This window comes from Pseudoalteromonas sp. SG43-6, assembly GCF_014164365.1.
GTDB classification, from domain to species: domain Bacteria; phylum Pseudomonadota; class Gammaproteobacteria; order Enterobacterales; family Alteromonadaceae; genus Pseudoalteromonas; species Pseudoalteromonas rhizosphaerae.
Window position 1 is genome coordinate 1 of the sequence record NZ_JACJEZ010000045.1, and the last position, 41,444, is coordinate 41,444.

Consider the following 41,444-nt stretch of genomic DNA (forward strand, 5'->3'; position numbering starts at 1 on the left):
CAAGGCTCAAGGCTCAAGGCTCAAGGCTCAAAAAGATAAAACCTTGCAGTTAACGCTGCAAGGTTTTTTTATCGCTGTATCCCTTCTCAATTGATCGCCCTAGCCCCTTTATTACTGTTCTACCGTGGTTAAATCTGCAAAATTTAGTTAGTATGGTCACGTGTTATTTTTTATTAACGCTCCATCAATTAGGAATTTATGAACAAAGATTTACTGCTCCATCCGGTACTTATTTCACTAGCAATGATCACTATTGCGTTTACTCTTAAGGCGCTGGTTGACAGATTTGCGCGCCATAAAGCAGAAAAAAAAGAAAAAGATATTCGCTATATTTCGCACAATATTAAGCACTCTATTAACCTAGCAACGGTGCTATTACTGCTATTTGTATGGTCTACTGAAATCCAGAACTTTGCGCTGTCGATCGCGGCATTTGCAGTGGCTATTGTATTTGCGACCAGAGAGTTTATTCAATGTATAATTGGCTTTTTCTATTTAGTTACCACGCGCCCGTTTCGGGTTGGTGACTGGGTACAGGTTGGTGAATACTATGGTGAAATTGCTGAAACCGATTGGATCAAAACCACCATGCATGAAATTGACATGCACACCTATCAGTTTTCTCGCAAAACCATTTATATTCCGAATAATAAGCTGATCACTAACCCGATTAAAAACTTAAACTTTGTAAAACGTTTTACCACTCATCACTTTAGTATTGTGCGTAAAGAAAGTTTTAATCCGTATCCAATTTACGAAACTCTAACCACGAAAGCGAAGCAATATTGTGAAGAGTTTCAAGATGTGGCTGGTCGTTATAATTCGATTATCGAAAGAAAATTAGATGCAAAAATTTCTGGCCCTGAGCCTGAAATACACTTTAGCACCACCGAATTAGGCGAGTTTAAAGCCAGCTTCACTTTATTCTGTCCCACTGACAAGGCGCTGGGAATAGAGCATAAGCTAACTGCCTTTTTTATGGAGCTTTGGTACAGTGAAGCTGCAAAACAACAAAGCAGTAACTCTCACATATAATAAGAATATGCCACTATATGGACATAGTTTAACTCACTTGATTAAAACTGAAGTGAGTTAAGCTTTTAACGCTAGCCTCCCGATCTAATATCTCGCTCAAACTCAGTTTCAGTTTTTACTGGCTGACAAGTTGATTGAACCGTGCTCTTATTACTTTCATCTTCGTCAGAACTAAAGATTGTATAGTTATAGTCTGTCTCAACTTCACCACCTAAGCACTCATGCTCTGCAAATAATTCATCTCCATAACCCTCTGGCATTTCTTTTGACGCACACCCACTGAGGATCAGAAATGTTATTAAAATTGACATTACTTTCATATTAATCACCTTAAAAGAACACGCTATAACTCATACTCAAAATGCCATGATGGAAGCTTGTTGAGTAATGGCAGAAGTGCTTTTTCTTTTCTTAAATCACGACGCTCTCTCTCTAACTGTTCTCGCTCTCGGCGTAACTCTTTACTTTGGCTACTTGACGATTTATCACTCGCTAATTCATTACTAATAGATTGCAGCCGCCAATTAATATTATTAAGTCGATCATCTATCTCGGCTTTCCTTGCTTCAAATTGATAACGCTCGTTACCTTCTTGCCATGCTTTTCTAAACTGTGTGTCATTACAAATCCCGTTATACGCATCGCCTCGCAAACCTAGGGTAAAGCCATTTTCAGGCTCACAAAAGGCTGCGAGCCCCTGTTTGTAACCAGCTTGATAATCATCTAATTTTGCAATGATGCCAAATTCACTACAAGCAGATATGATTTCTCTGCCATGTTCAAATGTATACCCTTGCTCACCATGACTAAAACCTAGATTTGTCCAATTGGCCTGTATACATTCATCCTGAGACAAAGAAGAGCATCCTGATAGAGATAGTAGAAATAAAATAAACATACAACGGCTAAACATGCTATTTCCTAAAATGTCATAGACTATTCAAGTACCCATTTTAAGAGATACTCGTTTAAAGTGAATGATAAAAATGTAACAAGCTATTCTAATTCCGTTGAAGTTTAAAATTTACGACAAAACTTAATCCCTTCATCACTAAAAATAACATGAGGCACACTTATAATATTAAAAAGCTGCCTCATAGATATTTTCTTTATCTAACCGTTTGAGTCGGATTAGTTGGTACATTATTTTGCTTCATTATCCAACGGGCTATGTTATCTTTTCGCATGAACTTAACACCAGTATGCTGTTTTGCATACTGGATAAAATCATCAAGCGCTTTTACTCGTGCAGGCGTTCCTGCAATACGGTCATGAGCACTAATCGACATCATTCGTCTTCTGTGTTTTCCTTCAGCGTATAACACGTCAAACTCATCTTTTAACTCTTGTAAGTAGGCTTGGGCCGTCATTGCAGTGCTTCCTGAATAGCGCACAATGTCGTTATTACGAAAAGTATAAGGTACAACCACAAAAGGCTTATTATTTACTGGTGTAAAAGAAGGCTCATCACGCGATAGATCATCAATATGATAAATAAACCCCAGCTCTTGCAAAAGCGTAAGTGTATTTTTTGAGTGTCTCATCCAAAATGCATTAAAGCCAACCGGCCGCATTCCTGTCACTTTTTCGATAATATCTGCACTTTTAATATATGAAGCGCGCTCTTGTTCAACACTCATAGAATATTGTGGTGTCCATGTTTGGCCGTGACCTGATGCTTCATGCCCTCGTGAAACCACTTTTTTAGCAAGTGCTGGATTTAATTCCACAGCCCTACCCACCATATGAGAAGTAACTTTAATATTATGTTTATCCCATAGATCAAGTAATCGTGGGATCCCTTCATTCATCCCATACTGATACCAAGTAGGCGAAATCGTATCGTGATAACCCTGCTCTATTTGAGGAAACGGCCCTGCATCAGAGCTATCTTGTGCTGTTGCCTCAAATTGCATTGAAATAGAAATCACTAATTGTGCATCATCAGGCCAATAGCCTGATTTATCAGATAATGGGGCCGCACTTAACAGCCTACTGCTACACAGTGCTATTAAAACAGTGAGTAAAGGTAAAGCCTTCATTTTTTATCTCCTAAGCTAATTAACGCGGTCCTGCCGTTACTGTGATCTCGGCTGTTTGCAAAGAGTGCTGATGTAAGAAAAACCCTGTAAGTGCACTTGTTGCCCCTTGTGGAACAGCTAATTTTTCTACATCCAATGCATACACTTTATAGGTATAGCTATGCTTGCGTCCTTCTGGTGGACATGGTCCAAAGTACCCGGGCTTACCCATATCTGTATTACCTTCAATGGCCCCTTCGGGCAAAGTCGTTGAAGATAACGAGTTACTAGTCAGAGGAATATCATGTACTACCCAGTGCCAAAAACCACTGCCAGTTGGTGCGTCATTGTCATACACTGTCACGGCAAAGCTTTTGGCCTTCTTAGGCGCGTTTTGCCATTTAAGTTGTGGCCTAGCATTACTCCCCTTACAACCAAAGCTATTCCAGTATTGCTCACTCTTTATTGCCTGCCCTTGCTGTAAGTCAGGGCTCGATAAACTAAATTCAGCCGCAAAACTGGCACTACTAAACAGCCCGCTGATCAGTAAAGTAACTGCTGAGTTTGAAAAATTAACCATTTTCAGTCCTTATATTTTCAGTTGAAACGAAAGTTACTTTTGATACGCTGAGTAATCGGTATAACCTTTGGCGGTACCGCCAAACAATGTACTCCCATCGGTAATAGTGTTTAGTGGCAGTTGCTCTTGAATACGATACGGTAAGTCTGGGTTGGCAATAAAACGGCGACCAAATGCAATATAATCAGCAAGACCTTGTTCAATAAGATGCGCACCTGAATGCTCGGTATAATTACCTGCAACAATAATTGCGCCACTAAAATACTGACGAAGTGCGGCTCTAAACTCTGGTGTTACGGTAGGTGCATCGTCCCAGTCCGCTTCGGCAAGATGAATATACGCAATACCAATTTGCTCAAATTGCTTTGCTGCTAATAAAATAGTGTCAATTGCTTCACTATCATCCATACCACGCTGAGTGATAAAAGGCGCTAATCTAACACCCACTTTATGAGCTCCAATGGCATTACTAATTGCGCCAATAATTTCACAGGCAAAACGAATACGGTTTTCTTGGCTACCGCCATATTCATCTGTGCGTTTATTCGCTGAACGTCTTAAAAACTGATCAATTAAATACCCGTTACCTCCATGTATTTCAACGCCATCGAAACCAGCCTCAATCGCGTTAATTGCCGCTTGCTTATAATCATTTACTATTTCTTTAATTTCTTTAACACTTAGTGCTCGAGGGGTTGGGCAGTCAAGCATCCGTCCTTCTCCATCATCGCCTACCACCCAAACTTGTGCATCTGGAGCAAGTGCAGATGGGGCAACTGGCGTTCCATCATGATGAAATGAAGAGTGCGACATTCTACCAACGTGCCAAAGTTGTAAAAATATTTTACCGCCTTCTTTGTGCACAGCTTGTGTTACTTGCTTCCAACCTTCGATTTGTTCTTGCGTGTAAATACCTGGCGTAAATGAGTAACCTTTGCCCTGAGCAGAAATTTGTGTTGCTTCAGAAATAATCAGCCCTGCAGTAGCACGCTGGGCATAATAAGTGGCCATCAGTTCAGTAGGAATATCGCCCGGTTGCGCAGTTCGCGAACGGGTCATAGGTGCCATCACAATTCTATTTTGCGTGACCATGCCACCGAGTGTTTTAGCTTCAAATAAGGATTCTATAGACATAACTAACTCTCTTATAAATAATGTTTATCTGGATTTAATTTAAATTTCATCACTGCTAAATAGCATTTCGACCTTTATCTCTTCTGGTCCAGGTATAAATACTTGCTGCTCTAATAGCTCTGGCACGGTTCGCTCAAAGTAGCTTATACCTGTTTTCGCTAAGCGACTTTTCAATCCTTGGTAACCCATGCTACGAATGGCAATGTGCTCTACCACTCCTCGCCCTTGGATTTTGCTGTTAAATGCTGATAAGTACCCCTGTTGCGCTTTATTACCCGCGGCATTAACCAGATGAATCAAAGCAACGTTATCGCTGCCGTATAACCACGCTCCCTCGAAAGGAAAAGGCGGACGATACCCTTCACTTAGCCCAACTGAATTAATAAAGAACTGTCGCATCGCTTGGTAATCACAACTAGAAATTAATACATGATCTAAACGCATAAACTTTCTCTGTTGATAATGAGTACAACCAGTTTAACTATTTACTTAAATTTGATAATTGAGTTAATATCAAAAACACTATTCATTAATACTGAATTATAAAGAGTGAGGAACGATGGCTAAGATTGATGATATGCAGCTTTTTGTTCATGTGGTGCGCTCTGGCGGGCTTGCTGCAGCTGGGCGAAAAATTGGTTTATCGCCTGCGAGTATGACGGCACGTATCAACCAGCTTGAAAATCACTATCAAACCCGACTCTTAATACGTAATACTCGAAGTATTAAATTAACCGAGGCTGGAGAGCACTTTTTTCAAGGCTGTTTAAGAGTGATTGCTGAAATTGATGCCGCAGAGCAAAGTATTCAGCTTAGTAAAAGCACTCTCTCGGGTAGCCTCAAAATAACCGCACCCTCTGACTTTGGTAAACAGTTTGTTGCCCCTGCAATAGCTAAATTTGTAGCACTGAATCCACAAGTAAAACCACACCTGCATTTAACCGATGGCTTAGTCAATTTAGTGGAAGAAGGCATTGATATTGCTATTCGCTTTGGAAACTTACCCGATAGTAATTTGATTAGCCGAATGATCAAAGCCAATAAACGTGTGTTATGTGCTTCAGCTGAATATTTAAAAATACATGGCCAACCTTTACAACCAAGCGATTTATTAAACCATCGCTGCTTAGTAATGGAGCGACTTGGTCAATCGATGCATGATTGGCATTTTAAAGACGAGGTAATTCGCGTACCTGTAGCTATGAGTAGCAGTGATGGTGCAGTGATCAGACAGTGGGCAATTAACGGTGCAGGTATTGCTCTAAAATCAATGGTAGATATTAATGATGATCTGACTAAGGGTAATTTAGTGACGCTACTTGATGACTATATTCTCGGTTTTAGTAATAAAGATAAACAGCAAGTTGGCTTACAGTTTCTTTACCCATCAAGGCAATTTCAGCCACGACAAGTTGCCGCATTTATGGATTTTTTTCAGCAGCAAATTTAACCTCAAAACAATAAGCAGCCGACAAAATAAAACCTTGAGAGTTTGCACTTTCAAGGTTTTATTTATAGCGTTTGGCAGTTATAAAGTTAAGCAGTACCACCTACCGTTAACTGATCAATTTTCAGGCTTGGCTGGCCAACGCCTACTGGTACACTTTGGCCGTCTTTACCACATACTCCTACGCCTTTATCAAGCGCTAAATCATTACCTACCATAGAGATTTGTTGCATAACTTCAGGGCCGTTACCAATTAATGTGGCGCCTTTGATTGGCCGAGTAATTTTGCCGTTTTCAATTAAGTAGGCTTCTGAGGCACTAAATACAAACTTGCCTGAAGTGATATCTACTTGGCCGCCACCAAAGTTTGGGGCGAAGATACCTTTTTTAACTGTGCTAATAATATCGGCTTGGCTGTGCTCGCCGCCTAACATATAAGTATTGGTCATACGTGGCATAGGTAAATGCGCGTATGACTCACGGCGCGCATTACCAGTTGGGTTAACGCCCATCAAACGCGCATTCATTTTATCTTGCATGTAGCCTTTTAAAATACCGTTTTCGATAAGTACGTTGTACGCTGCAGGCGTACCTTCGTCATCCACATTAAGTGAACCACGGCGATCGGCAATGGTGCCGTCATCAACTACAGTACACAGCTCTGATGCGACTTTTTGGCCCACTTTACCGCTAAATGCCGAGGCTCCTTTACGGTTAAAGTCGCCTTCTAGGCCATGACCTACGGCTTCATGCAGTAATACTCCTGGCCAACCGGCGCCAAGTACCACTTCCATCGTGCCCGCTGGAGCGTCAATAGCTTCAAGGTTTACTTTTGCTTGGCGTACGGCTTCTTCTGCGTATTCCATCCAACGGGGTTTACCATCCACCAGCTCTTTAAAGTAACCATAGTCTAAACGTGCGCCACCACCTGCGCCACCGCGTTCACGGCGGCCGTCTTTTTCAAGTAATACCGAGCAATTTAAACGGATCAATGGGCGGATATCGGTGGCAAATGTACCATCGCTGGCCGCAATCAATACTTCTTCATACACCGCAGACATAGAGCTAATAACTTGCTCTGCGTCAGGAGCAAGCTCACGAATATAATTTTCAAGCTCACGTAACAAATTTACTTTGTCGGTATCACTCATGCTTTGAATCGGCTGCAGTGGTGCAAACTGCTGTTTTGCTGCTACATCACTAAATACCTGAATGGCTTTACTTTCACCTGCTTCGGCAATACTGCGCGCAGCGGTTGCGGCTTTGTTAAGTGCTTCTAAATTAATTGCATCAGAGTACGAAAAACCGGTTTTTTCGCCACTAACTGCGCGTACGCCGACGCCGCGTTCAACGTTGTACGAGCCTTCTTTTACTAAGCCATCTTCAAGCACCCATGATTCATGGTGGCTAGATTGAAAGTAAAGATCCGCGTAATCAACTTTATGCTGATGAATAAAACCAAGCGTTTTTTCGAGTTCTTCTCGATTTAGCTGGCTGTCGTGTAATAAATGCTGTTCAACCGTGTTCATAATAAATGCTCTCTAAATCGTTGGTGAGATTGCACTGGCATATCTCGACGAATGGCGTGTAAGCGGTTTAGATCTGGCTGACAACCAATAAACCCAATGCCATTTGCAAGCTCGCTGAGGACGTCGCCCCAAGGAGAAATAATAATACTGTGGCCGTATGTCGCGCGACCATTTTCGTGTTGCCCTACTTGCGCAGCAGCAATCACATAACTTTGCGTCTCTATCGCTCTGGCCGTTAATAACGGTTGCCAATGAGCTGCACCTGTTATGGTAGTAAATGCGCTAGGCACTAAAATAACCTCTGCCCCGGCTCGTTGCAAAGCACTAAATAAGCCACTAAAGCGTAGATCATAACATACTGTAAGACCTATTTTACCAAACGGTGAATCTACCACCACAATGTCACTGCCCGCTTCGGTGAAGTTAGACTCGCGATACGCACCAGTCCCATCAGCAACATCAACGTCAAATAAATGCATTTTATTATACTGGGCCAGCACTTCACCTTGCTCATTAAACAGCAAAGACGCTGCAAAATATTTGCCATGCTCTGTGGCAATCGGCACAGTACCGGCAGCTAGCCAAATATCATGTTGGCGACATAACTCACTTAATTGTTGTTGATAAACATCACTTTGCTTTGCTACAACAAGTGTTTCATGACCGCTATTAGCAAACACTAAGAAGCTTTCAGGTAAACACACCAGTAACGGGCGTATTGCAGGAAGCGTGGTTAACTGTTGTCTAAGTTGATTCATGTTGCCATCAGCACACAGCCCGGAGCACATTTGTAGAGCGACTATCATAGCTTGCATCGTTTAAGGCCTCATTGGGTGGCTGTATCTACAGCATCTTTGAGTGTTAACTCACTGGAGGCGGCGGCTTGAGGTTGGTTTTGTGCGGCTTGCGGAAGAGTCACTTCACGGCTTTTACGATCTACTTCTTTCACTACAGGATCAGTCATGCTACCGGTCACTTTAAAGTTAATCTCAGAAATAACGCGCGCCGAGTGGATCACTTTATCTATCGCCAGTGCCGCAAGCCCGGTTACCGGATTGACCATCCACGCAACAATCACCGGAATACTCGAGGTCACTTGTGGCGCAACCGCTAAATCGTAATCAATCTCCATGGTATTGAGGTTAGTATGGCCTTTAATCGTCAGATCAGCAGGCACCCCATCCATTTTCGTATCTTGCGTGTAAGCGATGCCTTTATCTACCTGCATGGTGCCTTGCAAACTGTTATAAAAAAAACCTTTCGAAAATACATCTCTAAAATCGAGTTTTAACTTACGCACTAATGAATCCAGGCTCAGCAACGAAAATACCCGTGCGCCGCCATCGCTTACCTCAGCTAAATGTCCTTCGCCTAAACGCCAATCTAAATTACCATTGAGGCTGGCAATATCAAATAAATAAGGCGCATCTTGCCATTCAAGCGTAAATTTAATATCTGCGGGTGAATCTTTAACTGTGGTGGTTATATCAAACTCATCAAATAGCTCACCAATGTCATCACTTTGCATATTACCGCTAAATTGACTTATGCCATCTTGCCAATGCCCTTTAGCACGTAACACATGCTTGCCTTTATCAACCACCAGCTCAGATATGGTGAGCTTATGACCATCGCCATAAAGCGATGCGCTGACTTTATCTAATTGATAGCTTGCCACTTTACAATCAGTACACTCAAATTCAATGGCCGGTATGTCACTCAACCAAGTGTAATCTTGAGGTGTTTCAGATGGCTGTAATTCGTCTGTAGTAGGGGTAAAGTTAACACGTAAATAATCACTGGCAATATGAATCGGCCGACTTGATTTATCTAGCGGAATAAGTACTTGCGAGCGTAATTCTTTGGCGTTTAGCCGTAAGCTCATGTCACTTGGGGTCGGCGCTAAACGCATTTCAAAATCATTAAATGCAATATCACCAATGGTTAATTGCTGAATGTTACCCACCACTTCTTTTAATGGTGGTAGTACGCCCTTCTCAGCTGATTCTGTTTGACTGATGGTGATGATCTGCTGGATCAAGCCAAGCCAAGGTAATAGATCGGTTTGCTCTAAATCAATTGCAACACTTAAGTCTTGCTGGTTTAAACCCAGATCATGCTCGCCTAAAATAAACTGTGCATTGGTTAGTTTGCCAACGTTATTCGCTAAGATGCCATTAAAATATAAGTTGTTATTAATATTAGCGGTGATCAAATTAGAAATATTATCACCTTGAATAACAGCCGTTAGCGGCCATACTTGATCGGCACTTTTTGTGTACGGTGCGGGCAGCTCACTACTAAGCCCTTCGAGTTGTGAGCTGACATTAGCGCGATAATCAAAGCCGTCCGTTAAAAAGTTTAGGGCAAGATTAATAGCCACTTCACTTTCACCATGCAAGTAACCTTTTAGTAAGTCTTGACCATGAGAAATTAACGTATCAGCATTTAACTGTGCTTTTATATCAACGTCAGCACGATAGTTTGGGCCAATATTTTTACCATTAAAGTTAACTTTCAGCGGCATTCCTAACCAACTTGCGTTAGCATTTTCTAAAGTGATCTGATCATCATTAAAATAGAGCTTACCTGTCACACCTTCAAGCTGAAGCCCAGGTTGTGCTAAATACACTGGCAGATCTTTTAAATTAACCATGCCTTTAGCTGTTACATCTAACTCATTTAAATCAACAAGTAGCTCAATATCAGCGCTGGCAGCGCCGTTACCTTGGATCACCTCAAATACATTTGCTAGTGGGTCAGCAATTGGCGTTGCTTTAAAAAACGGCAGTAATTTTTCCATCTCAGCACGTTTATTAATTTTTACGCTCAGTACATCTGCGTTCATTAGATCTGTAATACTGACATGCACGGCATCACCGACCGCTAAGTTAACAAGCCGCCCATGCTCAGAGTAAATATCCATACGCTGATTTTCAAAATATAATTTTGCACTCGCTTGAGTTACTGCAGGCCAATCAGGGGCAAATTGATAATTGGCGTTATCTATCTGCGCTAATACTTCAAACTGTCCTGAATTATCAGCAAACGGAAAGCCCGTTAATGGCCCAGAAAACAGCACTTGTGTTTGCGTAAGTTCACCACCTTTAATAGCCCCAGTTAAGTAATCAACTAAATTTTTAGTCATCACAGGGCGTGGGAAATAATGGCTGGCAACACTGGCATCTGGTGCAAATGCTTCTGCATATAAATCAAGCCGAGGCTGTTCGCCTAAGCTAAGCTTCATCTCAGCTGCAACTGTTACCTCTGAATTGTCCAACCACATATTATCACTGCTGATCTGCCAACCTTGCTCACTATTGGCTAAATCAATTTGCATATTCAGTTGGTTATATTTGATTGGCTGGCTAAAAGTATCAGCGGTAAGTAACTCGCTATTTTCGCCAAACAGATTAATGCGACCACGTTCTTGATTTAACAAACCATCGACAAGTAAGCCCTGCACACCTGGCACACCTTGCTCTGCAAACCAGCCCAATTGCTGGGCTTCAAACCATAATTGCCATTGCTGTGTTGATGTAAACTGCACATAAGCGCGCTTAACTTGACCACTGGGTTGACGACTTAACAGCGGCTCTAATTCAGCAAAATCACTTAACTGGGCTAACCTTGTAACCAAGTCAAAATCGAGTTCTTGCAACCAAATTTGTTGTTGCTTGTTATCCAGCTGCGCTTCAAATTGAAAGTCGGGCCAATGCTGTTGATCGTTTGAGAGCCGCACCCCTGAACTTTTTAACCGCCAACCTTGCTGCCAAGGGTAAAGGCGAAAACCCCCTTCACTTAAACTAAATTGATGACTTTTTGTATCTTGCTGCCAATTAATAAAGCTTGGCAACCATTTAACTGTGACATCTTTGATCAGGCCTTTTTCAATACTCAACCATGATTCTAAGTTAATGTCAGAATTGAGCTGCTCTTTACTAGCATTAATATACTGAGCCAGCCATTTCGACACATCAACATTATTTGCTTGCACATAAATATCACCCAGCATGGTTTCTAGCGTCGATCCGGTTAATGCCAAGCGAGCATCAAATGTACCCACTGAAATCCCGGGCAATGCTAAAGTACCACTAGCTAAGTGTTGTTCGTATTGATTTTGCCAAACGATGTCTTCAAGCATCACCCGACGCTCTTTACCATCTGCCAAGATAAAATTAAGACTACTATTTTCAACCGCAAAATGACCGGTTTTACCTAAGAATAAGCCTTCAATCAGCTCTTTTTGTTCAAACGATACCTCACTGCTGTTCGACTGCAACATAGTCGGCATATCAACATCAGCATGGAAACCGTTGATCACAAAGTAGTTAGATTTTAACTGTCGTGTTTTGATGGTTTCCCAGACGTTTAATTCAAGGCTAGCTTTAGCGATAGTCAGTGCGATGGGTGAGCTTTTATTATCTTCAAAGGTGATATCTTCCAAGACAATAGAAGGACCTTGGCCATGCCAGCTGGCAGAAATAGCCCCAATTGATAAATTAACCGCAAACTTATCATATAGGTAACTTTCAAGGTCACCTTTATAGTCATTGGCATACGGCAGGGTATATTTTAAAACCGAAACAACAACGGCAAGCAGTACCAGAGTTATGGCGAACACTTGCCATAACTTACGGATACAAAAAAAACAGACCGTCTTTGCTTTCATTACATCATAACCACATCAAACTGCTCTTGACTGTAGAGGCTTTCGGTTTGAATGCTCACTTGCTTACCAATAAATAACTCTAGTTCTGCAAGATTATGATACTCATCGTTAAGTAATGCCTCACTTACCGCGGGAGCTGCATAAACCATAAATTTATCAGCCGCGTAAGCACGGTTTACTCGGACAATTTCACGCAGTATTTCATAGCATACGGTTTCAACGGTTTTTTGTGAACCGCGCCCAGAGCAGGCCGGACATACATCACATAAAATATGTTCAAGACTTTCTCGAGTACGTTTGCGGGTCATTTCCACTAAGCCTAATGCCGATAAACCATTAATATTTGATTTAACGCGATCTTTACCCAGTGCAGACTCAAGTGAATGCAATACCCTGCGCTTATGCTCTTCGCTAACCATGTCAATAAAGTCGATAATGATAATACCGCCCAAGTTACGCAACCTAAGCTGACGGGCAATCGCAGAAGTTGCTTCTACGTTGGTGTTAAAAATAGTTTCTTCGAGATTTCGATGGCCAACAAAGGCACCGGTATTAACATCGACCGTGGTCATCGCTTCGGTTTGGTCGATAATTAAATAGCCACCTGACTTTAACGTCACTTTACGATGTAAGGCTTTTTGTATTTCACTTTCAACATCAAACAAATCAAAAATTGGTCGCTCGCCTGGGTAATACTCTAAAGCATCGGAAAGGATTGGTACAAACTCTGCGGTAAAGCTTTTTAGCTCTTCATAGGTTAGCTTTGAGTCAACCCGAATACGCTCCATGTCTTCCCCTACGTAATCTCGTAGAGTTCGAAATGCTAAGGTTAAATCTTCATGCAAAATACTTTCTTTGCTGGTTTTTTTACGTTTAGTGACGATTTTTTTCCATAGTTTTTTTAAAAACTCGGCATCGTGACGCAACTCAGCTTCGCTGGCACCTTCAGCTGCAGTACGAACTATAAAGCTGCCGTCTTCATCGCCATACTCACCTACAATGCTTTTCAATCGCGCGCGTTCTTCTTCGGTTTCTATACGCTGACTCACACCAACATGGGTGGCATCTGGCATAAACACTAAATAACGAGAAGGGATGGTGATGTCAGTTGTTAAACGTGCGCCTTTAGTACCCAGTGGATCTTTTACCACTTGCACCATAATGTATTGACCTTGGCGCACTAACTCGCGAATATCTTGTACTTTTTTAATTGGTTGCTCGTCAACACCTTCAACAATAGAGGCGCTATTTACAATATCAGACGCGTGTAAAAAAGCCGCTTTATCTAAACCAATATCAACAAACGCAGCTTGCATACCCGGTAATACTCGGCTTATTTTACCTAAATAAATATTGCCGACGATACCTAAATTGCCAATACGCTCTAGTTGAATTTCTTGTAATACACCGTTTTCAATCAGGGCAACACGGCTTTCACTCGGGGTGACGTTGATCAGTAATTCTATACTCATGTTACCTACTTAGGAATTCGCTTAATAATTTTTCGCATTCATATAAAGGTAAGCCTACTACCGCAAAATAGCTACCGGAAATATTAGTAACAAAGCGCCCACCGAGTCCTTGTATGCCATAGCCACCGGCTTTGTCTTGTGGTTCACCAGTTTGCCAATATGCTGCTAATTCTTGTTCTGAGAGTGTTTTAAAACTCACTTGCGTGGTTACTACACAACTCATAACCTTGTGTTCAGTGGCAAATGCAATTGCCGTTAACACTTGATGACTGCGCCCAGATAAACGTTTTAGGGTTGCCATAAAGTCAGCTTTATCGCGGGGTTTACCAAGTGACTGATTATCTATAACCACCACGGTATCACTGCCGAGTACGGGGCGATCTGTGTATCCCATAGCAACACCAGTTTGGGCTTTTAGACGCGCTAAACGCTCAACAAGTTCAAGGGGTGTTTCGTCTGCTAGCTGGCTTTCATCAGCATCGACACTAAATTGTGAAAATTCGATACCAAGTTGAGTGAGCAATTCTTTGCGCCGGGGAGAAGCTGACGCTAGATAAATGGCGGTTTGCATTATCTGATCCTGAAATGACGGCGATATTTACGTAGCAATAAGAAAATCCAAGGCCAACTTAACATGCCAGTCACGACTGGCCATAAATACTGCGGGTTGAAATAAACGTCCATTAAAAAGTGATTAAGCCAAAATTGCATTAAGTGATATAAGGTTAAAAATAAGCCCACGAGTATCGCTTGCTGCCAAATTGAAAAATTACGAATTTTTTGAAAGTTACTTGCGGTTACAAAAATACAAATTGAGTAAGTGAGTGAATTAATTCCCAGCGGTGACCCTGTGGCTAAATCAATCAGCAAGCCAACTACCCAAGCCGTACCAATATTTAATCGATGTGGAACAGCTAACGACCAGTACATTAATACTAATAGCACCCAGTCAGGGCGAAAAGGCTCAAACGAAAAAGGCAATGGCATCAAAGCCATGATCAACGCAAGGAAGATGCTCACGGCGATCAATAAAAAGTAACGACTATTCATTGCTGATAGTTTCCTGCTGATTACGCCATAAGATCACTAATAAGCGAATACGATCTAACTGAGCTATCGGCTCGGCGTATACTTGAGCAAACGGGCGGCCCTCATCGCGATTAATTTCAGTTACCACCGCAACCGGGTAGCCCTCAGGAAAAGTGCCTCCAAGTCCTGATGTCACTAGCACATCACCAATCCGTACATCTAAACTATGGGGTACATGGGAGAGTTTAACTAAATTAATTTTACCAATCCCTTCAACCACGGTACGCACATCATTACGTAAAATACGTACTGGTGTGGCATGGGTTGTGTCGGTCATCAGTAACACCCGAGACGTCGTTGAGCCTACTTTGGTAAGTTGTCCGACGACCCCCATCTCATCAATAACCGCTTGGCCTTCACTGATGCCATCTATCGTGCCACGATTGATCACCACTTGATGGCTATAAGGATTTGAATGAACAGAGAGAACTTGAGCAATAATTTTACGATTTGACTGCTTAGCAGAAGAACCAAGTAACGCGCGTAGCTTTTGATTTTCTTTGTTTAAGAATTGATATTGCTGAAGCTGTTCGCTTTGCAGTAATTGTTTTTTCTTGAGGGCTTCGTTTTCAGTTAATAATTGATCGCGCGTGTGTAAGCTTTTAGCCCCGAGGCTAAATACTTCATAAGGTAAATTGGCTAAATACAATAACGGACTAACTAAGGTGTTTAAACTAGTGCGTACTGTGGTGCCACCTTGCGTATAACGATCGCCTACGATCAACACGATACTCAAAAGCACTGCGACAAAAAGTCGCAGCTGCAAAGAAATGGCACGCCCGAACATTAACTTCATTAGTCGTAACTAAATACATCACCACCATGCATATCAATCATCTCAAGTGCCTTACCGCCGCCACGCGCAACGCACGTTAATGGATCATCAGCAACCACAACAGGAATGCCGGTCTCTTCCATTAATAAACGGTCTAAATCTTTAAGTAATGCACCACCACCTGTTAATACCATGCCTTTGGCTGATATATCTGACGCCAGCTCTGGTGGTGATTGCTCAAGGGCAACCATTACCGCACTAACAATCCCCATTAATGGCTCTTGCAAGGCTTCTAATATTTCATGCGAATTAAGCGTAAATGAACGCGGAACACCTTCGGCAAGGTTACGACCACGTACTTCAATCTCAATTGGCTCATCTGTTTTAAACGCTGAACCAATTTGATGTTTAATGTTTTCAGCCGTTGCTTCACCAATTAAACTACCAAAATTACGACGTACATAGTTGATAATTGCTTCATCAAACTTATCCCCACCAATACGTACAGATGATGAGTACACCACGCCGTTTAGTGAAATAATTGCAACTTCAGTGGTACCACCACCGATATCTACAACCATTGAACCTGTTGCTTCTGATACCGGTAAACCTGCACCGATTGCCGCAGCCATTGGCTCTTCAATTAAATAAACTTCACGCGCACCTGCGCCCATAGCCGATTCACGAATTGCGCGTTTTTCTACTTGCGTAGCACCGCACGGTACGCAAATAAGCACACGCGGACTTGGACGTAAAAAGTTATTGTTATGCACTTGCTTGATAAAGTGTTGCAACATCTTTTCAGTTACATAAAAATCAGCAATTACACCGTCTTTCATTGGTCGAATGGCTTTGATATTACCAGGCGTTCGACCTAGCATTTGCTTTGCTTCAGTCCCTACTGAGGCAACACTTTTAGGACCACCAGCGCGTTCTTGGCGGATCGCAACTACAGATGGTTCATTAAGGACAATGCCTTCGTCTTTAACATAAATGAGGGTGTTGGCTGTACCCAAGTCGATCGATAGATCGTTTGAAAAAATACCACGGAGCTTTTTAAACATGAGGCTGGATGACCTTTGAAAAACGTTCTTATATTAGCTTATGCAACTTTACCATGCTGAATCAGTTCGGCAATAAAAAGTGCAGCTACCTTTGTTAATTGGGTAAAAAAGGAAGCAACGCTTCCTTTTTAAATTAATTTTATCGTTCGCGTACTAGACGAAAACCGATATAGTTTGCACGAAAGTCTGGCGCTAAAATCAAACGAGTTGAAGCACGAGCTAAACTAGGTGCAAAATTCCACGCACCACCTCGGACAGTAACATCCGCTTGTTCAGCTGACTTATGAGTCCATTCCCATACATTTCCTACCGTGTCGTAGAGACCAAACGCATTAGGTGCAAAGGAGCCAGTTGGCGATGCACTTTTATTTGACCACTCACTACCACACCATCCACAATTGGCTAAATTTTTACCTATTTCATTACCCCACGGGTATTCAGTTTTAGTACCAGCGCGTGCTGCATACTCCCACTCAACCTCATTAGGTAACCGGTATTGTTGACCTGTTTGACCAGACAACCAATCAGCGTATGCTTTCGCATCGTTGTAGGTTAAGCACACGGCTGGAAAATCACTGCCTTGCTCAAAACCTGGATTACGCCAGTTTAAATTTGCTTCCCAGACTGGTTCGCCATTTAAATAATAGGCGCAACCACGATTACGCTCAGCTTCAGTTTTATAATTAGTGTTGCTGACGAACTTTTGATAAGCACCGACTGTCACTTCTTTATTTTGCATCGCAAATGAGTTTGCAATGGTTTTTTCAACAACTGGACGCTCATTTGCAAGTCCATTACCATTGATATCACCCATTTCAAACTTACCTGCGGGAATGACTACCACGTCAGCAGCTGCGGCATTGCCTATAGCTGTACTGGTTACTGATGTCGTATTACGTTGCTCACTGGTGTATGTCGGTGCAGCAATCGACTCAGGCTTTTTTACCAACTTAGCATGAATCGTCTGCGGCTTTCGTAAATCAACACGCACGCGATAAGGTTTATAACCCTGCTTGCGAACTTCAACATCATGAATACCACTTGGTAAAGTCGTTGCTAAACGTGTTGAACCAAAACTTACGCCATCAATAAACACTTCGTCATCGTATACATTTGAACGCAGCGTGAATTCAATCATTTTATTACTATCAACGACCTGTGTATCAACCGTTGACATTGGTTTGACTGAATAATCGCGTATCGGTTGCTCGCTCAAGCGTGACACCGAAACGTTGGCATTATCCTGACCATCACTGAATGTTAACTGACTATCAGTAAAAGTAGTGTCATAACGAGTTTGATAAGTTGCCGTTAGCGGCGTGCCGTACTCTGAACAATAGCGATTATCAACACTCAATAAATTACATAAGCGACTGCTATTCACATCACCGCGCATAGTGACGCTTAAGTTAACGTTATAATTGCCTTGGCCGCTAAAAGCACTATTAACTACATGGCTACTTAAAACCTGTACTTGCGCACCAGCCATATTGCGCTTTGGTTCAACTAGGCGCTCTTCAGTTAAGTTAGCAAATATTTGATCTACAAAACGCTTGGTTGCTTTTTGTAAGCCCATTTGCTGGCCTCGTTGCTCACAGGCTGCCAATGTTTCTGTACGTTTACAGTTGATAGTGTGATTAACTTCTAGCGTCCCTTCACGGGTAAACTCATTACGTAAGCGCTCAACTCGGGCTGTTGTTAATTGTTCTTTTAAGCTTTCGAGTGTATTTAACTGGGTATGTTTTGCTACGCGAATTTGTTCAATGTCTTTGCGGTGGGATGCAATTGCCGCCAACTGCATCGCGATATCGTCTTTATTTTGCTTATGATCAACCACAGCTTGCTGATATCGCGCCTGTGCAGCACTTATATCAATAGTGGGATCATCAATTAAACGACGATACATTTCATTCATGGCATCAAGTGCTTGATTTTTTTCTTTGTCCAGCTCAGTCGAACGAGTGCGTAATAAATCAAGTTGACTTTGTAACTGACTTTCTTCTTTTAAATGTTTTTCAAGTATCTGTGTAGCGTTATCGTATTCAGCTTGTTTAATACTGATCTCAGATTCAATTCCAGTAACTGTGGCTGTATCTTGTGCAAATGCACTTGATGCAAACAAGCTAGCTGAAATTAACAGAGATAAAGGAGCAATTCGCATATATTCCATTCCCAAAAAGCGGCAATTATTTGGTCATTATTTATTTTTTATAATTAAACTCTTATGCTATGTACTTGCAAGGCAAAACACAAGCTTTGTTCAAAAATTATCTGAGTTTATACCTAATTAGCCTCAAGATGCGAGCTTCAGTTGGAATTAAAAGTGATTTAAGCTAGGCATTAGTTGCAAATGATGGCTGTTCCCTTGTTAAGATCAGCCCCCTGTAAAAGTAACCTAATATAAATTAGCTTTTAACCAGCCCATAAAGCGCTTTATAGGAACCAACTTTGTGAAACATTAAGCTCTGAATTTTAAGCTGGTTTGACATACAGTTATTACCGTACTTCACGCCAGTAAATAACACGATCATTTCCTCTAAAACGGCCAAATTGTAAAATTCCTTGCGGATTTAACTGACTTGCGTCTCCTTGCCAATCCCACTCAAGCCAATTTTCTGTATCGTACTCAAGTGTAAAAATACCTGCGCCTTTAGGCTCAGCATAGATACCATTACTCGCTGGGTAAATGCCTTGTTCGAGTTGACCACTTCTTCCACTGCCATAAATATAACTGAGCTCAGGCGTGCTAGGAGTGATTTGTGTTATTTGTGGGTGTGCAAAGACAGTGCAATTATTATTAGTATCAAGTACAAACTCGCTGCCATTAAAATACTGCGCCTGCATAGGCACAAGTAAATTATCTAAATCAGACCCTGCATTATCACCCAGCACTAAGCGGCCAAAGCGAAAACTAATAGGCGTATCGTTAAGCACAACACTATTACAGCTGCTGTTTGCTGCGCAGTCGGTTGCTAAATTAGGATTATCGTCGGCAGCTGTTAATACAGCCCCTTCAATTCCCGTCACAGTTGCCATCAAATTTACACTTTCAAATGGGCCATCGGGATCATTAAAGCCGCGTCGAGCTAAAATAGTATCGCTATCACTTATAGTAAAAAGTCCTGCTAGGGCTGCGGTACTGCCCCACTGGCTAGCCTCTAAGTTTTGCAATCTAGGAGTTAAACTACTACCCGAGACATAATTTCCTACTTCACTGTTCTCTGCATTAATGCTTACCGTTGAATTAACAAACCCGCCTATATAGTTTTTCATTACTTGGTTATTTTGATTAAGCGCCTGAACAGTAAACCCTAACGTAAACGGTTCACTCAAATAAGTGCTATTGCTGCCATAACGGGTGCACTGTGCATTGGCTTGAATATTTTGTACCGCATATTGCGAAGGCGCAAAACGACCAACACGAGTAATCGCTCCGCGCACATCACCGGCCCCCAAATAGTCGGCATCTTTGAGCCCCGCAACTAAATCAATAATACCAACTTGGTCGTAGCTATAACTTGATATTGATTCACTTAAGTTACCGGTATCTGCAAACGCAACTAAATTTTCTTCTTGTAACGTACCCAGCACACCCGCTGTTGGCAAATAAACGCTGGGTTGCACATCCGGTTGCTCACCAATAAAGTGCTTAGCGACTGGATTACTTGAAATAGCACTGTAATTATCTGGGTAGCCATCATTATTGGTGTCTTGGTTATCAAGCCATTGCACCGCATTCATTTTTAGCGAAAATGACTCGCCGGTTAGTTTAAATAAACTGCCGCTGGCATCATTAGCTTGCGCACTGTTATCAGCAAAGTTCATTGCTAAACCAAAGGGCTTAACCACAAATTCATTTGAGCTACCCGTTAAATTCACCGATAAATTAGTCACGGGATCGAGCACTAAGTTTAATTTTGCATTCAAACTCAGTTTGCCAGCATCGGGATAATTAATCACAATCGGTGCTTTTGAATCACTATCAAACTTTAAAGGCACTGTTTGATAACTTTGACCAATGCTATGGGTTGTGCTGTTATTTGTTAGAGCAAGATTATCGATGCACGTAGAGCCTGCACTGCAGCTATAGGCTAAATCTATAGCCACCTCTCCACCAGCAGGAAAAGCAGCTTCGCACACTCCGGTTGTGGTATTCGTTTTCACAGCTTGGATTGCTAATTGTGATGCATTGAACCCGGTGTTTGACGGTTTACCTGATAATTGGTTTAAAATTGATGTGGTGTTATTAGTCTCATCGCTAAAAATAAACCCCGCGTCTGAAAAAGTAACCTTACAACCACCTAAGCCCACATTTGTACCACCAATATAACAACGTAGCGGCGCTGATGGGTCTGCAACATTATAACCAAATTGCACTTGCCCTGTAGTACGCTTAGCGAACTGTAAATCTGTAATGCCAGTAAAAGTTATCACCTCACCCGTCACCCAACTTTGTTGAGTACTATTATTTGGTGATAAATCTAAAGTGGATACTTCATCATAAATTATATCGCATGCATCATTAGCACAAGCAGTTAGCGTTAGTTCTTTGGCTTCGCAGGTAAGGCCTTTATTATCACTCATTGATAATCGGTAATGATCCAATAAAACCGGCGTATTAATACCACAAAAACCAGGAATGTTATTTGGTACTGCAGTACCAGTAAATGATGAACTTTCTTCAGCAATTATCTCCGTGCCTGAGGTGATCATGCCAGTATAATGAGCTTCTTGTGCAATGCGTACTTCACCTGTTGCCACTAAAAAAGCTGAAAAATCGACTGCGGCACCAATCGACACCGCACCATCTACATAAATCGCTAAATACGCCCCATTTTCTATTGTAATTTTAGTATTCGCCACAGTTAAAAATGACGTCGACAGTAACGTAGTAGAGTTTTGTAAAAAAATACGTGTGGGTGCGGTTACTCTATACTCAGGCGCAATCATGGTCATTTGTAACTCATCAAAAAAATAGTCACCACCGAGTGTTGTAGGAATTGCACTACCCGATGAGCCATCATTGGCCACTGTTGGTACTTGTGAAGCTTGTCCTGCAGTTAACGCATTTTCACCTTTTGCAGCGCAAGGCTGACCATTACAAAGAGGGATATTAGTTAATGCCGTTGAAATATAGTTTGTGGTCGTAAGCATATTCGCGTTGTTATCGGTGACTGTCACTCCTTGGACTAACTGAATTTGGCCATTGTTATAGGTTGCAATCGCACCGGGGAATAATGTGTCACAACTTAGAACATCGCCATTTGACACAAACGTACTGGTCATAGCTAAGATAGAGGCTTCTTCGTCTGGGTGCCTACGCTCATTGTCTCCATCACGGTCTTCATCAACAACTATTCCCAAACGCGTACGAGTCAAATTGCAACTTCGTAGCCAACCACCATCTTCGCCCACTCGGCTATTTTTACTTGCAACAACCAATGGAGCAGTAGCAAAATTATTTGAGAAATAAAAATAGTTACAACCGTCACTCCAACCATCGACATTGTAACCAGTAAAAAAGCTCTCCCATAAAACTTCTACCTGATTATCATCAACAAAGGTACGATTGTTGCCAGGCTCAACAACTAAATAAGCCACTTTTTCACTATTTATTAAGCCACTTCGTGTCTCTGAGGCTTCTAGCGCAATATTAACCCCCGAAGTTGTTAGCGAGTTAGTTTCTACGGCAATCGTTAAAAATGGTCGTAATGCATCTGTAGGTGGATTGCTTTCCAAACTATTAATGGTTTGTAGAGAGTGAAAAAAGTTCGGCCTAACAGCAAAAGGTTGAGCAAAATTTATTGCCTGATAACTTTTAGGCAAAACGTAGTTAGACTTAGGACCATATTGAATCTCTAATTGGATATCTGTACTGCCAACCTCCATTATTGTGCCATCTGGAAATTCATGAACACCGTACTCGACCGCTAAGTAATGTGCTCCCATAGTAATATGCTCACCGTCTTCCCCGGTAGGTTCCAAAGGTAGAGCTTCAAATCCGGTTGTTGTTACATTACGAATTCGTACAATCGCAGGGTTACCCCCTTGATTAGTTGATAGCATAAACACCGCGGGAGGTGTTTCGTACTCTTGTTGAAAGTTTATCTTGGTCCAAATCGGTGAGACATAAGTGTCTTGCAACTCAATAAAGCGCCCTTCAATTTTAGGAACTACAGCAATGCTGTTAGCACTAAAGATCATTATGATTATGAAGATGAATAACTTATATATCATGGCAAAGTCTTCGCTTCGACAGAGAGTGTACGCTGAGTTTGCCAGTAGTCTTTACGACATGCTTCGCCGATAGCACAACTACTTGGCGAGCATGTGGCACGGCTTTGTAAATAAAAAACATTCACCGAGCCTGCGCTATTACTGCTATCAGGTACATTCAAGTATTGCTGACAAGTTATCGTTACTGTGCAGTTCTCTAAATACTGAGTTTGAAAAACAGGGGAGGTAGTTACTGCTGCACAGTTTAGTGCTGGACTATTAAGTGGAAATATTTCAGTTAGCCCGCTTTCTAACCCACTTTGTGCAGCTAAATAAGCGCGAGAGCCATAATACTCGATCACATTTTGCTGCGAAGATGCCGATAAAATCCTGACTAAAGCCAAGCCAAGTACTAGCATCACAACAATGATCACCAAAGTGACAATCAGTAGGTTACCACCTTGATAAGCTTTATTTATAACCGTTCTTTTTATTCGTGGGCTAAGGTACATTGGGTATATGCACCTCATGATTAAACATCATAGCTTCATTATCATTAAACGCCATAATCGCGTGAATGTTCAGCACTGCATTACGAGTTAATGCAATATCCCCAATTCTAAAAAATGCATTATTTGCTAGGTTATTTTCTATATGGAGCGCTAATAGATCACGTTTAACGCCTGTTGTAGCCTGTAGCTCAACTGCATCCAGCTGGGAGCTATTGAAGCCATAATCTTGATAACGATAAAGCTGTGTCCCTTCTACACAAAAACTAACAGGCGTCGCCAGTAAGTAAATTCGTTTTGCTGGTGACTCTTGTGCAAATGCTTGATCAAATTGCCATTGATCTAACTCACTGTTTGAAGATGATACGAAATTAGTTAATTGCAGACGTTTATTATTACTTACGTCGTAGACTTCTGCTGGATCTAATGGATAAATACTGGCCCAATCGCCAAGACTTGGTTGAGTTAAGTCATTTAATTCAAAATCTACTGCCGTAACAATAAAGGGAGCAGTGTTAGGTAAGTAGCCAGTGTAATGGGTAGCTGATTGAAAAGGCGTAAACTCAAGGCATTGGCTCAAACCACAGTTATTTTCACAGCTTAAACGTAAAGAGTTTGGCATCGCATGGCGTAGCTCTTTTGCTAAACGTGTCAACATAAAGCGTGCTTGTGCTACAGCCTCTTGGCGCTCCACCCCTTGACTATAAATATTAAATCCAGAGTTAATAAAAGCAAAAGAAGTAACAGCCAGTATCCCCAATATAACCATAACAAGCAGAAGCTCTATTAAGGTAAATGCTGATTGTTTTAGGTACTTACTCATCAATAATTACCCTTATATGCACTAAAACCGTATTCTTCGCCATTAGGGCTACTTATAATTACCGTGACACGCTTTGCAAGTACACCATCGTTTGCTGTCGCGCTATTAAAGTCACTGTCATATACCACGGTAACAACCACATTAAAGCCTTGGTATTGGGTAAGCACTTGACCCAAACTATTTGTTATAGGCTGATTACTCAGTGCAATATAATCGTCAACATCATCATAAGTGGTGCGTGTTTCTATGGTATCAGCACCTAAATCAGCTGAACTCGTGCAATCTGCGGCGGCTAACGAACTTTCTGAGCAACGCCTAAATGGCGGAGCACGCTCGCTGTGCTCATCAAATGATTTGGCCAAAATTTCGTTCATTAATGATTGCCCTAGCTCATTTGCCCGCAGCTGTATGATAGGGTCAGCGCTTTGTCGTGCTTGAGGTGCAATTAACCCCGTAATAATCGTCAGTGCAATGGCAAAAATGACAATGCTGATAATCAATTCAATTAAGGTAAACCCATAATTATGGGCACGCATATATAAGCCCTTCACCACTGATACATACTCCGGCAAGAGATATATCTATGCGACAAGTGCCATTACAGCTTTGATCGCTTCGACCTAAAGGATCAAAATTGATCTGCGTAAATTGCGAACCTTGATCGTCCAATGCAGTAAAAACAAAATCACTGCGCTGCGTTTTAATAGCTACTACTGAATCTTCCGGGTTATTTACATCAGCACCACCTGTGCAGGTATCCGGTGTCGGTCCTGCAATTAAGGTCGCGGTTATGTACAATTTATGACAACTCGTAAGCCCAGTATCTTGCATTGCTCGTAACTGAGCTGTTCTTAGCACTGCTAATACCCGATCGCGATATGCATAAGCGTCTTCCGTTGAACTCCCTAGAAACTTGGGCCCTGCCGTTACCGACAGGATACCCAAAATAACTAAGGTGATAATCAATTCAACCAAAGTAAAGCCACGCAATCGTTGCTTACACGTATATTTCATTGTTAATGAATTAACACTCATCCAATACGATATTAACTACTGGTGGATTATCTTTACTCGTTGCTGGTGTGTACTCAACACGGCAATTATCGGTTACAACATAACTATTAGGGAAGATAGTAACTATTGTGGTTTCACTATCACCATCGACCAGATTGAAATCAGCACCATTTACATTTGAAGCAACAGCAGTCACATCTGCAAAATCAATATCTAAGAATTTCTCAAATGCTTCAATGGTACCAACAGGGTAGCCATAATGAAGTGCTACGCCTTCCACTTCTGGGGTTACATTGGCGTCGTCATATGCATAATTTTGCACACTGGCAATTATCGCCTTACCATTGACTATATTCATCCCACTGCGAATAGAGCCTTGAACGCCCTCAAGTGTTGATGCATTGGCATCTCCTTGAAGATTCAAAAAGCGAGGGGCGGCAACAACAGCCAAAATACCTAAAATGACGATCACGATTATCAGTTCTACCAAAGTAAAACCAGCTTGTTTATTAACTACGTTACTTTTCATTGATTGCGTTTTCATAAGTAAGCCTCTTTGTTATTACTTAAGATTTAAAAATTTGTACTTTGCCTGTTACAGGAAAGTACGAAAATCCACTGGTGCCAACATATGGTTCACCATCTATTGGAATATTTTTCGCATCTAAAGAATGAGTTAAATAGTAAATGCATTGCAGTTTATCTGCGTTATACCTCACTAAAAACTTTGCATCTTTAACTACTGACGCGTCACTACTTAGGGTATTGCTTGGCGCACCTTGTAAAATCACATTCAGCACCTGTTGGCATTTGTAACTACTCATCACTAATGCCTGCGTGTTCTCTTGCTCTGTTTCATCACTTGTTGGCGTGCCTAATCGGCCATCAACACCAACAACTACACCTCCATAATTTATATGCGTAACAAACTGCGAAACCCCATTTCCAGATGGTCTCGCGTCCAGCTCCCATTGCCCCCTAATTAAACCAACAGCACTGGCAAAACCACCAGCAACGGCATCAATATTTGAACGATGGGCTCGCTCCTTAATATCTAAAAACTGCGGTACAGCAACACTCATTACAATCGCCAATAAAATAACCACAAGCACAAGCTCCAAAAGAGAAAAACCTGCTATATGGCCTGGTTTACTGGGCATTGTTAACCCCCTTTAATTGCAGACATCATGTTCCACATCGGCATAAAAATACCGAGCGCGAGAATTAGCACCATAACGGCAACTATCACTGTCAAAATAGGCTCTATCTTGGCGGTTAAACTACGTAAGTCGTAATCGACTTCTCGCTCGTAATAATCAGCGGCTTCTTGCAAAAGCTCATCAACTCGCCCTGTTTCTTCACCAACAGCCACCATTTGTAGCACTAACTGGGAAAAAAGCTCGCTACTCCTTGAGGCCCTTAACAGGCTGTCACCTTTTTCTATATCTTGACGAATATTTAAAATTGCACGTTCCATATAGGTGTTATCTACCGCTTTTGCCGTTAAAGACAATCCTGTAGTCATAGGTACACCAGAGCGCAATACCATGGCTAAACTTTGGCTATACCGTGCAAGTAATGAACGATGAATAATATTTCCAACAATGGGGATCTTTAATTTGTAGTGATCCCAGTTATATAACCCCTGCTCGGTTGCCAAATAGCGCCGCCAAGCGATCACACTGCCAATAAGAATGAGTAATAAAAGCCACCAGTAATTAACGAAGAAGTAACTTGTTGCCACCAAAATTTGGGTCATTAATGGTAGTTCTGCATCAAATTTCGCGAACATGGTGGCAAACACCGGGATCACAAATATATTTAAAATCACCATTGCAACTAATAATGCAGCAATAACAAAAGTGGGATAGCGCATTGCGGCCTTTATGCGTTTGCGCGTTTCTTGTTCTTTCTCAAAATAACTAGCGAGTTGGTGAAAAGCATCTTCTAACCGCCCTGAGCCTTCGCCAACCAATACCATTGCGATAGTTAATCTGCTAAAAACTTTATTGTGCATGGTCATGGCACTGGAAAGATCCCGACCTTGCTCTAGTTGTTTGATTATGTCTGTTAAAACCAGCTTAAACTCTTTATTTTGTGTGGTATCAGCTAACCCCACCATGGCACGAATAATCGGGATGCCAGCTTTGAGCAACGAGTACATTTGCCGCGAAAACATAATCATGTCTGCCAGGCCTATTTTTTCTTTGAATAGTTGCGCAAGCGGAAGGTTAATGTCGCTTTCTTTATCGATTTGGGTAATCGAGATCGGCGTAAATTGGCGTTTTAACAAGCTGTCGGCAACACCTGCCTGGCTGGCAGCTTCAAGTTGCCCCTTAATTAAAATGCCTTTTTGGTCTTTAGCTTGATAGTTATAAAGGTGCATCATCACCTCCTACCATTTCAGGAATATATTCAGCCACTTTAAATACTTCATCTAAAGTGGTTATCCCCTGCTTGGCATACCCTAACGCCATGGTAGATAACGGCGCAAAGTAAGGGTTGTTCTTGGCAGCCCGAGCAAAACCTTGAGTGTCATTTTGACGAAGACACTCCATCATGGCTTCATCCATTTCGAGTAACTCAAAAACACCGACCCGACCTTTGTAACCTGAGTGATTACACGCGGTACACCCCTTACCATAAAAAAATTCGGTTTTGTCTACATTAACATTTAAATACTTTAACCAGCTTGCCTCTTGAGCATCGGGTGTATATGTATGCTTGCAATTTTGACATACCCGCCTAACTAAACGCTGAGCAATAATGGCTCTTAGTGAGCTGGCAACTAAATAGGCTGGCGCTCCCATATCAATTAACCGCATTGCACTGGTTATTGCGTCATTAGTATGCAGAGTTGAAAGCACTAAATGCCCTGTTAATGCGCCCCGCAGGCCTATATCAACCGTTTCTTTATCACGCATTTCCCCCACCATTAGAATGTCAGGGTCTTGACGTAGCGCGGTTCTTAAAATACTGGCAAAACTAAGCCCTATTTTATTTTTAATCTGTACTTGGTTTATCCGGCCAATGCGATACTCCACCGGATCTTCTACTGTAATAATTTTATTTTCTGGCTGGTTTAGCTCACTCAACGCACCATATAAAGTGGTTGTTTTACCTGAGCCTGTTGGCCCGGTTACCAAAATCATGCCATGAGGGCGCTTTAAGATTGAGCGAAACCGTTTTAGCAACGCTGCAGGCATACCGGTTTCATCTAATGATAGTAACCCGGCAGATTGATCAAGCAGCCGCATAACAACCGATTCGCCATATTGAACCGGCATAGTAGACAAACGCACATCAATGCTATGTGTATGCACTTTAATATTAAAACGGCCATCTTGCGGTAAGCGTTTTTCTGATATATCTAAACCAGACATTAACTTAAGCCGCAGCACTAATGCTGAGGCTATTTTAACTTGATTGAGTACATGCTCCTGCAACACTCCGTCGACGCGTTGACGAATCCGTAACATACCTTCATCTGGTTCAATATGGATGTCTGATGCTCTGACTTGTACAGCATCTTCAAAAATCGATTGTAATAGCTTCACTACGGTAGCATCAGAGGATTCATCACCTAACGAATTTAAATCAAACTCTTCTACATCTTCGTACTCTTCATGTAACTGCTCGGCAAAGCTGGTAATTTCTTCTGTCCGCCGGTAAACGTTATCAAAAGCAGTCATGATCTGACTTTCTTGCACTACCGCTAAATCAATTCGCTTTGGCGCTAAAATTGGTGCGAGTTGATCAAGCCCTCTTAAATCGGCCGGATCACTCATCCCCACAAGTACTGAGTCACCATTATCTTCTATAACGAGCGCTCTATAGCGGCGCGCCATTACTTCAGAAAGCAACTTGGATACTTCAGGTGAGATTTTGCGTTGCGAAATATCTAAAAAGGGAACTTTTAATTGCTGAGCTAAAAACCTTAGTAATTGTGGCTCACTAATAAACTCAAGAGCAATTAACGTTGCACCTAGCTTACGCCCGGTTGCAGCCTGCACGTTTAACGCTTCACTCAATTGCGCTTCAGTGATCATGTTTTCTTCAACTAATAAATCACCTAACCTTAGACGTAGACTGGGTCTCATGACACACCTCCTAAGGTCTGCAAACGTTGCTTTGCATGTTTTAACACTGCAGGGTTTAAGTTACCCACTTCGATTGCAGCTAGGTAATAACGTTTCGCCGAGAGGTAATCACCTTGTGCATCTTTAGAAGTCGCCATAGCTAACCACCATTTACCTTGCTGAGGCTGTAACTGTGTTAATTGCTCAAAGCAAACCAATGCACGAGTATGATCACCTAACTGCTGCGCAGCAGTGCCTTTAAGCGCCCAATATTGCTCATCACCTTGGCTATCAAAATCATCGCTTAATAATTGTTGTACCACTGAATATTGCTTGCGCGTAATATAAATTTTACTAAGCTGCACTCGCCACTCGAGTACTTGCGAGTCAAACGCAATGCCATGTTCTAAAATACTTTGCGCGGATAAAATATCTTGCTGCTGAAAATAAGTTGCTGCGAGTAAACTTCTTGCAGCTATATTCCCTTTATCTCGATTAAGAATTTGGCTTAAATCATCTATGCCTTCCTGATATAAACCAAATTCGAGGGCTTGCTTAGCTTGGCGCAGTAGCTCAGCTATTTGCTGTTGCTCTGTTCGTTGCTGAGTCACTTTTTTAACCTGAAAACTACTTTGTTTATTGGCACTAGGCACTGTATTTGGCTCAACCGTGATAGCTGCAACCATGGGTTTTTCAGCTACAAACGGCTCTTTGGTGTCCGTTTTTACCGCTGCGACTTCTTCAATAATGGGTTCTACTTTAGCAACTGGTTTAATTACATCAGAGTTACTCACCACAGGAGCATTAATTAACACTGGCGTATTATTTTGCTCAGCCTCTTTTGAGCTTTGAGCTTTGGTAACTAGATCCATTCGTTCTGGTAATTGAGCAGCATCATCACTTGCTGTAGGTAAATAAATATAGCTCAATACAACCACTAACAAGGCAATGGCGATTATTAGTAGCTTTTTAATAACACCATGCGAATCATAAACAGGGTCTACTACAACTGTACCTTGCTCATTTAACGAAGTTGTTGGCTGTCGCTGCTCAATATTTTTAAGCATAGAATTAATGACACTCATAGCCATTGCCTCCACGCCCAAATTATCATAATGGCAATAGCCGATAGACTCACCACTGCAATATTCCAACCATTGATGTAATTATTCACGGTGCAATCTTCGGTGTCTTTTACCGCAAGCTTTATGTGCCGGCTACTTACTGCGGTGAGCCCTTCACCGTAAGCTTGCAGCAAGGTTTTATGACATAAGATATTTACTAACCGAGGAATACCACGACTTGCTTGCGCTATTTTTAAGCCTAATTGCTTGGTAAATAGCGGTGCACCTTTAAAACCTGCGACCTGTAATCGATGATTAATATAGTAAATTACTTCGCCGCTAGTCATTGGTCTTAGCTGGTAAGAAAAGCTAATACGCTGGCGTAATTGGCGAACCCGTGTATGCGCTAGTTTTTCGTCTAATTCGGGCTGCCCAAACAGCACCACTTGAATCAGTTTTTCGCTTTCAGTTTCAATATTGGTAAATAGTCGTAACGCTTCAAGAGCATCCCAGCTTAGGCTTTGCGCCTCATCTATCAGTAAAACAACTTTTTTGCCTTCTTTTTGTAACGCTAATAAATGATGATTGATCAACTGACTTAGTGCTTGCTGATCTAATTGTTTATCAACGTCCATACCTAGCTCTACAGCGAGTGCCCAGCGTAGCTCATCTGGGCTTAAATATGAGTTAGGTAGATAAGCAACGGTGTAATCATGCTCAATTTGATTAAGTAATTTACGGCACAATAAAGTTTTACCCGTGCCGACCTCTCCTGCTACCTTAATAAACCCCTCTCCCATTTCAAGTGCAGTAATAAGCACCTGCATTGCTTCATTATGCGGTGCAAGCGCACAGAAAAACTCGGTGTTAGGGGTTAAGGTGAAAGGCATTTCACTTAAATTAAAAAAGCTCAAATACATAGCTAGTTCTCATACCAAGTATTAAGTAGTTGGCGGCTGCGTGTTTGCTGTTTTTTCCACGTATCTGGCATTACAACTGTTGGCTTTAGCAATATAACGAGCTCTTTCTTTTCTTGGCGTTTACTAATACTTTTAAATAAATTACCAAATAAGGGGATATCACCTAATACCGGTGTTTTAGACTCTTCATCGGTGGTTATCGTTTGCATTAAGCCACCAATCACAACAATTTCACCGCTTTGCGCACGAATTACCGTGTCTGATTCCCTAATGTTGCTTTGTGCTAACGGTAAAATAAACTCATCATTATTAAGGGTAATGACCTTTTGTTGCTCTTCAGTTTGAGTGACGGAGGGGTGAACATGTAAGATCACTGAGCCGTATTTGTCTATTTGTGGGGTTACATCGAGGGCAATCCCTGAAAAGAAAGGAGTTAGGTCAATTTCTGGGGTTGTTGTGGTGGCATTCCCTGTTACAGTGGTACTTGAAACATTCGTAACAAAATACTCATCTTGACCTACTTTAATGACCGCTTTTTGGTTATTAGTCGCAGTCACTCGGGGGTTTGAAAGCATCTGTACATCGCCCTGAGTTTCTAATAAGCTAATCACCCCAGTAAAGTCTGCGTTATTAATAACTAAGTTTGATACACCACCTAGAGCGGCCGTAATACTATTACTAATTTGCCCTGCTGCAGTGGTCGCGAACGACAGACTTGTACTGCCAATTGAACCCGCAATTTCGTTCCAATTAACACCTTGCTGGTATTCATCTTTAAGCGTGACTTCGACTATTTTGGCTTCTAAAATCACTTGTCGCTGTAAGTTTTCTTGGGTTTGCCGCAAAAAGTCCTTTAGCTGCATTATTTCACTCGGTAATGCATTAACCGTTACTAAGCTGGCTTGTGGGCTGGCGATAACATAGCGCCCATCACCGGTGCCAATCAAGGATTTTAAAGCCAGCTCTAGATCTTTCCAAAAGTCATTACTGTTAGTGGTTTGAATACGCGAACCGTTAAGTTCAATATTTTGATTATTACCAAACTCACTATCTTGTTGATTATTATTGTTATAGTTATTCGAACTATTGCTTTGATTAGAATTATTATTATCAGCCATTTGGCTCACACCACCAGCAACAACACTTACCGTAGACTGACCACTACGTTTCATCATTAAATAGTTAACAGGTATTGTTTCAGTGCGCATTTTTGCAGGTAGCACCTGTACAACTCGTCCTTCGTGAACAATATCAAGCGGGTACATACGTTTAATTACATTTATTACCTCATCAAAGGTAACATTTTTTAATGTGAGACTAATGGTGCCAGCTACCTCTGGGTGTATAGCAACGCTATATGGCGTATCGTCAGTTAAACCAGCAAAGAAAGCGCGCACTTCTACTTCATTTGCAGCCACTTCAAAACGCTTAACTGCCAACTCTGTATTAAGGCTTTGCTCGCTATCAAATGACGATAATAAGCTTTGCGTAACTTCATCGGGCACTGTCAACAGAGCTACTGTAGTTTGCTGCTCAGGCTGAGCTGTGAGCTCTTGCTCAATATGGGGCTTTATTTCTTTACCTGGAGCAAAACTATGGCAACCACCAAGGTAGATAGGTAACAGCAATAAAATAGTCAGCTGACTAGGTAATTTAATTTTTAATTTCATAATCATATAAATCTAATTTTATTTGCTTATTGTCATTCGCTAACACAACTTGCTTAGAGCTTATGGTTAGCACTTTATAGTCATTTATTTGATCGCCTACGGTATAAATCTGTCCTGAAATAATCGCTTTATAGCGGCCTGACCTTTTAATTATTGATTGCAGCTTGAGGCTACTTTGCTGATTTTTAACTACGCTAGTAGCGAGCAAATTTTGTGGCTTAGTTGGATCGGCCAACTGCTGCGCAACCACGTCTGCTGAGCAAACAAATAACCCAAGCACACTAAAGAGCAATAAATTTTTCATTCGCGCTCACCGTTGCTATATGTATGATTAATTGCGCCCGAGGGTAATCCTCTACTTGATAGTCAAAACGCTGGATTAAGAGTTTTTCTTTACTTTGTTTTAGCGATGCTAAATATTGTTGCAAGTTAAAATACTGTCCCTGTAATGTGAGCACCATTTGATGTTCAAAAAACAGTGTTTTAGCTTCGTTTGCACCAACCTTAGTAACATCGACAGCTTTAGGCTCTAACACTTTAAAACTAACAACCTTAACCTCGGTACTTTCTTTTAATAGCTGCTGCAACATATTAGGAACCCGTTCAGCGCTGACAAAGCCTTTGCTAAATTGGCTCAATTTTTCATCAGCAATAGTCAATTCACTCTTTGCCCGTTCTATTTGAGAGCGTAATTCTTTTGTGTAATCATTACTTAGAGCTTGCTCTAACATCGCTAATTGTGTTCTATTTTGAGTTATTTTTTGTTGTGCTTGAGTGTTAGCTTGGTGCTGTTTATTTGCTTGAATTTGCGTCGGCTCGACAATAAATAGATAGCCTAAATATAAAATAATAAATAACCCAGCAAATAAAATAGCCAATTTTTCTCTTATTTGCAGTGCAGCAAAACGCGCTTGATACTTCACCCAAATAGGCCAACTACGAGAGGATTTTTCAGTTTTCATGGCTGTCCTCCTTAGCTGCAACCTCTGTAGCTACATTAAATTCACTTAAGCCGTTTTTATCTTCAAACTCTAAAACCGAAAACTCTTTACCTGCAAAGTATCTTGATTGTTTTAAACTACTCAACCAAATAGGTAACTGAGCCGATTGACTTGCTTGCCCTTTTAAAGTCACTGTTTGCTCAGAAAACGTTACTTGGGTTAACCAAATACTTGCCACATGGTAACGCGCTAAATCAAGCATCACTTGGCTATAGTCCATACTCGATAAAGTTTGTGCAGCCTCCAAGTAACCAAACACTTGTTGTTTGTGGGCAATTTCTTGTTCCATCTTTTTTAACTGCTTAACAAACTGATCTTTATTTTGTTTCTCATCTAATTTAGCTTTCACAGCTTGTAACTGGGTGCTCATTTCATTTAATGTTAATTCAGTTTGTTGCGCCTCTATTTGGTTAAAGTGAACTGATAACGCAAACCCACCCCAACTTATGGCAATAACAAATAACGCTATGCCCCACAGAGCTAATAAACTTTGCAATGGCATTAAGTCACGACGAGGACGTAGTGATTTTTGGTAAAAATTAATTCTATTCTTCATTGCGCGGCTCTTTACTTTCAGCCATAGATATAGCTGCAGCTAGGGCATAGAAGTACTGACTATCTAAACCCTCTGATAAGGCAAGGTTAGGTTGAAAATCAACAACCTTAACTTGTAATAGCTCTGCAAGCTCAGCTCTGAGTGTTAAAGAAGATAAATCGTCGCATTGCAGCTGAATACTGCGTATAGGGGGCTGCTTAAGCTGACTTTCAAAAAAATCCATCGACCGTTGTACCTCTAAACCTAAAGCGTCAATGAACGCACTATTTTGATCTTTTTCTGTAATGCCTACAAAGCCATTTAGCCGCCTTGCCAATACAAGCTTACCGTCACAAATAATCAATATTCTCGGCTCATGTTCAACATGCTGCACCACCAACATATGCGCATCTTTATCTTTACCAAATAAAGTGAGTAATACCATTTCTTCTGACGTCATTGAGCGTAAAATTGCGTTGGTATCTGCAAAGCTATTAATGAACGGCTGAATCTGTGTTTTATCAGTAATAAACACATTCATTTTATTCGCTTGCATTGGTAATGAGATGGGATAATCAATAAAGTCTGCGATGATATTCTCTGGCGCAACGTTGACAAGGTCTTTCGTAGTCCATGGTAACGACTGCACAATTTCGTCATCTGTCAGGTTAGGTTTTTCCATTTGCACAATTTGATAATAGTGGTGAGGTATCACTAAATTAATCGCACAACGCAGCTTACTAACTTCATTTGTACAAGTTACAATTGCTTTTGTATAATCCCGAGGTTCTGTCACTACAACACTGTGGGTTTTATCGATTTGCCAGTGCCCCTGCAAGCGTTTTAAGCTTACAGCATTCACTGTTTTTGCATATGTAGCTATCCCTATTACACAATTCGAATCTAACCCTTGTTGCAACCAAGGAAATAATGAAAAAATCTTCTTTTTCATATAGCTACTTATGTTGGCTATTGATTTTTTAAGTATCGTATATTTTTACTAGCCCGCAAGTTTTCACATAAGAAAAAAGGAACTTGAATGCATAACTCTTTCACTATTGATGAAAATAGCCCGATACAACAAATAGATAGTACCAAGTTAAAAAAAAGAAATATTTCATTATGCATTAAACGTGATGATCTGCTACACCCGCTCATTAGCGGTAATAAATGGCGAAAACTCAAGTACAACTTAATTGAGATGCAAGCACAAAATAAACAGGAGTTAGTAACGTTTGGTGGCGCTTTTTCAAATCATATCCATGCCTGTGCTGCCGCAGGAAAGCATTTTAACTTAACAACCCATGGCATTATTCGCGGCCCTGAACTTGATCAGCAAAACCCGACCTTACAATTCGCCAAACAATGCGGTATGCAACTGCACCCAGTTACCCGCTTAGAGTATCGTGAGCGACACAATGCTGATTATTTAGCGCAATTACAAACTCGCTTTCCTAATGCCTACCTATTGCCAGAAGGCGGTACAAACACAGCCGCTCTACTTGGTTGTAAAGAGCTTGCGCAGTCATTACCCGTCGCCGACTATGTTATCTGTCCAACGGGGAGCGGAGGCACACTGGCAGGGTTAATTGAAGGCTGCGATAACAGCACACAGGTTTTAGGAGTCGCGGTATTAAAGCAAGCTGAGTATTTAATCGATGAAATAAAATCGCTCAGCCCGGTAGCAGCACAACAGCAAAACTGGCAATTACTCACCCAGTTTCATGGCGGTGGCTATGGCAAGTTTAGCCCTGAACTTTGGCAATTTTGCCTGCAGATGCAAAGCCAACATCAACTCCCGCTCGAGCCGATTTACTCAGGAAAAATGATGCACGCTTTATGGCAGTTAATCGCTCAGGATTATTTTCCTAAAGGCAGTAACATCATTGCCATTCATACCGGTGGCCTGCAAGGATTAAACGGGCTGCGTTATCGTGGCTTAATAACTTGAGTTCATGCACTTAATGAGCTAAAAATCAATTTACCGTGACATTAGTAAACTCTTGCAAAGGTTCGGTAAAGTAAAACCCTTGTGCGCCAAGCACGCCCTGCTTTTTAAGCATATTGAGTTCTTGCTGGGTTTCCACGCCAACACCGTATACGGGTAAGTTCACTCGCTCTGCACTGGCTACAATTTGGCGCACCACTTTTTGCTGCGTTACATTTTTATCAATGTCGTGGATTAAATCATAGCTAAGCTTGAGTCCTTTGATCCCTTTGTAAGGCGCTAATAAAGCGATTTTATCGTGCGATGAAACATTATCAATTGATACTGAGCTCCCCACTGATTTAATTGTACTAAAAGCAAAATTCAATCGCTGTTGATGTTGATAAAAATCCACCTCCGATATCTCAAACTGTAGTTTATCAGCACCTTTTACATTTTTCATTCTCTGTCCAAACCAGCGCCAATAGTCATCAGAAAACCAATTAAATGCGTGTAAGTTAATACTCACGGTTAACGCACTTGTTTCACCTTCTAATAACTTAACAACTTGATCCAATACTGTTTTATCCAATAAAACAATCGCTGAATCATTTTTTAGTTGAGGAATAAATTGCTTAGCAGAAAGCATCCCTAAAGACTTATGACGAACCCGGATCAAAGCTTCATGCTGTAAAATATCACCACTGGCGAACTCAAATAACGGCTGAAAAAACAACATAAATTTCTTTTTGCCAATGTAATCAGCTAAGTTCTCATCGCTATTTGCCAGCACCGTTGAACGCGTATGGTTAAACGGTACCCGATGAGTATGCTGCCATGGGCTTTGTTTTGCTAATGCGAGTGCTGATTTAGTTAGCTGATAAACCACAGTTTGATCGGCACCATCGCGGTAATTACATACGCCTATTTTAATTTCTTTGCGAGATAAATCACCGCGATAAAGCAAAGAAGCCTGATAAATAATTTGATGCAAGCGCTTAGTGTAAGCATCGATATCAGGTTGAGGTATATTCTCCAAGGTAATTGCCAGCCCACCTGAAGATAACAACTTAACTGATACCCGAGATAACTCTTTAAAGCCTTTGCTCACAATAAGTTTAAAGTGGCTTTCTAAATCAACGTTATCTGGAAATGGCTGTGTCCAATAAAGTAAAGCAAAAAGGTGGTTATGATTATTTTGGATACCGTACATTGCGGTAATTGCAACATCGTCTGCGGAACTTAATTTTCGCTTGGCTGTCAGTACTTTTGTACTATTAATAGCAATATCATTTAGTGCTAATTTAACCACATCTTTAGGCGCTTGTTGGCTGCTTGATACTTTACCACCAGTTAATAATGCGATTGAATCTACGCCATCGCGCTGTTTAAATAGCAGACGCCACCAGCGATAACTCCAAATAGCAGCGCCAATCATCACTAGGTTTAATAAAATAAATAGCGGACTTTCAACAACCCAAAAAGGCAAATGATAAAGCTTTAAACTAACCGTTTTATATTTAAAGATATCACTCTTTTGGGCCATAAAAGCAGAATAATGAAACGAATCACTGCCTGATTCAAGCATAAAACCATGACTTTCAGCAAGTGCGGCAATGATCTCTTTATCTGCAATTGGTTGCAATTTTAAGTTGTAGATCTGTTTAGCTAATTGGCTCCCAGTGATGTGTACTTTTTGATGCAATATTTCCCCTAGAAAAAGATTAAATACCGTTAGTAAAAGCATAAAAGCAATTACATAAAAACTGAACATCCGCACTTGAGCATTTTTAAATTGAGTCACCATGGCTGTTACGCTGTTTGTACTAATAGCTAAAGTGTTGTTCAAGATCCTTATAAACACAAGGCTGAGAGCGATGTTTAAATGTTAACGAACATTATAATGAATAAAACCATCGCATTTTTAGCTACCTAAGTCGGAATAAATATTTATAATTTTTAGCGCATCACAATTGCTTCCTAAAAATAACAAAACACTTATGATGTTTCACTTGTTTGTAATTTTTATCTATTTAGTCAACAGTTATCTAAGACAGCAAATATGGTAATGACTTCGAAAGGTTTATTATAATCACTCAGAAGCCATCAATTTTATTGATATTCGTTTAACTCCCCTATATTAAACGTATAAGCTACGGGCTCATCATCAACCGGAAACTCTTAAAACGAGATTTACTAAATAAATACAAGTGATTATCTAACATAAAAGCCACTATACAGACAGACCTCAAATAAAGACGAGTGCCATATTATGTTTAGTCTTCAGTTAGCAGCGTAATTATTTTCTCTATCGTAAGGTCCTTTTTCTCGCCTCTTGCGAATTTATCATAAGGGTCAACCTCAATATCAACAGGCACACCGAGCACTTCAGCATTTAGCCCCTCACCATTTTTATAGTATTCATTACTAAGTTCATAGGCCCAACCATTAGGTAACATACGAGGGAAGGTATCTGATGTGGCCCCTGCAGTGGGTTCTCCAACCAAAGTAACCTTAGGAAGCGTTGACATAGCAAGCGCAAAACTCTCGCCTGCACTGAAAGTACCATTTGACGTTAGTAAGTAGATATCATTTTGATAGTATGGTCTGCTATCAGGTTCCGCATAAACAGTAACTAGTTCATGAAGGCTACCAGCATAAAAAGTACTAATATCCCAAACTAAGGTATTACCAGATATAAACCTTTTGATTAATTCCAAGGCTTGAATATCATAGCCGCCTTCATTATCACGAATATCAATTATCAATTTTTGCGTACCATCCAATGCAATAAAAACCTCATCGAGCAAGTTATTAAATGCTTCGTTCGCATAACTGATATTTTGGCGATCGAGGCTGTCTGTTTCAATAAAGTTTACAAAGTGAGGAAGTGATAGATATCCAACTTGAATACCTTCAACATCAATGATCCCCCAGTTTGGGCTAAATGAGTTCAGTGTATTACGTGCAATAAACGCTGGCTGGGTTGCTTTATTTAGGTACTGCGTAATATTTTCTCTAACAAGTACAGTTTGCTCGATAATATAATTCTCAGCAGGTTCGCCTTTTAGCTCTAAATCCTGCGCTTCTTGTTCCAGTCGTTTTGCAAGTGTTAGCTTAGCTTCAAAGCTGATTGGCTCTTCGTCTAAGTTATAATACAAGCGAGTATGACCATCACTCAAAATTTCTAGTATTTCACTAATTATATTAATGAGTTGCTCTTCATCATTTTCATTTAATTTCGGGGCGTACATTTCATAGATATGCTCCCAATCAATGTTACGCTCCTTAAAAAAGGCGTAGTGATTTTGCATATCTAGCCAAAACAACTGAAAAATAACTTCGGCATCAAATTCATAGCTGTTACCGGCGATTGTATCTAGTATGCCGTCAGTGCAAACATCTTCAATGTTTTGTATAGATCTATATGAAGCAGGACCACTATCATACGGTCGTTCATAAATAAGTTGGTCTTTATACTTTTGGCTAAAAGAATCAAAAAGTGGCAAGGGGTCTAAAGTAATTATTGGATAACAGAAAGCTCCTGTTACCTGCCAAGTAACAACGGAATCACCGCTGATCTGTTTTATTTCACCATAAATATCCGAATACCAAAGCTCATTTCGCTGCTCTTTGATAATGTCACTTTGATCACTATCAGAGTTACATCCAAGTAAGCTGATACAAAATATGGTGACGACTAATTTAGCAATACATTTGATCATTACAACTTCCTATAAATTGAAATAAGAAGTTATTCTAATATTCAAAGCACTCTCGGTTTGTCACTTTAATGTCAGAGTTTCGTAATGCCTATTCGACAAAACAACTAGACAAATCAATAGTCAAACAAGCGCCACCAAACTGGCTTTTACTTATTTTTACATTCGCATCATGGCTAGACAAAATTTCTTTTACGATTGCAAGCCCTAGACCCACACCATGGCGCTTACCTGTCCTACTTTCATCAACGGTATAAAAGGGTTGAAAAACTAACTCTCGTTTGCCCTTGGCAATTCCTATTCCATCATCCTCAACTGTCAACAGCAAACGTCTACCTTGCCTAAGTAGTGACACATGAATCTGCTCTACAGCGTACTTATCCGCGTTAACAACTAAATTATGTATAACTCTTTTGATACCAGCGTTATCTACTCGCGCAAATATAGATTGTTGGACATCCAAAATAATAGGATGGTTACAGTACTTTTCTATAGACTTCGCATAGTTTTGAAGTGAATTGCTCAAATTAATTTCAGTAAAATTCAAAGATGAAGAAAACTGCTCTACTTTACTATATTCTAATATTTCATGGACTAAAGTATCCAGTTCGTCACATTCCTCAAATAACTCGTAAATAAGCTTTTCATTATTTGAGGACTTATCTAACAGCTCAAGCTTCAGTTGCAATCGAAAAATAGGGGTTTTTAGTTCGTGAGAAATTGCTCTTATCATATGCCCTTGCTGAGCAAACAAGCGCTCCAACTTCTCTGCCATGTGGTTGAAAGTTTCATTTACACGTCCAATAGCGAAAAGTCCAGTATCAGCACGCCCCGATAATTGGCCCTTTGCAATTAGTTTGCTTGCAAGCTCTAATCTAAAAAGTCTGTATTGCAGCCAAAGTGTATGCAATAAAAAAAGAAATAATATTAAACCCAAAGGCAGCCCATATTGAATAAAAAACAGAATGGTCTCGACATTATCTTTCACTCTAAATGCTGAAAATTGAATTAACTCATTCCCCCTAAAGTATCCCCAGAATTAGCCTTTATATATCAATGAACTAATAGTATTAAAAAATGTGGGAAGCGAGGGAACATTCATGGTGTTTTGTGATCTTATGAATCGCTTAAAAACAACAGAGCTAA

37 protein-coding genes are annotated in these 41,444 nt (G+C 40.9%); 3 read left to right on the plus strand and 34 right to left on the minus strand.

The genetic code is table 11. The annotated features are described in order from the left end of the window. The first annotated feature begins 198 nt into the window (after positions 1-198). A complete protein-coding gene (locus H5201_RS17085) occupies positions 199-1,035 on the plus strand; it encodes a mechanosensitive ion channel family protein (RefSeq protein WP_145238627.1) in 837 nt (278 codons plus the stop codon). Between the two features lie 71 nt (positions 1,036-1,106). On the opposite strand, the gene H5201_RS17090 is transcribed toward H5201_RS17085, so the two are convergent. The 6 genes from H5201_RS17090 to H5201_RS17115 form a co-directional block, all read right to left on the minus strand. Then, positions 1,107-1,355, minus strand: coding sequence for a hypothetical protein (locus H5201_RS17090; protein WP_259399712.1), 249 nt, complete (start codon positions 1,353-1,355; stop codon positions 1,107-1,109). Positions 1,356-1,378: 23 nt separating this feature from the next. Further along, complete coding sequence (locus H5201_RS17095) at positions 1,379-1,948, minus strand: DUF2799 domain-containing protein (protein WP_182785112.1); 570 nt, start codon at positions 1,946-1,948, stop codon at positions 1,379-1,381. A gap of 196 nt (positions 1,949-2,144) precedes the next feature. After that, positions 2,145-3,077 (minus strand): polysaccharide deacetylase family protein, encoded by a 933-nt coding sequence (locus H5201_RS17100; protein WP_182785113.1) that lies wholly within the window; start codon positions 3,075-3,077, stop codon positions 2,145-2,147. Between the two features lie 19 nt (positions 3,078-3,096). Next, positions 3,097-3,636, minus strand: coding sequence for a YbhB/YbcL family Raf kinase inhibitor-like protein (locus H5201_RS17105; protein ID WP_182785114.1), 540 nt, complete (start codon positions 3,634-3,636; stop codon positions 3,097-3,099). Positions 3,637-3,669: 33 nt separating this feature from the next. Next, positions 3,670-4,770 (minus strand): alkene reductase, encoded by a 1,101-nt coding sequence (locus H5201_RS17110; protein ID WP_182767502.1) that lies wholly within the window; start codon positions 4,768-4,770, stop codon positions 3,670-3,672. A gap of 39 nt (positions 4,771-4,809) precedes the next feature. After that, positions 4,810-5,214, minus strand: a complete 405-nt coding sequence (locus H5201_RS17115; protein ID WP_182785115.1) for a lactoylglutathione lyase — start codon at positions 5,212-5,214, stop codon at positions 4,810-4,812. A gap of 115 nt (positions 5,215-5,329) precedes the next feature. On the opposite strand from H5201_RS17115, the gene H5201_RS17120 reads away from it, so the two are divergent. Further along, positions 5,330-6,220 carry a LysR family transcriptional regulator gene (locus H5201_RS17120; protein ID WP_182785116.1) on the plus strand — a complete coding sequence of 297 codons (891 nt, stop codon included), beginning with the start codon at positions 5,330-5,332 and terminating at the stop codon, positions 6,218-6,220. An 86-nt stretch (positions 6,221-6,306) separates the two neighbouring features. Here H5201_RS17120 and tldD read toward each other — a convergent pair whose 3' ends face one another. The 25 genes from tldD to H5201_RS17245 form a co-directional block, all read right to left on the minus strand. Further along, complete coding sequence (gene tldD / locus H5201_RS17125) at positions 6,307-7,746, minus strand: metalloprotease TldD (RefSeq protein ID WP_182717727.1); 1,440 nt, start codon at positions 7,744-7,746, stop codon at positions 6,307-6,309. Beyond that, complete coding sequence (locus H5201_RS17130; RefSeq protein WP_182740324.1) at positions 7,743-8,552, minus strand: carbon-nitrogen hydrolase family protein; 810 nt, start codon at positions 8,550-8,552, stop codon at positions 7,743-7,745. The genes tldD and H5201_RS17130 overlap by 4 nt, the downstream gene beginning before the upstream one ends. 20 nt (positions 8,553-8,572) lie before the next feature. Then, on the minus strand, positions 8,573-12,418 hold the full coding sequence (locus tag H5201_RS17135) for a YhdP family protein (protein WP_182785117.1): 3,846 nt from the start codon (positions 12,416-12,418) through the stop codon (positions 8,573-8,575). Continuing rightward, the gene (rng, locus tag H5201_RS17140) at positions 12,418-13,890 is read right to left on the minus strand and encodes a ribonuclease G (RefSeq protein WP_149982651.1); all 1,473 of its coding nucleotides are present in this window, start codon (positions 13,888-13,890) and stop codon (positions 12,418-12,420) included. Before rng ends, H5201_RS17135 begins: the two co-directional genes overlap by 1 nt. 1 nt (position 13,891) lies before the next feature. Continuing rightward, on the minus strand, positions 13,892-14,461 hold the full coding sequence (locus tag H5201_RS17145) for a nucleoside triphosphate pyrophosphatase (protein ID WP_149982650.1): 570 nt from the start codon (positions 14,459-14,461) through the stop codon (positions 13,892-13,894). Further along, positions 14,461-14,940: a rod shape-determining protein MreD gene (gene mreD / locus H5201_RS17150; protein ID WP_149982649.1), complete on the minus strand. Its 480-nt coding sequence runs from the start codon at positions 14,938-14,940 to the stop codon at positions 14,461-14,463. The genes H5201_RS17145 and mreD overlap by 1 nt, the downstream gene beginning before the upstream one ends. Continuing rightward, positions 14,933-15,775, minus strand: a complete 843-nt coding sequence (mreC, locus tag H5201_RS17155) for a rod shape-determining protein MreC (RefSeq protein ID WP_182717725.1) — start codon at positions 15,773-15,775, stop codon at positions 14,933-14,935. The genes mreD and mreC overlap by 8 nt, the downstream gene beginning before the upstream one ends. Further along, entirely contained in the window at positions 15,775-16,818 is a 1,044-nt protein-coding gene (locus tag H5201_RS17160) for a rod shape-determining protein (RefSeq protein WP_145238587.1), read from the minus strand. The genes mreC and H5201_RS17160 overlap by 1 nt, the downstream gene beginning before the upstream one ends. 139 nt (positions 16,819-16,957) lie before the next feature. Then, positions 16,958-18,979, minus strand: a complete 2,022-nt coding sequence (locus H5201_RS17165; protein ID WP_182717724.1) for a formylglycine-generating enzyme family protein — start codon at positions 18,977-18,979, stop codon at positions 16,958-16,960. A 335-nt stretch (positions 18,980-19,314) separates the two neighbouring features. Further along, positions 19,315-23,055, minus strand: coding sequence for an H-type lectin domain-containing protein (locus H5201_RS17170; protein WP_182785118.1), 3,741 nt, complete (start codon positions 23,053-23,055; stop codon positions 19,315-19,317). Beyond that, positions 23,052-23,546 carry a pilus assembly PilX N-terminal domain-containing protein gene (locus H5201_RS17175; RefSeq protein ID WP_182717722.1) on the minus strand — a complete coding sequence of 165 codons (495 nt, stop codon included), beginning with the start codon at positions 23,544-23,546 and terminating at the stop codon, positions 23,052-23,054. Before H5201_RS17175 ends, H5201_RS17170 begins: the two co-directional genes overlap by 4 nt. After that, a complete protein-coding gene (locus H5201_RS17180) occupies positions 23,536-24,366 on the minus strand; it encodes a type II secretion system protein J (RefSeq protein ID WP_182740311.1) in 831 nt (276 codons plus the stop codon). The genes H5201_RS17175 and H5201_RS17180 overlap by 11 nt, the downstream gene beginning before the upstream one ends. Beyond that, on the minus strand, positions 24,366-24,902 hold the full coding sequence (locus tag H5201_RS17185; protein WP_182717720.1) for a prepilin-type N-terminal cleavage/methylation domain-containing protein: 537 nt from the start codon (positions 24,900-24,902) through the stop codon (positions 24,366-24,368). The genes H5201_RS17180 and H5201_RS17185 overlap by 1 nt, the downstream gene beginning before the upstream one ends. Then, positions 24,889-25,380, minus strand: a complete 492-nt coding sequence (locus tag H5201_RS17190; RefSeq protein ID WP_182717719.1) for a type II secretion system protein — start codon at positions 25,378-25,380, stop codon at positions 24,889-24,891. The genes H5201_RS17185 and H5201_RS17190 overlap by 14 nt, the downstream gene beginning before the upstream one ends. A gap of 10 nt (positions 25,381-25,390) precedes the next feature. Next, positions 25,391-25,924 (minus strand): prepilin-type N-terminal cleavage/methylation domain-containing protein, encoded by a 534-nt coding sequence (locus tag H5201_RS17195; protein ID WP_182740308.1) that lies wholly within the window; start codon positions 25,922-25,924, stop codon positions 25,391-25,393. Positions 25,925-25,946: 22 nt separating this feature from the next. Then, the gene (locus H5201_RS17200; RefSeq protein WP_182740307.1) at positions 25,947-26,540 is read right to left on the minus strand and encodes an agglutinin biogenesis protein MshB; all 594 of its coding nucleotides are present in this window, start codon (positions 26,538-26,540) and stop codon (positions 25,947-25,949) included. A 2-nt stretch (positions 26,541-26,542) separates the two neighbouring features. Then, on the minus strand, positions 26,543-27,766 hold the full coding sequence (locus H5201_RS17205) for a type II secretion system F family protein (protein ID WP_182717749.1): 1,224 nt from the start codon (positions 27,764-27,766) through the stop codon (positions 26,543-26,545). After that, a complete protein-coding gene (locus H5201_RS17210; RefSeq protein WP_182785119.1) occupies positions 27,753-29,480 on the minus strand; it encodes a GspE/PulE family protein in 1,728 nt (575 codons plus the stop codon). The genes H5201_RS17205 and H5201_RS17210 overlap by 14 nt, the downstream gene beginning before the upstream one ends. Then, complete coding sequence (locus H5201_RS17215; RefSeq protein ID WP_182785120.1) at positions 29,477-30,544, minus strand: lipopolysaccharide assembly protein LapB; 1,068 nt, start codon at positions 30,542-30,544, stop codon at positions 29,477-29,479. The genes H5201_RS17210 and H5201_RS17215 overlap by 4 nt, the downstream gene beginning before the upstream one ends. Beyond that, entirely contained in the window at positions 30,541-31,443 is a 903-nt protein-coding gene (locus tag H5201_RS17220) for an ExeA family protein (protein ID WP_182717714.1), read from the minus strand. The genes H5201_RS17215 and H5201_RS17220 overlap by 4 nt, the downstream gene beginning before the upstream one ends. Positions 31,444-31,445: 2 nt before the next feature. Next, the gene (mshL, locus tag H5201_RS17225) at positions 31,446-33,113 is read right to left on the minus strand and encodes a pilus (MSHA type) biogenesis protein MshL (protein WP_182785121.1); all 1,668 of its coding nucleotides are present in this window, start codon (positions 33,111-33,113) and stop codon (positions 31,446-31,448) included. Next, a complete protein-coding gene (locus H5201_RS17230) occupies positions 33,097-33,417 on the minus strand; it encodes an agglutinin biogenesis protein MshK (protein WP_182717712.1) in 321 nt (106 codons plus the stop codon). The genes mshL and H5201_RS17230 overlap by 17 nt, the downstream gene beginning before the upstream one ends. Further along, the gene (gene gspM / locus H5201_RS17235) at positions 33,395-34,075 is read right to left on the minus strand and encodes a type II secretion system protein GspM (protein ID WP_182717711.1); all 681 of its coding nucleotides are present in this window, start codon (positions 34,073-34,075) and stop codon (positions 33,395-33,397) included. The genes H5201_RS17230 and gspM overlap by 23 nt, the downstream gene beginning before the upstream one ends. Then, positions 34,065-34,670, minus strand: coding sequence for a PilN domain-containing protein (locus H5201_RS17240; protein WP_182717710.1), 606 nt, complete (start codon positions 34,668-34,670; stop codon positions 34,065-34,067). Before H5201_RS17240 ends, gspM begins: the two co-directional genes overlap by 11 nt. Next, positions 34,660-35,601, minus strand: a complete 942-nt coding sequence (locus H5201_RS17245) for an MSHA biogenesis protein MshI (protein WP_182740304.1) — start codon at positions 35,599-35,601, stop codon at positions 34,660-34,662. The genes H5201_RS17240 and H5201_RS17245 overlap by 11 nt, the downstream gene beginning before the upstream one ends. A gap of 87 nt (positions 35,602-35,688) precedes the next feature. On the opposite strand from H5201_RS17245, the gene H5201_RS17250 reads away from it, so the two are divergent. Continuing rightward, positions 35,689-36,600, plus strand: coding sequence for a 1-aminocyclopropane-1-carboxylate deaminase/D-cysteine desulfhydrase (locus H5201_RS17250; protein ID WP_182717708.1), 912 nt, complete (start codon positions 35,689-35,691; stop codon positions 36,598-36,600). Between the two features lie 25 nt (positions 36,601-36,625). Here the strand turns inward: H5201_RS17250 and H5201_RS17255 are convergent, their stop codons facing one another. The 3 genes from H5201_RS17255 to H5201_RS17265 form a co-directional block, all read right to left on the minus strand. Beyond that, on the minus strand, positions 36,626-38,281 hold the full coding sequence (locus H5201_RS17255; protein WP_182767497.1) for an EAL domain-containing protein: 1,656 nt from the start codon (positions 38,279-38,281) through the stop codon (positions 36,626-36,628). Positions 38,282-38,852: 571 nt separating this feature from the next. Then, positions 38,853-40,301 (minus strand): S41 family peptidase, encoded by a 1,449-nt coding sequence (locus H5201_RS17260; RefSeq protein ID WP_182785122.1) that lies wholly within the window; start codon positions 40,299-40,301, stop codon positions 38,853-38,855. Between the two features lie 88 nt (positions 40,302-40,389). Beyond that, complete coding sequence (locus H5201_RS17265; protein ID WP_182785123.1) at positions 40,390-41,286, minus strand: ATP-binding protein; 897 nt, start codon at positions 41,284-41,286, stop codon at positions 40,390-40,392. Positions 41,287-41,444 lie beyond the last annotated feature (158 nt).

Bases quoted from the DNA above. Each gene is read 5' to 3' on its own strand.
- H5201_RS17085 (WP_145238627.1), top strand. From the start codon at position 199: ATGAACAAAGATTTACTGCTCCATCCGGTACTTATTTCACTAGCAATG.
- H5201_RS17090 (WP_259399712.1), bottom strand. From the start codon at position 1,355: ATGAAAGTAATGTCAATTTTAATAACATTTCTGATCCTCAGTGGGTGT.
- H5201_RS17095 (WP_182785112.1), bottom strand. From the start codon at position 1,948: ATGTTTAGCCGTTGTATGTTTATTTTATTTCTACTATCTCTATCAGGA.
- H5201_RS17100 (WP_182785113.1), bottom strand. From the start codon at position 3,077: ATGAAGGCTTTACCTTTACTCACTGTTTTAATAGCACTGTGTAGCAGT.
- H5201_RS17105 (WP_182785114.1), bottom strand. From the start codon at position 3,636: ATGGTTAATTTTTCAAACTCAGCAGTTACTTTACTGATCAGCGGGCTG.
- H5201_RS17110 (WP_182767502.1), bottom strand. From the start codon at position 4,770: ATGTCTATAGAATCCTTATTTGAAGCTAAAACACTCGGTGGCATGGTC.
- H5201_RS17115 (WP_182785115.1), bottom strand. From the start codon at position 5,214: ATGCGTTTAGATCATGTATTAATTTCTAGTTGTGATTACCAAGCGATG.
- H5201_RS17120 (WP_182785116.1), top strand. From the start codon at position 5,330: ATGGCTAAGATTGATGATATGCAGCTTTTTGTTCATGTGGTGCGCTCT.
- tldD (WP_182717727.1), bottom strand. From the start codon at position 7,746: ATGAACACGGTTGAACAGCATTTATTACACGACAGCCAGCTAAATCGA.
- H5201_RS17130 (WP_182740324.1), bottom strand. From the start codon at position 8,552: ATGATAGTCGCTCTACAAATGTGCTCCGGGCTGTGTGCTGATGGCAAC.
- H5201_RS17135 (WP_182785117.1), bottom strand. From the start codon at position 12,418: ATGAAAGCAAAGACGGTCTGTTTTTTTTGTATCCGTAAGTTATGGCAA.
- rng (WP_149982651.1), bottom strand. From the start codon at position 13,890: ATGAGTATAGAATTACTGATCAACGTCACCCCGAGTGAAAGCCGTGTT.
- H5201_RS17145 (WP_149982650.1), bottom strand. From the start codon at position 14,461: ATGCAAACCGCCATTTATCTAGCGTCAGCTTCTCCCCGGCGCAAAGAA.
- mreD (WP_149982649.1), bottom strand. From the start codon at position 14,940: ATGAATAGTCGTTACTTTTTATTGATCGCCGTGAGCATCTTCCTTGCG.
- mreC (WP_182717725.1), bottom strand. From the start codon at position 15,775: ATGAAGTTAATGTTCGGGCGTGCCATTTCTTTGCAGCTGCGACTTTTT.
- H5201_RS17160 (WP_145238587.1), bottom strand. From the start codon at position 16,818: ATGTTTAAAAAGCTCCGTGGTATTTTTTCAAACGATCTATCGATCGAC.
- H5201_RS17165 (WP_182717724.1), bottom strand. From the start codon at position 18,979: ATGCGAATTGCTCCTTTATCTCTGTTAATTTCAGCTAGCTTGTTTGCA.
- H5201_RS17170 (WP_182785118.1), bottom strand. From the start codon at position 23,055: ATGATATATAAGTTATTCATCTTCATAATCATAATGATCTTTAGTGCT.
- H5201_RS17175 (WP_182717722.1), bottom strand. From the start codon at position 23,546: ATGTACCTTAGCCCACGAATAAAAAGAACGGTTATAAATAAAGCTTAT.
- H5201_RS17180 (WP_182740311.1), bottom strand. From the start codon at position 24,366: ATGAGTAAGTACCTAAAACAATCAGCATTTACCTTAATAGAGCTTCTG.
- H5201_RS17185 (WP_182717720.1), bottom strand. From the start codon at position 24,902: ATGCGTGCCCATAATTATGGGTTTACCTTAATTGAATTGATTATCAGC.
- H5201_RS17190 (WP_182717719.1), bottom strand. From the start codon at position 25,380: ATGAAATATACGTGTAAGCAACGATTGCGTGGCTTTACTTTGGTTGAA.
- H5201_RS17195 (WP_182740308.1), bottom strand. From the start codon at position 25,924: ATGAAAACGCAATCAATGAAAAGTAACGTAGTTAATAAACAAGCTGGT.
- H5201_RS17200 (WP_182740307.1), bottom strand. From the start codon at position 26,540: ATGCCCAGTAAACCAGGCCATATAGCAGGTTTTTCTCTTTTGGAGCTT.
- H5201_RS17205 (WP_182717749.1), bottom strand. From the start codon at position 27,766: ATGCACCTTTATAACTATCAAGCTAAAGACCAAAAAGGCATTTTAATT.
- H5201_RS17210 (WP_182785119.1), bottom strand. From the start codon at position 29,480: ATGAGACCCAGTCTACGTCTAAGGTTAGGTGATTTATTAGTTGAAGAA.
- H5201_RS17215 (WP_182785120.1), bottom strand. From the start codon at position 30,544: ATGAGTGTCATTAATTCTATGCTTAAAAATATTGAGCAGCGACAGCCA.
- H5201_RS17220 (WP_182717714.1), bottom strand. From the start codon at position 31,443: ATGTATTTGAGCTTTTTTAATTTAAGTGAAATGCCTTTCACCTTAACC.
- mshL (WP_182785121.1), bottom strand. From the start codon at position 33,113: ATGAAATTAAAAATTAAATTACCTAGTCAGCTGACTATTTTATTGCTG.
- H5201_RS17230 (WP_182717712.1), bottom strand. From the start codon at position 33,417: ATGAAAAATTTATTGCTCTTTAGTGTGCTTGGGTTATTTGTTTGCTCA.
- gspM (WP_182717711.1), bottom strand. From the start codon at position 34,075: ATGAAAACTGAAAAATCCTCTCGTAGTTGGCCTATTTGGGTGAAGTAT.
- H5201_RS17240 (WP_182717710.1), bottom strand. From the start codon at position 34,670: ATGAAGAATAGAATTAATTTTTACCAAAAATCACTACGTCCTCGTCGT.
- H5201_RS17245 (WP_182740304.1), bottom strand. From the start codon at position 35,601: ATGAAAAAGAAGATTTTTTCATTATTTCCTTGGTTGCAACAAGGGTTA.
- H5201_RS17250 (WP_182717708.1), top strand. From the start codon at position 35,689: ATGCATAACTCTTTCACTATTGATGAAAATAGCCCGATACAACAAATA.
- H5201_RS17260 (WP_182785122.1), bottom strand. From the start codon at position 40,301: ATGATCAAATGTATTGCTAAATTAGTCGTCACCATATTTTGTATCAGC.